This is a genomic window from Aminobacter sp. DSM 101952, assembly GCF_001424795.1.
Taxonomy (GTDB): Bacteria; Pseudomonadota; Alphaproteobacteria; order Rhizobiales; family Rhizobiaceae; genus Aminobacter; species Aminobacter aganoensis.
The window spans coordinates 54,884-110,482 of the sequence record NZ_LMCL01000034.1; the positions used below are offsets into that span (position 1 = coordinate 54,884).

55 protein-coding genes (2 of these 55 only partly in view) are annotated in these 55,599 nt (G+C 65.3%); 31 read left to right on the forward strand and 24 right to left on the reverse strand.

All coding sequences use genetic code 11. The features are described 5' to 3' along the window. The 3 genes from ASC75_RS23205 to ASC75_RS23215 all read left to right on the forward strand — a co-directional run. On the forward strand, positions 1–840 hold the 3' portion of the coding sequence (locus ASC75_RS23205; protein ID WP_055981207.1) for a manganese/iron ABC transporter ATP-binding protein. 72 nt of this gene lie to the left of the window's left edge; 840 of the gene's 912 nt are visible here — the last part of the coding sequence; the start codon falls outside the window, past its left edge; it ends in the stop codon at positions 838–840. Then, on the forward strand, positions 837–1,697 hold the full coding sequence (locus ASC75_RS23210; RefSeq protein ID WP_055981209.1) for a metal ABC transporter permease: 861 nt from the start codon (positions 837–839) through the stop codon (positions 1,695–1,697). Before ASC75_RS23205 ends, ASC75_RS23210 begins: the two co-directional genes overlap by 4 nt. A 178-nt stretch (positions 1,698–1,875) precedes the next feature. Further along, positions 1,876–2,718, forward strand: coding sequence for a metal ABC transporter permease (locus ASC75_RS23215; RefSeq protein WP_055981213.1), 843 nt, complete (start codon positions 1,876–1,878; stop codon positions 2,716–2,718). 196 nt (positions 2,719–2,914) lie between these two features. Here ASC75_RS23215 and ugpC read toward each other — a convergent pair whose 3' ends face one another. The 5 genes from ugpC to ASC75_RS23240 form a co-directional block, all read right to left on the reverse strand. Beyond that, positions 2,915–4,024 carry a sn-glycerol-3-phosphate ABC transporter ATP-binding protein UgpC gene (gene ugpC / locus ASC75_RS23220; protein ID WP_055981216.1) on the reverse strand — a complete coding sequence of 370 codons (1,110 nt, stop codon included), beginning with the start codon at positions 4,022–4,024 and terminating at the stop codon, positions 2,915–2,917. 30 nt (positions 4,025–4,054) lie between these two features. Continuing rightward, positions 4,055–5,719, reverse strand: a complete 1,665-nt coding sequence (locus tag ASC75_RS23225) for an alpha-glucosidase (protein ID WP_055981218.1) — start codon at positions 5,717–5,719, stop codon at positions 4,055–4,057. A 5-nt stretch (positions 5,720–5,724) separates the two neighbouring features. Continuing rightward, on the reverse strand, positions 5,725–6,879 hold the full coding sequence (locus ASC75_RS23230; protein WP_055981227.1) for a carbohydrate ABC transporter permease: 1,155 nt from the start codon (positions 6,877–6,879) through the stop codon (positions 5,725–5,727). A gap of 1 nt (position 6,880) precedes the next feature. After that, positions 6,881–7,897 (reverse strand): sugar ABC transporter permease, encoded by a 1,017-nt coding sequence (locus ASC75_RS23235; protein WP_055981230.1) that lies wholly within the window; start codon positions 7,895–7,897, stop codon positions 6,881–6,883. Positions 7,898–8,089: 192 nt separating this feature from the next. Beyond that, on the reverse strand, positions 8,090–9,445 hold the full coding sequence (locus ASC75_RS23240; protein WP_055981233.1) for an ABC transporter substrate-binding protein: 1,356 nt from the start codon (positions 9,443–9,445) through the stop codon (positions 8,090–8,092). A gap of 354 nt (positions 9,446–9,799) precedes the next feature. Here ASC75_RS23240 and ASC75_RS23245 point away from each other — a divergent pair, with 354 nt between their 5' ends. The 3 genes from ASC75_RS23245 (at position 9,800) to gndA (ending at position 12,933) form a co-directional block, all read left to right on the forward strand. After that, on the forward strand, positions 9,800–10,819 hold the full coding sequence (locus ASC75_RS23245; RefSeq protein ID WP_055981236.1) for a substrate-binding domain-containing protein: 1,020 nt from the start codon (positions 9,800–9,802) through the stop codon (positions 10,817–10,819). A 103-nt stretch (positions 10,820–10,922) separates the two neighbouring features. After that, positions 10,923–11,363, forward strand: a complete 441-nt coding sequence (locus ASC75_RS23250; protein WP_055981239.1) for a Fur family transcriptional regulator — start codon at positions 10,923–10,925, stop codon at positions 11,361–11,363. A gap of 151 nt (positions 11,364–11,514) precedes the next feature. Further along, on the forward strand, positions 11,515–12,933 hold the full coding sequence (gene gndA, locus ASC75_RS23255; protein WP_055981242.1) for an NADP-dependent phosphogluconate dehydrogenase: 1,419 nt from the start codon (positions 11,515–11,517) through the stop codon (positions 12,931–12,933). Here the strand turns inward: gndA and ASC75_RS23260 are convergent. Further along, positions 12,930–13,985, reverse strand: coding sequence for a LacI family transcriptional regulator (locus ASC75_RS23260; protein WP_082496727.1), 1,056 nt, complete (start codon positions 13,983–13,985; stop codon positions 12,930–12,932). The genes gndA and ASC75_RS23260 overlap by 4 nt on opposite strands. Before the next feature lie 495 nt (positions 13,986–14,480). On the opposite strand from ASC75_RS23260, the gene ASC75_RS23265 reads away from it, so the two are divergent. The 4 genes from ASC75_RS23265 to ASC75_RS23280 all read left to right on the forward strand — a co-directional run bounded on the left by ASC75_RS23265 (position 14,481) and on the right by ASC75_RS23280 (position 18,262). After that, positions 14,481–15,227 (forward strand): sugar phosphate isomerase/epimerase, encoded by a 747-nt coding sequence (locus tag ASC75_RS23265; RefSeq protein WP_055981244.1) that lies wholly within the window; start codon positions 14,481–14,483, stop codon positions 15,225–15,227. Positions 15,228–15,239: 12 nt separating this feature from the next. Next, a complete protein-coding gene (locus ASC75_RS23270) occupies positions 15,240–16,382 on the forward strand; it encodes a Gfo/Idh/MocA family oxidoreductase (protein WP_055981247.1) in 1,143 nt (380 codons plus the stop codon). Between the two features lie 55 nt (positions 16,383–16,437). After that, positions 16,438–17,490, forward strand: coding sequence for an L-glyceraldehyde 3-phosphate reductase (gene mgrA, locus ASC75_RS23275; protein WP_055981250.1), 1,053 nt, complete (start codon positions 16,438–16,440; stop codon positions 17,488–17,490). Between the two features lie 358 nt (positions 17,491–17,848). After that, entirely contained in the window at positions 17,849–18,262 is a 414-nt protein-coding gene (locus tag ASC75_RS23280; protein WP_055981692.1) for a Fur family transcriptional regulator, read from the forward strand. Between the two features lie 3 nt (positions 18,263–18,265). On the opposite strand, the gene ASC75_RS23285 is transcribed toward ASC75_RS23280, so the two are convergent. From ASC75_RS23285 to ASC75_RS23295, 3 genes are all read right to left on the reverse strand, one after another. Continuing rightward, positions 18,266–18,895 (reverse strand): LysE family translocator, encoded by a 630-nt coding sequence (locus ASC75_RS23285; protein WP_055981253.1) that lies wholly within the window; start codon positions 18,893–18,895, stop codon positions 18,266–18,268. Position 18,896: 1 nt separating this feature from the next. After that, positions 18,897–21,863 (reverse strand): DNA polymerase I, encoded by a 2,967-nt coding sequence (gene polA, locus ASC75_RS23290; RefSeq protein WP_055981256.1) that lies wholly within the window; start codon positions 21,861–21,863, stop codon positions 18,897–18,899. 223 nt (positions 21,864–22,086) lie between these two features. Further along, entirely contained in the window at positions 22,087–22,317 is a 231-nt protein-coding gene (locus tag ASC75_RS23295; protein WP_055981260.1) for a hypothetical protein, read from the reverse strand. A 322-nt stretch (positions 22,318–22,639) separates the two neighbouring features. Here ASC75_RS23295 and ASC75_RS23300 point away from each other — a divergent pair, with 322 nt between their 5' ends. The 8 genes from ASC75_RS23300 (at position 22,640) to ASC75_RS23330 (ending at position 29,662) form a co-directional block, all read left to right on the forward strand. Further along, entirely contained in the window at positions 22,640–24,028 is a 1,389-nt protein-coding gene (locus tag ASC75_RS23300; RefSeq protein ID WP_055981263.1) for a M20/M25/M40 family metallo-hydrolase, read from the forward strand. A 77-nt stretch (positions 24,029–24,105) separates the two neighbouring features. Further along, complete coding sequence (locus ASC75_RS23305) at positions 24,106–24,723, forward strand: ribonuclease D (protein WP_055981695.1); 618 nt, start codon at positions 24,106–24,108, stop codon at positions 24,721–24,723. A 186-nt stretch (positions 24,724–24,909) separates the two neighbouring features. Continuing rightward, positions 24,910–25,209 (forward strand): hypothetical protein, encoded by a 300-nt coding sequence (locus ASC75_RS23310; protein ID WP_055981266.1) that lies wholly within the window; start codon positions 24,910–24,912, stop codon positions 25,207–25,209. Between the two features lie 71 nt (positions 25,210–25,280). Next, entirely contained in the window at positions 25,281–25,529 is a 249-nt protein-coding gene (locus tag ASC75_RS23315) for a hypothetical protein (RefSeq protein WP_055981268.1), read from the forward strand. A gap of 35 nt (positions 25,530–25,564) precedes the next feature. Further along, positions 25,565–25,765 (forward strand): hypothetical protein, encoded by a 201-nt coding sequence (locus tag ASC75_RS26240; RefSeq protein ID WP_156381371.1) that lies wholly within the window; start codon positions 25,565–25,567, stop codon positions 25,763–25,765. Positions 25,766–25,995: 230 nt separating this feature from the next. Then, complete coding sequence (locus ASC75_RS23320; RefSeq protein WP_055981271.1) at positions 25,996–26,229, forward strand: hypothetical protein; 234 nt, start codon at positions 25,996–25,998, stop codon at positions 26,227–26,229. Between the two features lie 189 nt (positions 26,230–26,418). Beyond that, complete coding sequence (locus ASC75_RS23325) at positions 26,419–28,614, forward strand: transglycosylase domain-containing protein (protein ID WP_055981273.1); 2,196 nt, start codon at positions 26,419–26,421, stop codon at positions 28,612–28,614. A 193-nt stretch (positions 28,615–28,807) separates the two neighbouring features. Beyond that, complete coding sequence (locus ASC75_RS23330; RefSeq protein WP_156381372.1) at positions 28,808–29,662, forward strand: hypothetical protein; 855 nt, start codon at positions 28,808–28,810, stop codon at positions 29,660–29,662. Between the two features lie 76 nt (positions 29,663–29,738). Here the strand turns inward: ASC75_RS23330 and ybaL are convergent, their stop codons facing one another. Continuing rightward, positions 29,739–31,547, reverse strand: a complete 1,809-nt coding sequence (ybaL, locus tag ASC75_RS23335) for a YbaL family putative K(+) efflux transporter (protein ID WP_055981280.1) — start codon at positions 31,545–31,547, stop codon at positions 29,739–29,741. Positions 31,548–31,741: 194 nt separating this feature from the next. After that, complete coding sequence (locus tag ASC75_RS23340; RefSeq protein WP_055981283.1) at positions 31,742–32,191, reverse strand: host attachment family protein; 450 nt, start codon at positions 32,189–32,191, stop codon at positions 31,742–31,744. A 435-nt stretch (positions 32,192–32,626) separates the two neighbouring features. Here ASC75_RS23340 and cysG point away from each other — a divergent pair, with 435 nt between their 5' ends. From cysG to ASC75_RS23365, 5 genes are read left to right on the forward strand one after another with little or no spacing between them, the layout of a single operon-like run. Continuing rightward, positions 32,627–34,078, forward strand: coding sequence for a siroheme synthase CysG (gene cysG, locus ASC75_RS23345; protein WP_055981287.1), 1,452 nt, complete (start codon positions 32,627–32,629; stop codon positions 34,076–34,078). After that, positions 34,075–34,380 (forward strand): DUF2849 domain-containing protein, encoded by a 306-nt coding sequence (locus ASC75_RS23350; protein ID WP_055981290.1) that lies wholly within the window; start codon positions 34,075–34,077, stop codon positions 34,378–34,380. Before cysG ends, ASC75_RS23350 begins: the two co-directional genes overlap by 4 nt. Positions 34,381–34,400: 20 nt before the next feature. Then, a complete protein-coding gene (locus ASC75_RS23355) occupies positions 34,401–36,071 on the forward strand; it encodes a nitrite/sulfite reductase (RefSeq protein WP_055981292.1) in 1,671 nt (556 codons plus the stop codon). Continuing rightward, positions 36,046–36,804, forward strand: a complete 759-nt coding sequence (locus ASC75_RS23360; RefSeq protein ID WP_055981698.1) for a phosphoadenylyl-sulfate reductase — start codon at positions 36,046–36,048, stop codon at positions 36,802–36,804. Before ASC75_RS23355 ends, ASC75_RS23360 begins: the two co-directional genes overlap by 26 nt. Before the next feature lie 11 nt (positions 36,805–36,815). Further along, complete coding sequence (locus ASC75_RS23365) at positions 36,816–37,355, forward strand: DUF934 domain-containing protein (protein WP_055981302.1); 540 nt, start codon at positions 36,816–36,818, stop codon at positions 37,353–37,355. A 37-nt stretch (positions 37,356–37,392) separates the two neighbouring features. On the opposite strand, the gene ASC75_RS23370 is transcribed toward ASC75_RS23365, so the two are convergent. Then, positions 37,393–37,590: a hypothetical protein gene (locus ASC75_RS23370; protein ID WP_055981305.1), complete on the reverse strand. Its 198-nt coding sequence runs from the start codon at positions 37,588–37,590 to the stop codon at positions 37,393–37,395. A 210-nt stretch (positions 37,591–37,800) separates the two neighbouring features. On the opposite strand from ASC75_RS23370, the gene grpE reads away from it, so the two are divergent. From grpE to ASC75_RS23385, 3 genes are all read left to right on the forward strand, one after another. Next, positions 37,801–38,478, forward strand: a complete 678-nt coding sequence (grpE, locus tag ASC75_RS23375; protein ID WP_280137975.1) for a nucleotide exchange factor GrpE — start codon at positions 37,801–37,803, stop codon at positions 38,476–38,478. 119 nt (positions 38,479–38,597) lie between these two features. Then, entirely contained in the window at positions 38,598–39,230 is a 633-nt protein-coding gene (locus tag ASC75_RS23380; protein ID WP_055981311.1) for a trimeric intracellular cation channel family protein, read from the forward strand. 69 nt (positions 39,231–39,299) lie between these two features. Next, a complete protein-coding gene (locus tag ASC75_RS23385) occupies positions 39,300–40,601 on the forward strand; it encodes an NAD(P)/FAD-dependent oxidoreductase (RefSeq protein WP_055981314.1) in 1,302 nt (433 codons plus the stop codon). 27 nt (positions 40,602–40,628) lie between these two features. On the opposite strand, the gene ASC75_RS23390 is transcribed toward ASC75_RS23385, so the two are convergent. The 12 genes from ASC75_RS23390 to sppA form a co-directional block, all read right to left on the reverse strand. After that, complete coding sequence (locus tag ASC75_RS23390; protein ID WP_055981316.1) at positions 40,629–41,105, reverse strand: SRPBCC family protein; 477 nt, start codon at positions 41,103–41,105, stop codon at positions 40,629–40,631. Between the two features lie 29 nt (positions 41,106–41,134). Next, positions 41,135–41,488: an MmcQ/YjbR family DNA-binding protein gene (locus ASC75_RS23395; RefSeq protein ID WP_055981318.1), complete on the reverse strand. Its 354-nt coding sequence runs from the start codon at positions 41,486–41,488 to the stop codon at positions 41,135–41,137. Between the two features lie 3 nt (positions 41,489–41,491). Then, the gene (locus tag ASC75_RS23400) at positions 41,492–42,373 is read right to left on the reverse strand and encodes a GNAT family N-acetyltransferase (protein ID WP_055981321.1); all 882 of its coding nucleotides are present in this window, start codon (positions 42,371–42,373) and stop codon (positions 41,492–41,494) included. A 150-nt stretch (positions 42,374–42,523) separates the two neighbouring features. Beyond that, the gene (locus ASC75_RS23405) at positions 42,524–44,812 is read right to left on the reverse strand and encodes an ATP-binding protein (RefSeq protein WP_082496729.1); all 2,289 of its coding nucleotides are present in this window, start codon (positions 44,810–44,812) and stop codon (positions 42,524–42,526) included. A gap of 92 nt (positions 44,813–44,904) precedes the next feature. Beyond that, positions 44,905–45,594 (reverse strand): SH3 domain-containing protein, encoded by a 690-nt coding sequence (locus ASC75_RS23410; RefSeq protein WP_055981324.1) that lies wholly within the window; start codon positions 45,592–45,594, stop codon positions 44,905–44,907. A gap of 354 nt (positions 45,595–45,948) precedes the next feature. After that, the gene (lspA, locus tag ASC75_RS23415; RefSeq protein WP_055981327.1) at positions 45,949–46,440 is read right to left on the reverse strand and encodes a signal peptidase II; all 492 of its coding nucleotides are present in this window, start codon (positions 46,438–46,440) and stop codon (positions 45,949–45,951) included. A gap of 9 nt (positions 46,441–46,449) precedes the next feature. Then, positions 46,450–47,286, reverse strand: coding sequence for an RNA methyltransferase (locus ASC75_RS23420; RefSeq protein WP_055981329.1), 837 nt, complete (start codon positions 47,284–47,286; stop codon positions 46,450–46,452). Next, a complete protein-coding gene (locus ASC75_RS23425) occupies positions 47,283–48,377 on the reverse strand; it encodes a class I SAM-dependent rRNA methyltransferase (RefSeq protein ID WP_055981332.1) in 1,095 nt (364 codons plus the stop codon). Before ASC75_RS23425 ends, ASC75_RS23420 begins: the two co-directional genes overlap by 4 nt. 154 nt (positions 48,378–48,531) lie before the next feature. Beyond that, on the reverse strand, positions 48,532–49,497 hold the full coding sequence (locus ASC75_RS23430; RefSeq protein ID WP_055981341.1) for an ornithine cyclodeaminase family protein: 966 nt from the start codon (positions 49,495–49,497) through the stop codon (positions 48,532–48,534). 37 nt (positions 49,498–49,534) lie between these two features. Further along, positions 49,535–49,867 carry a lipopolysaccharide assembly protein LapA domain-containing protein gene (locus tag ASC75_RS23435; RefSeq protein WP_055981343.1) on the reverse strand — a complete coding sequence of 111 codons (333 nt, stop codon included), beginning with the start codon at positions 49,865–49,867 and terminating at the stop codon, positions 49,535–49,537. Positions 49,868–49,908: 41 nt separating this feature from the next. Next, entirely contained in the window at positions 49,909–50,193 is a 285-nt protein-coding gene (locus ASC75_RS23440; protein ID WP_055981346.1) for an integration host factor subunit beta, read from the reverse strand. A gap of 42 nt (positions 50,194–50,235) precedes the next feature. Then, on the reverse strand, positions 50,236–51,210 hold the full coding sequence (gene sppA, locus ASC75_RS23445; protein ID WP_055981349.1) for a signal peptide peptidase SppA: 975 nt from the start codon (positions 51,208–51,210) through the stop codon (positions 50,236–50,238). Positions 51,211–51,475: 265 nt separating this feature from the next. Here sppA and lptC point away from each other — a divergent pair, with 265 nt between their 5' ends. The 5 genes from lptC to raiA all read left to right on the forward strand — a co-directional run. Then, positions 51,476–52,195: an LPS export ABC transporter periplasmic protein LptC gene (gene lptC, locus ASC75_RS23450; protein WP_055981352.1), complete on the forward strand. Its 720-nt coding sequence runs from the start codon at positions 51,476–51,478 to the stop codon at positions 52,193–52,195. A gap of 49 nt (positions 52,196–52,244) precedes the next feature. Then, on the forward strand, positions 52,245–52,745 hold the full coding sequence (locus ASC75_RS23455; protein WP_244487922.1) for an LptA/OstA family protein: 501 nt from the start codon (positions 52,245–52,247) through the stop codon (positions 52,743–52,745). Next, on the forward strand, positions 52,745–53,566 hold the full coding sequence (gene lptB / locus ASC75_RS23460; RefSeq protein WP_055981359.1) for an LPS export ABC transporter ATP-binding protein: 822 nt from the start codon (positions 52,745–52,747) through the stop codon (positions 53,564–53,566). Before ASC75_RS23455 ends, lptB begins: the two co-directional genes overlap by 1 nt. A gap of 196 nt (positions 53,567–53,762) precedes the next feature. Continuing rightward, complete coding sequence (gene rpoN, locus ASC75_RS23465; protein WP_055981362.1) at positions 53,763–55,298, forward strand: RNA polymerase factor sigma-54; 1,536 nt, start codon at positions 53,763–53,765, stop codon at positions 55,296–55,298. Between the two features lie 280 nt (positions 55,299–55,578). Further along, positions 55,579–55,599, forward strand: the beginning of a protein-coding gene (gene raiA / locus ASC75_RS23470) for a ribosome-associated translation inhibitor RaiA (RefSeq protein WP_055981365.1). 564 nt of this gene lie beyond the right edge of the window; only the first 21 of its 585 coding nucleotides appear in the window; the start codon lies at positions 55,579–55,581; its stop codon lies off the right edge, out of view.

The window sequence follows — 55,599 nt, forward strand, 5'->3', positions numbered from 1 at the left end:
TCTGTGACCTACCGCAACGGCCACACCGCCCTGCGCAACGCTTCCTTCGCCATTCCGCGCGGCACCATCACGGCGCTGGTCGGCGTCAACGGCTCGGGCAAGTCGACCCTGTTCAAGTCGATCATGGGCTTCGTCCCGCTCGCCACCGGCAGCGTCGAGATATTGGGCCATCCCGGCCGCGAGGCGCTGAGGAAAAACCTCGTCGCCTATGTGCCGCAGAGCGAGGACGTCGACTGGAATTTTCCGGTCCTGGTCGAGGACGTGGTGATGATGGGCCGCTACGGCCACATGAACTTCCTGCGCATGACGCGCGGCATCGATCGCGAGGCGGTGGATGCCGCGCTCGAACGCGTCGGCATGGCCGACTTCCGCAAGCGCCAGATCGGCGAGCTCTCGGGCGGTCAGAAGAAGCGCGTCTTCCTGGCGCGCGCGCTGGCGCAGGAGGGCGAGCTGATCCTGCTCGACGAACCCTTCACCGGCGTCGACGTGCGCACCGAAGAAGCCATCATCGCGCTTTTGCAGGGCCTGCGCGACGAAGGCCGGGTGATGCTGGTCTCGACGCACAATCTGGGTTCGGTGCCGCGCTTCTGCGACCGCGCGGTGCTGATCAACCGGACCGTGCTGGCCGCCGGGCCGACCTCGGAAACCTTCACCAAGGCCAATCTGGAAAAGGCCTTTGGCGGCGTGCTGCGCCAGTTCATCCTCGGCGGCTCCGAACTGCATGACGATGCCGACACCCGGCAGGTAACGGTGCTCACCGACGACGAGCGACCCTTCGTCATCTATGGCGACGGCGCCGAGAAGGACGCCGGCGCCAGGAAGGGCGGGCGCAAGAAATGATCGCCATGCTCCTCGAGCCGTTCGGCTACGGCTACATGGTCAATGCCATGTGGGTGTCGGCGCTTGTCGGTGGCGTCTGCGCCTTCCTGTCGGCCTATCTGATGCTCAAGGGCTGGTCGCTGATCGGCGACGCGCTCTCGCATTCCATCGTCCCGGGTGTCGCCGGCGCCTACATGCTCGGCCTGCCCTTCGCGCTCGGCGCCTTCCTGTCGGGCGGGCTGGCGGCGGGGGCGATGCTGTTCCTCAACCAGCGCACCAAGCTCAGGGAAGACGCCATCATCGGCCTGATCTTCACCTCCTTCTTCGGCCTCGGCCTGTTCATGATCTCGCTGTCGCCGGCCTCGGTGAACATCCAGACCATCGTGCTCGGCAACATCCTGGCGGTGACGCCGGCCGACACGCTGCAACTGGCGCTGATCGGCGGCATTTCGCTGGCCATCCTGCTCGCCAAGTGGAAGGACCTGATGGTCGCCTTCTTCGACGAGAACCACGCGCGCTCGATCGGCCTCAACCCCGACAGGCTCAAGGTTCTGTTCTTCATGCTGCTGTCGGCCTCGACGGTGGCGGCACTCCAGACCGTCGGTGCGTTCCTGGTCATCGCCATGGTGGTGACGCCGGGCGCGACCGCCTACCTGCTCACCGACCGCTTTCCCCGGCTGATCGTCATCAGCGTGGTGATCGGCAGCGTGACCAGCTTCGTCGGCGCCTATGCGAGCTATTTTCTCGATGGGGCTACGGGCGGCATCATCGTGGTGGCGCAGACGCTGATCTTCCTCACGGCGTTCGTCTTGGCGCCCAAGCACGGAATGCTGGCGGCACGGCGGCGGGCGCGGCTGGAACTGGAGGCGGGGGCATGAGCGAGTTTGTGACAGTCATCGCTGCCCCTCACCCTTACCCTCTCCCCGTAATGACGGGGAGAGGGGGATCGCCGACGCTGCCGCTTCTCCCTTCTCCCCGTCCTTCACGGGGAGAAGGTGCCGGCAGGCGGATGAGGGGCTTTGAAGGCCGCGTGTCTTCGCAACGCGAGGTCCAGCCATGATCGAAACCCTCACGCTCCCCTTTGCCTTCCCGTTCATGCAGCAGGCCTTTGCCATCTCGCTCTTGGTGGCAGTGCCGATGGCGTTGTTGTCGTGTTTCCTGGTGCTGAAGGGCTGGTCGCTGATGGGCGATGCCATCAGCCATGCGGTGCTGCCCGGCGTGGTGCTGGCCTACATCGCCGGCATCCCCCTTGCCATCGGCGCCTTCGCCGCCGGCATGACCTGCGCCCTGGCGACCGGCTACCTCAAGCAGAACAGCCGGATCAAGGAAGACACCGTCATGGGCATCGTCTTCTCCGGCATGTTCGGGCTCGGCATCGTGCTCTACACCAAGATCCAGACCGACGTGCATCTCGACCACATATTGTTCGGCGACATGCTGGGCGTGAGCTGGAGCGACGTCGGCCAGACCGCCGTGATCGCGCTGATCGCCACCGGGGCGATCGGCATCTTCCGTCGCGACCTGTTGCTGCATGCCTTCGACCCGCAGCACGCCCAGGCCATCGGCCTGCCGGTCAGGCTGCTGCACTACGGGCTGTTGACGATTCTGTCGCTGACCATCGTCGGGGCGCTCAAGGCGGTCGGCATCATCATCGCCATCGCCATGCTGATCGCGCCCGGCGCCATCGCCTATCTTCTCACCGACCGCTTCGAGCGCATGCTGACGGTGTCGGTGCTGGTGGCGGTGCTGTGCTCGTTCGCAGGCGTCTATCTCAGCTTCTTCATCGACAGCGCGCCGGCGCCGACAATCGTGCTTTTGATGAGCCTGACGTTTGTCGTCGCGTTCTTCGTCTCCAAGCGGCGGACCGAGCTGAAGCAGCGGCAGGTGACGGTGGAGTGATTGGTGCTCTTCTCCCCGTCATTACGGGGAGAAGATGCCGGCAGGCAGATGAGGGGCGGCGCAAGCGTTGCAGATTGCCCCTCACCCTTACCCTCTCCCCGTGAAGAACGGGGAGAGGGGGACGTCGACGTCCAGCCCCTACCCCCGCCCCGGCGCTTTCAGCGCCGACCCTCCCCACAAGGGGGAGGGTAAGTTCCTATGCCGCCACCGCCGTCCGCCGCCGATCGAACGAGCGGCCGTCGCCGTCGAAGATGTGCAAATCGTCGGCGCTGGCGGCGAGGCGGATCACCGTGCCACGCTTGATCTCGACATTGCCGGGCAGCTTGGCGGTCAGCGGCTGGTCCGGCCGGCCGATGTCGACATAGACGAGTTGGACCTCGCCGAGCTGTTCGACATAGTCGACCATACCCTCGAACAGGAAGTCGTCGCCGGTCGCGACATAGAGATCCTCGGGCCGGACGCCGAAGCTGACGGCCTTGCCCTGGGCGTCGGAGGGCGTGGCCACCGGCACCGGCGACTTTCGCCCGGCGAGGTGTGACACGAGGCTCGTCTCGCCGGCGCGTTCGATGGTGGCCGGCAGGATGTTCATTGCCGGCGAGCCGATGAACTGGGCGACGAACAGGTTGCCCGGATGCTTGTAGAGCTCCATCGGCGTGCCGACCTGCTCGATGCGGCCGTCCTTGAGCACGACGATGCGGTCGGCCAGCGTCATCGCCTCGACCTGGTCGTGGGTGACGTAGATCATCGTCGTCTCGGGCATCGATTCCTTGAGCTTGGCGATCTCGATGCGGGTGGCGACGCGGAGTGCTGCATCCAGGTTGGACAGCGGCTCGTCGAACAGGAAGACCTTCGGGTTGCGCACGATGGCGCGGCCGATGGCGACGCGCTGGCGCTGGCCGCCCGACATCGCCTTGGGTAGGCGGTCGAGATATTTGGTCAGCTGCAGAATCTCGGCGGCGGCGCGCACCCGCTTGTCGATCTCGGCCTTGCTTTCCTTGGCGATCTTCATGCCGAAGGCCATGTTGTCGTAGACCGTCATGTGCGGATAGAGCGCGTAGGACTGGAACACCATGGCGATGCCGCGCTTGGACGGCGGCACGTCGTTGACCTTCTCGCCGGCGATCTCCAGCGTGCCACCGGTGATTTCCTCGAGCCCGGCGATCGAGCGCAGCAACGTCGACTTTCCGCAACCCGAAGGGCCGACGAAGACGATGAATTCGCCCGATTTGATGTCGAGGTCGATGCCGTGGAGAATGTTGAGATTACCGTATGACTTCTTGACGTCCCTGAGCGTTAGATCGGCCATGGTTTCCTCCCAGATTTCGTTCAGCGTCGGTCAGGCGAAGCGCCCGAACCAGGCGCCGTAACCGCCGAGCCGGACCGCACCGGCGTCTGTCTTTCCATCGAGCCCGTGTCCCGCCAGGGGCTGCAGGCTCTTGCCCCCGAGATCGACCGTGGCCGGCGCGCTGCCGAGATTGAAGACGCAGACGGTCTCCTCGTTGCCCTCGCGGCGGCTGAAGGCGACCGTGTCGCCCTGCGTGTCGAGGAACGAGATGTCGCCCTTGGCAAGAGCCGGATGCGAGCGACGGAAGGCGAGAAAGCGCCGGTAGTGTTCGAGCAGCGAGGCGGCGTCGCCTACCTGGGTGTCGACCGCCTTGGCGAGATGGTCAGCCGGCACCGGCAGCCAGGGCTTGGCCTTGGAGAAGCCGCCATTGGCCGAGTCCTTGTTCCACACCATCGGCGTGCGGCAGCCGTCGCGGCCCTTGAATTCAGGCCAGAAGCGGATGCCGTAGGGGTCCTGCAGGTCCTCGAAGGCGAGATTGGCCTCGGTCAGGCCGAGTTCTTCGCCCTGGTAGATACAGACCGAGCCGCGCAGCGACATCAGCAGCGCCGAGACCACCTTGAGATAGGCGGTGCGGTCGGCCTCGCCCATGCCCCAGCGCGAGGCGTGGCGGACGACGTCGTGGTTGGAGAAGGCCCAGCACGACCAGCCGTCGCTGGCGGCCCTGCCGAAGTCTTCGAGCACCGTGCGTACCTTGGCGGCCGAGATCTTTTCCGGCGCCAGGAAGTCGAAGGCGTAGCACATCTGCACCTTGTCGCCGCCGGCGGTGTAGGACGCCACGACTTCGAGGCCGCGCTGGGAATCGCCGACCTCGCCGACGGCAGCGGCAGCCGGATATTCGTTGAGCACGGCGCGGAAGCGGGCGAGGAATTCGAGGTTCTCGGGCCGGCTCTTGTCGTAGATGTGGTCCTGGAAATTGTAGGGGTTCACCGCGGGTGCGGTCTGGTCGTTGCGCTCTTCGGGCGGCAGTGCGGGATTGTCCTCGAGGCCGGCCGAGTGGAAGTAGAAATTGATCGTGTCGAGGCGGAAGCCGTCGACGCCGCGGTCGAGCCAGAAGCGGGTGACGTCGAGCAGTGCGTCCTGGACGTCGCGGTTGTGGAAGTTGAGGTCGGGCTGCTCGGACAGGAAATTGTGCAGGTAATACTGCATGCGCCTGGTGTCCCACTGCCAGGCCGAGCCGCCGAAGATCGACAGCCAGTTGTTGGGCGGGCTGCCGTCGGGCTTGGCGTCGGCCCAGACGTACCAGTCGGCCTTGGCGTTGTCGCGGCTCGCCCGGCTTTCCCGGAACCAGGGATGCAGGTCGGAGGTGTGCGAGATGACGCCGTCGATCATCACCTTGAGGCCGAGCCGGTGCGCCTCCGATATCATCGCGTCGAAGTCGGCCAGCGTGCCGAACATCGGGTCGATGTCGAGATAGTCCGAGATGTCGTAGCCGAAATCCTTCATCGGCGACTTGAAGAAGGGCGAAATCCAGACGGCGTCGGCGCCGAGGTCGGCGATGTGAGCCAGCCGCGAGATGATGCCCTTCAGGTCGCCGATGCCGTCGCCGTTGGAGTCCTGGAAGCTGCGGGGGTAGATCTGGTAGATCACCGCCCCCCGCCACCAGTCGCGATCCGCGGCGGGAACAGGATTTTCGATTTTGCGCACAGCGGACTGCATTGGAGCTAGCCTCCCTTGACCGAGCCCGCGAGCAGGCCGCGGACGAAATAACGTTGAAGCGAGAAGAACACGATCAGCGGCACGATGATGGTGACGAAGGCCGAGGTCGTGAGGATTTCCCAGTCGCCGCCGCGCGAGCCGAGCAGGGCGTTGAGCTTGCCGGTCAGCACCAGCTGGTCGGAGCCCGAGCCGAGGAACACCATCGCTACCAGAAGATCGTTCCAGACCCAGAGGAACTGGAAGATGGCGAAGGAGGCGAGCACCGGGAAGGACAGCGGCAGCACGATCTTGACGAAGATCTCGAAGTCGCTGGCGCCGTCGATGCGGGCAGACTCCATGATCTCGCGCGGCAGGCCGGCGATGTAGCTGCGCAGCAGGTAGATGGCGAAGGGCAGGCCGAAGCCGGTATGCGCCAGCCATATGCCGAGATAGGTCTTGGCCGGCACGCCGAAGAACAGCCCGACGCCGTTGTAGAGCTTGAGCAGCGGGATCAGCGACATCTGCAGCGGCACGACGAGCAGGCCGATGATGACGGCGATCAGAAGCGCGCGGCCGGGAAAGCGCATCCAGGCCAGCGCATAGGCGGCATAGGCGGCGATCAGGATCGGAATGATGGTCGCCGGAATGGTGACCGTCAGCGAGTTGATGAAGGAGCGGCCGATGCCCTCCGAAAACAGCACCGTCTGGTAGTTGTCGGTGGTGAAGCGCGGCGGCGACGAGGCGGAGAAATAGACGCGCTGTCCGCGGCTGCCCTCGAACGCCTTGGGCGAGGACATGACGTAGGAGCCGTCGTCATTGACCTGCAGCGTCACGCCGTCGCCGAGATCGGCGACCGCGCCGGCCTCGTATTGCGTCGGCTGCTGCGCCTTGGTGCCGAAGGCAGTGATCGTGCGCGCATCGCCGGCGCCGAACAGATTGCCCATGATGTGGAACTTGCCGTCCTTCTCGACCTGCTTGTCGGCGGCGTCGGTGCGGCCGGCTTCGGTCTGCGACGAGGTCGACAGTGCCGTCCACCAGCCCGAGACGATGAGCTGGTCCTTGTCGCGCAGCGAGCTGACCAGGATGCCGAGCGTCGGGATGGTCCAGATGGCGACGAAGACGAGCACCGCGATGTGGACGCCGAAACGGCCGAGGAAGGACTTTCCGCTTGAACTGGCCATCTCAGTGTCCTCCCCCGCCTTCGCGATTGGCCTGGCGGATGTTCCAGATCATGATCGGCACGACGGCGAGCATGATGATGACGGCGATGGCAGCACCACGGCCGAAGTCGCCGCCGCCGCGGAACATCCAGTCGAACATCAGGTTGGCCAGAACCTGGCTGTTCCACTGGCCGTTGGTCATCGTCAGCACGATGTCGAAGACCTTGAGCACCAGGATGGTGATGGTCGTCCAGACGACGGCGATGGTGCCCCAGATCTGCGGCACCATGATCTTCCAGAAGATCTGGAACGGGTTGGCACCGTCGATGACTGCGGCTTCGATTGTCTCCTCGGGAATGCCGCGCAGGGCGGATGACAGGATGACCATGGCAAAGCCGGTCTGGATCCAGATCAGGATGACCATCAGGAAAAAGTTGTTCCAGAACGGCGTCGAAATCCACACCTGCGGATTGCCGCCGAGATACTGCACGGCGGCGTTGAGGATGCCGATCTGGGTCTGGCCCTCGGCGCGGTACTCGTAGACGAATTTCCAGATCACGCTGGCGCCGACGAACGAGATGGCGAGCGGCAGGAAGACCAGGCTCTTGGCGATGTTGCCCCACCAGATCTTGTCGGTGAGCACGGCGATGATCAGGCCGAAGAAGGTGCAGGCGGCCGGAACGACGGCGAGCCAGAGCAGGTTGTTGAAGATCGAGTTGCGGAACTCGCGGTCGCCGAAGGCCCAGCTGTAGTTGGCGAGCCCGACGAAGTTCTCGCCGCTGCGGTCCATGAAGGACAGCCTCAGCGTCTCGATCACGGGATAGACGAGATAGACGGTGACGATCAGCATCGCCGGGCCGACGAACAGCCATGGCCGGATGAGGCCTTGGCGGCGGAGGTTGTCGACGGCGGCAGCGCCCGAGACGCCGCGCGACGGGAAGACCGCGTCGAGGATCTTGTTGGCGCCCCAGTAATAGACGACGCAGCCGCCGACGCCGACGATGATGGTGAAAATGGCTGAAAGTATCTGTGCCGTCATGGGATCAGTCCCTTTTCAACGGGCTGGTTCGAACAGACTGCAGGGATGGAAAGACGCCCCCTCATCCGCTCTCCGCGACGCCCGGGGCACCTCTTCCCAGCGGGAGAGGGACCGGGACGGCGCCGCCGGTGCCTTCCCCAGGGGAGAAGGCGGCCGCGAAGCGGCAGGACGAGGGGGCGAACTAAGACGCTCTTACTTGATCGCGTCCCAGCTCTTCTGGATGTCGGCGGCGACATCGGCTGCGGGCTTGCCGCCGACGAGGTCGATCATGCCGGTCCAGAATGCGCCTGCGCCGATCTTGCCCGGCATCAGGTCGGAGCCGTCGAAGCGGAAGGTCGAGGCGTTGACCAGGATGTCGCCCTGCTTCTTCAGCGCCTCGTTGCCATAGGCCTCCTTGTTCGCTGTCTTGAGCGGGGTCAGGAAGCCCGACTGGGCCATCCAGATCTCATGGGCCAGCGGCATCTTCAGGAAGTCGATGAAGGCGCGCGCGGACTTGGAGTCCTTGGCGATCGTGAACAGCGTGCCGCCGCCGAGCACCGGGTTGCCGAGCTCGGGCTTGGAAGCCATTGGCGGCAGGTAGAAGAAGTCGGCATCCTCGCCGAGCTTGGTGCCTTCGGGGAAGAAGGACGAGATGAACGACGCCTGGCGATGCAGGTAGCACTTGGGCGGCACCGCAAACAGGCCCTTCGGGCTGTCGCGGAAGTCGGTCGCCGCGACGGCCGCCTTGCCGCCGTCGACATATTTGTCGTTGGTGGCGATCTTGGCGAAGATGTCGAGCGCGCCGACCACGGCCGGATCGTTGAACGGGATCTCGTTCCGGGTCCACTTGTCATAGACGTCGGGCGCCTGGGTGCGCAGCATGATGTCTTCGACCCAGTCCGTCGCCGGCCAGCCGGTGGCGCCGCCCGAGCCGAGGCCGATGCACCACGGCACGCCGCCATCGGCGACGATCTTGTCGGTCAGGGCCTGCATCTCTTCCCATGTCTTGGGAACTTCATAGCCGGCTTCCTCGAAATTCTCCGGCACGTACCAGACCAGCGACTTCAGGTCGGCCTTGAACGGGAAGCCGTAGAAGCCGGGCTTGCCTTCCTTGTCCTTGTAGGTGCCGAGGTCGACCCAGGACTGGCCGGCGCCGTAGTTTTCCTTGACGAAGTTGGCTGTGCCCTCGTCGAGCGGGGTGAGCAGGCCCTTGGATGCCAAATCCTGGATGAGGCCGGGCTGCGGCAGGATGGCGATGTTGGGCGGGCTGCCGGCCTGGGTGTCGATGACGATCTGCTGTTCGTAGTTCTCGGACGACGAGTAGTTGATCGTGGCCCCGGTGGCCTCGCTGAAATATTCGAGCACGGAGCGGGCCAGTGCCTCGTCTTCGCCGCGCCACGGTCCGAAGATCGAGAGCGTTTCGCCCTTCAGGTCGACCTTCTTGAGTTCTTCGAAATTGGCCCAGGTGAAACGGGCGTCCTCGCCCGGCTTGAACTTCAGCTCCGCCGAGGCGGGCGCGCTCAGGGCGACGGCGGCCAATGCCACGCCCAGTAACAGGGATTTCCTCATGTCTTCCTCCCAGTGGATCGAAAACTCCGGACGGAACCTCCATTCCGCCCGCCTGCACCGCCCCGACTGTGCCCCAGACTTGCGCGAGCTGCAACTACACCGCACAACGGCATTTCAAAGCGCTTTGGCTATCGGCATCACGCCATTGGAATCGAAAAGAGTCAAGAGGTCGGGCGGATTAATCGATTTAAATGCTATGGGGATGTGCGGCGCAGCATGCTTTTTGGGCGGTGCAGCAGTTAATTTCGCTTCAAACCAAGCAGCCAACGGCCTAGTCTTGCGAAAGCGACACGGCTACTTGGTTCGGCGACCGGACAGAGCCATATCTAAAGCGCTTTGGGAATTGGAGCCGAGGTGAACCTCAAGCAACTGTCGACCATGCTCCAGCTTTCGCAGACGACGGTCAGCCGTGCGCTCAACGGCTATCCCGAGGTCAATGAGGAAACGCGCCGGCGCGTCGTGGAGGCGGCCAAGCGCCATGGCTATCGTCCGAACCCCAGCGCCCGCAGGCTGGCGACGGGCAAGGCCGGCATGATCGGCTACGTCATGCCGACGGGCGCCGCCGTCGACATCGACCCTCACTTCGTCGAGTTCCTGTCGGGCCTCGGCGACTATGCCCGCGGCCATGAACTCGACCTGGTGCTGAGCCCGGCCGATGCCCAGGACGAGGAGACGACCTACCGCCGCATCGTCGCCAACAAGCAGGTCGACGCGCTCTACATGTCCGCGCCGCGCGCCGCCGACAGCCGCATCGCCCTTGCCCACCAGCTCGGCATCCCCTTCATCGTGCACGGCCGCAGCGAGGGCCTCGATTTCGACTATCCCTTCATCGACATCGACAACGAGGGCGCCTTCCACGACGCGACGCGGCTGCTGATCCAGCTCGGCCACAAGCGCATTGCCGTGATCAACGGCGACGACACCCAGACCTTCGCCATCTTCCGCGAGCGCGGCGTCAGGCGGGCGCTGTCCGAAAGCGGGCTTGCGCTTGATTTCAGGCACATTCGCTCCGAGGTCATGACCGAGGAGAACGGCTATCGCGCCGCCCGCAGCCTGCTCGAGGCGTCCGACGCGCCGACGGCAATCGTCTGCTCGAGCCTGATCATGGCGCTGGGGGTGGTCAGGGCGGCGCGCGACCTCAATTTGTCGCTGCCCGGCGACCTGTCGCTGGTCAGCCATGACGACGTCTTTCCCTGGCTGAAGCCGGAACACTTCTCCGTCCCGCTGACGACGACGCGCTCGTCGATCCGCGCTGCCGGCGCACGCGTCGCCGAGCGGCTCGCCGCCCGCATCTCGGGACTGGAGGACGGTGCCCGCGGCGAGGTCTGGCCTGTCGATCTCGTGGTGCGCGGCTCGATTGCGGGCGCACGATAGCGGGATGCGGTTCCGCGCGGAGCCGCCTTCGCGGCTGATCATCTGGGGATGAACACGTACATAATCTTTTGCAACTGGGTGTCATCTGGCACATAGTCGCGCCATGATGAAAACCGCCGCCAAGCCCGTTTCGAAAAAGACTGACTATGAGAAGGCGTTGCGCAAGGCGGGCATCCGCATCACCCGGCCGCGCAAGATCATCCTCGGCATATTGGGGGAAACGGAAGACCATCCCGACGCGCTGGAGATCTTTCGCCGCGCCGAGACCATCGACAAGAGCATCTCCCTGTCCACGGTCTACCGCACGATGAAGCTGCTGGAGGAGATGGGCGCCATCCACCGCCACGCCTTCGAGGGCGGGCCGTCGCGATTTGAACAGGCCGGCGGCGATCACCACGACCACCTGATCGACATCGACACCGGCAATGTCATCGAGTTCCGCTCCGACAGGATCGAGCAGCTGCAGCAGGAAATCGCCCGCCAACTCGGCTACGACATCGTCCATCACCGGCTCGAGCTCTACGGCCGCCGCCGCAAGGACTGATGCCGGCAGGGATCGGTGACGCAAGGTCAGGGCACGACGAGTTGATCGGCCGTTGCCGGCGCCTGAAGGTGCCGCGAGTTGACCTCGGCACGGGCGCGGTCAATCATGCCGCCATCCGAGGCCAGCGCAATCAGCAGACAGGACAGCAACCATGGAAAAAGCCGAAATCGGACTGATCGGGCTTGGAACGATGGGCTCGAACCTGGCGCTCAACATCGCCGAAAAGGGCCATCGCATCGCCGTCTTCAACCGCACGCCGGCGCGGACCCAGGCCTTTCTCGAACAGGCCGGCGGCTTGCGCGACATGGTCGTGCCCTGTGCCTCGATCGAGGAACTTACCGCCGCCATCCGCCCGCCGCGGCCGGTCATCATCATGGTTCTGGCGGGTGCGCCCGTCGACGAGCAGATCGCGGCGCTCCGCGGCACGATGTCGGCCAACGACATCGTCATCGACGCCGGCAACGCCAATTTCCGCGACACCATGCGCCGCTTCAAGGAGCTCGAAGGCTCGGGCCTGACCTTCATCGGCATGGGCGTGTCGGGCGGCGAGGAGGGGGCCCGCCACGGCCCCTCGATCATGGTCGGCGGCACGCCCGAATCCTGGACGCGCGTCGAAGGCGTGCTGACCGCGATCTCGGCCAAGTTCAAGGGCGAGCCCTGCGCTGCCTGGCTGGGCACCGACGGTGCCGGGCATTTCGTCAAGACCATCCACAATGGCATCGAATATGCCGACATGCAGATGATCGCCGAGATCTACGGCATCCTGCGCGACGGGCTCGGCATGAAGCCGAAGGAGATCGCACCCGTCTTCGCCGGTTGGAACAAGGGCAGGCTGGAATCCTACCTGATCGAGATCACGGCGTCCGTGCTCGAAGCCGACGATCCCGCGACCGGGCGTCCGGTGGTGGACGTCATCCTCGACCGCGCCGGCCAAAAGGGCACCGGCAAGTGGTCGGTCATCGAGGCGCAGCAGCTCGGCATCCCGGCGACCGCGATCGAGGCGGCGGTGGCGGCGCGCGTGCTGTCGTCGATGAAGGACGAACGGCTGGCGGCGGAAAAGGCCTATGGCGCCAACACCCTGAAGTTCGCCGGCGGCAGGGACGAGGTGCTCGGCGACCTGGAGCTCGCATTGTTTGCCGGCAAGATCGCCGCCTATGCGCAAGGCTTTGCCGTCATGGCCGGCGCCTCGAAGGAGTTCGGCTGGAACCTGCCGATGCCGACCATCGCCAAGATCTGGCGCGCCGGCTGCATCATCCGCTCGCAGTTCCTCGACACCATCGCCGAGGCCTTCGGCAAGGCCGATCCGTCGACCAATCTGCTGATGGTGCCGGCCTTCGTCGAGATGATGGGCAAGGCGCATCCGTCGCTCCGCCGCATCGTCGCCCGCGCCGCCGAGGCCGGATTGCCGGTGCCGGCGCTGTCGTCGGCGCTCGCCTATTTCGACAGCTATCGCCAAGGCCGCGGTTCGACCGACCTGACGCAGGCGCAGCGCGACTTCTTCGGCGCCCACGGCTTCGAGCGCATCGATGTGCCGGGCGCCCATCATGGCCCGTGGGGGAGCGGCAGCTAGCCCTCGTAGGCTTCCACCGCGCTCGGCTGGCTCAGGCTCTGCAGTGATGCGAGGTCGCGTCCTGCGATGCGGCCAAGCACGGCGCGGGCGAGTTCCGCTCCGGCCAGCCGGACGTCCTCGTTGACGACGTAAAGCTGCGGCCTCAGCAGGTGCAGCAGTTTAGATGTCTGCTTCGAGACGATGTCGACGTCCTGGCCGAGCTTGAAGCCGGCGTCCTCGACGCCCGCCACCAGCGCGAAGGTGCCGGCACCGGCGCCGCTGACGAAACCGTCCGGGCGGTTGGGCCGAAGCAGCAACTCGGCGGCGAGCTTGCGGATGTCTTCGATCGAATGGTCGACCGTGGCCGTCGGGAACGGCACCTCGCTCAAGCCATGCTCCATCAAGGCATCGGCAAAGCCGTCGCGCATGTGGGTGTAGTAGCTGAGGTTCGAGGGTGGGGCGAGCAGTGCCAGCCGCTTGCGCCCGAGCGCGGCAAGCTTCTGCACCGCCTCGCGCGCATAGGCGCGGTTGTCGAAGTCGTGGAACGGATGCTCGATGCCCATGTGGGTGCGGCCGTGCGTGGCGAAGGGCATGCCGTGCTCGGTCATGTAGCGCACGCGTGGGTCGTCGGGTTCGATATGCGAGATGATGACGCCGTCAGCGGATGCGGTTTCGATGACATAGCGAACCGGTTCGAGCGGGTCGTTGGTGCGCGAGTAGGGCGTCACCACGAGGTGGTATGGCGTCGGTGCCAGGGCTTCCGAGATGCCGTAGATCAGGTCGGAGACGAAGCCGCCGATCTGTTCCTCGGTGTTGAGCACCAGGCTGATGACATTGGTCTTGCCGGTGCGCAGGCGCACCCCGGCGCGGTTGGGGCGATAGCCGATCTGCCTGGCGACAAGCTGCACGCGCTGCCGCGTCGCCGCGCCGATTTCGGGGGCGTCCTTAAGGGCGCGCGAAACCGTGGTGACGCCAAGCCCGGTCATGAAGGCGATGGTCTTCAGCGTCGGCGGGCTGGTCTCGCCCCCTGTCACCTGCGCGGCACTTTCATCCGGCGCTGTCTTGTCGTTCATCGCCGCTGCCCGCCGTGTTTTCCGTTCGGCGCATATCGCATTTGCATCATGGACCATGCAAGCTTTTCAGGCAAGAACTGTAACGTTGCAGCTCGATCCCCTCGGAGGCCGTGCCGAACGTTAAGCGCGCTCAGGTTCGGGTGGTAGATGTGCCTGGCGATGCCGACACCCCGCGCCGGATGCTTCGGCGATTTGACAATGAAAATCGCCTGTTATGCCCAAGTCGGGCCGCGTTTTTGTCGTCGGAAACGACGATGCTTTAGTTCGGGACCCGAAGAAAGTCGCCTCGCTGGCCGCGCTGGCCATTGCGTCGGCGCGCGAGTTGAATTACGCTTCAGACCTGTAACGTTACAGGTTGCAGGTCTCCAGCGACTGGAACGGCAACTTTTTGCCTGCCGCCTGTCGCGGCCGAGCTGATTTCGGCACTTTTTGCCCGCCGGTTTCGAGTCGCGCCGGCCAGGACGAACCGCATGCGCAACCAACCGGACGAATGAGATGGACTGGTCGTTTCAACTCTACAGCGCCCGCAATTTCCAGCCCTGGAGCAAGGTGCTGAAGACCCTTGCTGCACTCGGCTATCGCCAGGTCGAGGGCTATGGCGCGGTCTACGGAGATGCCGTGGCCTTCCGCGCCCTGCTCGACGAGAGCGGCCTCGCCATGCCGAGCGGCCATTTCGACATGGACCTGCTGGAGCAGGATTTTGCCAGGGCCGCCGGCATCGCCGGGACGCTCGGCATGGAGCTGATCGCCTGTCCGTGGCTCGAGCCCACCGACCGCCCGGCCGATGCCGAAGGCTGGCGCGCCTTCGGCAGGCGTCTCGCCGCCATCGGCGCGAAAGCCAGGGACGCAGGCTTCGACTTTGCCTGGCACAACCACGACTTCGAGCTTCAGCCACTCGACGACGGGTCGGTGCCGCAGCGTCTCCTGCTGGAGGCGGCGCCCGACATCGGCTGGGAAATGGACGTCGCCTGGGTGATTCGAGGCGGCTCCGACCCGCTGCACTGGATCGAGGAATTCGGCCCGCGCATCGTCGCCGCCCACGTCAAGGACATCGCGCAGCAGGGCGAGGCGGCCGGCGAGGACGGCTGGTCGGACGTCGGTCACGGCATCGTCGACTGGGCCGGATTGGTGATCGCGCTGCGCAACCGTACGCCGGCCCGCCTTTTCGTCATGGAGCACGACAATCCAGCCGATTTCGACCGCTTCGCAAAGCGGTCGATCGAAGCTGCCAGGACTTTCTAGGGGGAGCATCGCATGGCACGGAAACTTGGCGTCGGGGTGATCGGCTGCGGCAATATCTCGAAGACCTATTTTGAGCGCGCACCCCAGTTCCGCGGCATCGAGATGTGCGCCTGCGCCGACATCAACATGGATGCCGCACGCAGCCGGGCGAAGGAGTTCAAGCTGCGCGCCGAGACGGTCGAGGGGCTGCTGGCGTCAGCCGACATCGACATCATCGTCAACCTGACCATTCCGGCCGTGCATTACGAGGTCTCGAAGCTGGCCATCGAGGCCGGTAAGCACGTCTATTCCGAAAAGCCCTTCGTGCTGGCGATCAAGGACGGTCTCGACCTCAAGAGGCGCGCCGACAGGAAGGGCGTCCGCATCGGCTCGGCGCCCGACACCTTCCTCGGCGGGTCGCACCAGTTGGCGCGGCATCTGATCGACAGCGGCAAGCTCGGCAAGATCACGTCAGGCACCTGCCATGTGATGAGCCACGGCATGGAGCAGTGGCACCCCAACCCGGATTTCTTCTTCCAGCCGGGCGGCGGCCCGATCCTCGACCTCGGGCCCTACTACATCGCCAATCTGGTGCAGCTCATCGGTCCGGTGAAGCGTGTCGCCGCACTGGCCTCGATCCCGGCCAAGGAGCGGACGATCTCGTCGAAGCCGCGCGCCGGCGAAAGGATACCGGTGACGACGCCGACGACGATCCTGGCCCTGATGGAATTCGACGCCGGCGCTGTCTTCACCTTCAATGCCAGCTGGGACGTCTGGCACAGCGGCCATGCCCCGATGGAGCTCTATGGCGAGGCCGGCACCATCCACATGCCCGACCCCAATTTCTTCGGCGGCGACGTGCGTTACACCAGGGGTGAAAAGCCGGTGAAGACGCTGCCGAGGTGGGACCACCCGTTCTCGATAGCCAACGAGAAGCATCCGGAAGGTATGATGGCCAATTACCGTACAGCAGGCCTCGCCGACATGGCGCTGGCGATCCTGCAGGGCAGGCCGCACCGCTGCTCGCTGGAGCTCGCCAACCATGTCATCGACGTCATGACCGGAATCCTGAAATCGGGCGAGACGAGGAAATTCGTCGACATGCAGACGACCTGCGAACGGCCCGAGCCGCTCGGCCCCGCCGCTGCAAGGGGGCTGCTGGCATCGGCAAAATAGGCTAAGAGAAGGGGACGGCGTCATCCGCCGATTCCCCTTATTTGAGGACACCATCATGACCTGGCAGCCGGCCGCAAACCGCTACGAAAACATGGTCTACAACCGCGTCGGCAGGTCGGGCCTCAAACTGCCCGCGATCTCCCTCGGCCTGTGGCATAATTTCGGCGAGGACACGCCGCACCAGACCAAGCGCGCCATCTGCCATAAGGCGTTCGATCTCGGCATCACCCATTTCGATCTCGCCAACAACTACGGCCCGCCGCCCGGTTCGGCCGAGACGGCCTTCGGCGAGATCCTGCGCACCGATTTCGCCGGCCTGCGCGACGAGATGATCATCACCACCAAGGCCGGCTATGACATGTGGCCCGGGCCCTATGGCGAGTGGGGCAGCCGCAAATATGTGCTGGCGAGCCTCGACCAGAGCCTCAAGCGCATGGGTCTCGACTACGTCGACATCTTCTACTCGCACCGCTTCGACCCTGACACGCCTCTCGAAGAGACGATGGGCGCGCTCGACCATGCCGTGCGCTCTGGCAAGGCGCTTTATGCCGGCATCTCGTCCTACAACGCCCAGCGCACCCGCGAGGCCGCCGACATCCTGAAGCGGCTCGGCACGCCGTGCCTGATCCACCAGCCCAGCTATTCGCTGATCAACCGCTGGGTCGAGGACGATGGCCTGCTCGATGCGCTGGACGGGCTCGGCATCGGCTCGATCGTGTTCTCGCCGCTGGCCCAGGGCATGCTGACCGGCAAGTACCTCCAGGGCGTGCCGGAAGGCAGCCGTGCGTCGCAGGGCAAGTCGCTGCGGCAGGCTTTCCTCAGCGACAAGACGCTTGCCAACATCCGTGCGCTCAATGCCATCGCCGAGCGCCGCGGCCAGACGCTGGCGCAGATGGCGCTGGCCTGGGTGCTGCGCGGCGGCCGCGTGACCTCTGCGCTGATCGGGGCCAGCCGTCCCGAGCAGGTCGAGGATTGCGTCGGTGCGGTCAGGAACCTGGCCTTCAGCGATGCCGAGCTGGCCGAGATCGACCAGTATGCGCGCGACGCCGACATCAACCTCTGGGCACGCTCGGCCGAGCGCGAAGGCCCGGCGCGGCAGAAGAAGTAAGGGGGTGTTCTTCGGCGCGGTTGGCTGCGGTCGCGCGCCGTACCCCCACCCCTAACCCTCCCCACAAGAGGGAGGGGGAACGGCGCCGTTGCGCCACTCTAAGCATTTGAAGGCTGCCGTCCCTCGAAGATCGTTGGAGATGTAGGACGCGCCGCCGCCCAATCCCCCTCCCCCCTTGTGCGCGGGGCTAGGGATGGGGGGTACGGCCGGTCAACTCCGGTGCGACTCTGCCCGAAGTGCTCCAACATTGTCTTTGCCGGCGGGACGCGCTAGCAAAACCTGTGTCCAATCGCCATCTTGGGGCGATGGATTGTTGCGTCCGGGCATCGGCCCGGCCGAGGAAGGTGAAAGCGGAAAGATGGCGGCGCGGGCTACGCTGACGAAGAACCAGCGAATGGTTCTGGACAAACTGGAAGCGGCACGCGGCCCGCTCAGCGCCTACACGCTGCTCGACCAGTTGCGCGAGCATGGTTTTCGCGCGCCGCTGCAGGTCTACCGTGCGCTCGAGGTGCTGGTGAAGGACGGCTTCGTCCACCGCCTCGAAAGCCTCAACGCCTTCGTCGCCTGTTCCGAGCCGCACGACCACAGCCATCACAACCACCGCATGACTGCTTTCGCCATCTGCGACACCTGTGGCCAGGTCATCGAGATGTCCGACGAACTGGTCGGCAAGCAGCTCGACGATTGGGTCGGCTCGACCGGCTTCGTCGCCAAGAAGGCGGTCATCGAGTTTCGCGGCACTTGCGCCAAATGCGCCGCGATTGCCGCCTGACGGTCAGCGCGCCGTCGAGAACGCGAACCAGATCGCCACGCCCGCCAAAAGCGCCGACAGTGCCTGCCGTGCGACCTTTTCGACCTTCGGGTTGTTGAGCAGGGGCTCCAGCTGGCTCGCCAGCACCACGATCAGGCAATGGATGACGGTGGCGACCGCCACATAGATGGCGGTCAGCGTCAGCGTCTGCGCCAGCACCGGCCGTTCGGCGACGATGAATGTCGGCAGCACCGCGACATAGAACACCGCAGCCTTTGGATTGAGCAGGTTGGTCACCAGCCCGCGCGTGAAGTAGCGCCGGCCCGGGTCGCCGCTTTCGGCGGCCGCGTCGCCAGGGCCTCGCCAGCCTTCATAGGCGAGGTAGAGCAGGAACAGCACGCCGCTCCAGCGCAGGCCTTCGTAGAGCAGGTTGGAGGTGTGGATCAGCTCGGTGACGCCGAGCCCGGCCACCACGCCGACGACGGCGAGGCCGAGCGCGATGCCGGCCACGGTGGCGAAACCGGCGCGCCGGCCTTCGCCGGCCGACACCAGGGCCAGGTAGGTCATGTTCGGCCCCGGCGTCAGCTCGATGATCAGCGATGTCAGGGCGAAGGAGGCGAGCGTCGACGCATCCGGCGACGTCGCGAACTCCATCTCAGTGGGCCTCGTCCCAGCTGTGGGCGCCATGGGCGTCGACGCGCAGCGGCACCGACATCGACACCGCCGGCATGGCGGCGTTTTCCATGACATGACGGACGACGGGGATCGTCGCCTCGACCTCGGTCTCGACCGTCTCGAAGATCAGTTCGTCGTGCACCTGCAGCAGCATCCGCGCCGACAGCTTGGCGGTCGCAAGCGCGTCCTCCATGCGGATCATGGCGCGGCGGATGATGTCGGCGGCCGTTCCCTGCAGGCGGGCGTTGATCGAGGCGCGTTCGTTGAAGGCACGCACCGAGGGGTTGGACGAGCGGATTTCCGGATAGTGGATGCGCCGGCCGAAGATGGTCTCGACATAGCCGTTGTCGCGGCAGAACGCCTTGGTTTCGTCCATGTAGGCGCGGATGCCGGGGAAGCGCTCGAAATACTTCCGGATGTAGTCGGAGGCTTCCTCGCGCGGGATCGACAGCTGGTTGGCGAGGCCGAAGGCTGAGATGCCGTAGATGATGCCGAAATTGATCGCCTTGGCCCGGCGGCGGATCTCCGAGGGCATGCCCTCCACCGGCACCGAGAACATCTCGGATGCCGTCATGGCGTGGATGTCGACGCCGTCGGCGAAAGCCTGCTTGAGCTGGGCGATGTCGGCGACATGGGCGAGCACGCGCAGCTCGATCTGGCTGTAGTCGGCCGAGATCAGCTTGTTGCCCTTGTCGGCGATGAAGGCGGTGCGGATCTTGCGGCCTTCGGCGGTGCGGATCGGGATGTTCTGCAGGTTCGGGTCCGACGACGACAGCCGGCCGGTGGTGGTGGCGGCCAGCGCGTAGGAGGTGTGGACGCGCTTGGTGTCGGGATTGATGAAGCCGGGCAGGGCGTCGGTGTAGGTCGATTTCAGCTTGGTCAGCTGGCGCCAGTCGACGATCTTGCGCGGCAGTTCATGGCCTTCGGCGGCAAGGTCTTCCAGCACCTGCGCCGAAGTCGACCACTGGCCGGTCTTGGTCTTGGTGCCGCCGGGCAGGCCCATGCGGCCGAACAGCAGGTCGCCGAGCTGCTTGGGCGAGCCGATGTTGAAGCGCTCGCCGGCGATGGCGTTGATCTCGTCCTCGAGACGGGCCGCGCCCTGGGCCAGTTCGCCCGACAGTCGCGACAGGATCTGGCGGTCGACCGAGATGCCGCGCTGCTCCATGCGGGCCAGCACCGGCACCAGCGGCCGTTCCAGCCGCTCGTAGACGGAGACCACACCCTTGGCGGCGAGGCGCGGCTTGAGCACGCGCCACAGCCGCAGAGCCACGTCGGCGTCCTCGGCGGCATAGGCGGTGGCCCTGTCGATATCGACCTCGTCCAGGCCGACGACATTCCTGCCCGAACCGGCAATCTCCTTGAATGGGATCGGCGTGTGGCCGAGCCATTTTTCCGACAGGGAATCCGCACCGTGGCCGCCACTGGTGCCGCCGTCGAGCACGTAGGCCAACAGCATGGTGTCGTCGAACGACCTGAGGTCGATGCCGTGCCGGTCCAGGACCACGAGGTCGTATTTCAGGTTCTGCGCGACCTTGAGCACCGAGGCGTCTTCGAGCAGCGGCTTGAGGGCGGCGATCGCGTCGCGCACCAGAATCTGGTTTTCGACCAGCCCGCCGCCGAGAAGATCGCCGCGGCCGCTCTTGTGGGTCAGCGGCACATAGGCGGCGCGGCCGGGCGCGACTGCCAGCGAAAAGCCGACCAGCTCGGCCTGCATGGGGTCGAGCGAGGTGGTCTTGGTGTCGAAGGCAACGACGCCGGCCTCCCTTGCCTCGGCGATCCACTGCGTCAGGGTCGCCAGGTCGCGGATGGTGGCATAGGCGGCATGGTCGAACTTCTGCGACGCCGCCGCTTCGGCCAGCCTGTTTGCGAGGGCGGTCGGGGTGTCGGCCACGTTGCCGTTTTCGGCAGCGGCGGACGAGCCTGCGGCAGCGGCGTTGCCGCCGTTCGCACGCGCAGCAGGAGCCGCCGCTGGTGCCGCACCCGCGCCGACATCGGGCCCATGCGCATCGGCGCCCCATTGCACGGCGACGGGCACAGCCTCGATCTCGCCGGCCTCGGTGCCGGTGGCCTCGGCGACGCGGCGCGTCAGCGAGGTGAATTCCATGGTCTTGAGGAAGCCGATCAGCTTCGGCCCGTTGGGTGGCTGAAGCACGAAGTCTTCCAGTCCATCGGCTACCGGCACGTCGACCTTGAGCCGCACCAGCTCGCGCGAAATGCGTGCCTTTTCGGTGTTGTCGATGATCGACTGGCGGCGCTTGTCCTGCTTGATCTCGGAGGCGCGGGCGAGCAGCGTGTCGAGGTCGCCGAACTGCTCGAGCAGCTGTGCAGCCGTCTTCGGGCCGATGCCGGGCACGCCGGGCACGTTGTCGACCGAGTCGCCGGTCAGCGCCTGCAGGTCGATCATCTTTTCCGGCGGCACGCCCCACTTCTCGATGACCTCGGGGATGTTGATCTGGCGATCCTTCATCGGGTCGTACATTGTGACGCTTGGACCGACGAGTTGCATCAGGTCCTTGTCGGAGGAGACGATGGTGGTGTCACCGCCCGCCTCGCAGGCAAGCCTGGCATAGGTGGCGATCAGGTCGTCGGCCTCGAAACCCTCCATCTCGATGCAGGGCAGCTCGAAAGCCTTGGTCGCCTGCCGGATCAGGCCGAATTGCGGGATCAGGTCTTCCGGCGGCGCCGAGCGGTTGGCCTTGTATTCGGGATAGAGCTCGTTGCGGAAGGTCTTCGAGGAATAGTCGAAGATGACGGCGAAATGCGTCGGCACGACCCCAGCTTCGGTGTTGCGTGCGTCGAGCATCAGCTTCCACAACATGTTGCAGAAACCTGAGACGGCACCGACCGGAAGGCCGTCGGACTTGCGGGTCAGCGGCGGCAGCGCGTGATAGGCGCGAAAGATGTAGCCGGAGCCGTCGACAAGAAAGAGATGATCGCCTTTTTTCATGGCGATACGGGTAGCTTGGCATAGCGCGGCTGTCCATGGTCAAGCTGGCCCTGCCGCCGTCTACTGACAAGTCCTTTGCCCGCGCCGCATACTCTTCGTTGCCGAACGGGCGGCCTGCCTTGCCGCTCGCGGGTGCCGGTTGGCGGCGGCAGGTCATGGCGAAGCTTTTCCATTCTTCGCTGCGGTTGCAACGGCAATCAAGGCCCCAGGGCGATGATATCCTTCAAGTCGGGACCAGGATTGCCAGCGGGTACTTTACGTTGGGGAAGAATTTAACCCAGTCATGGGTATCGCTGGTGTCGTGGCCTGCCTTTTCGACATTGATCTGGAGAGCTTTTCCTTCGCTATCCATGACATCGATTTCAGTGCCCACAGTAGCGGCGGCTTGCCGGTCGATGAATACCTCGGTGGCGTCGGAGGGGCCGATGGCACGCGCAGGGCCGATCACGCGCATGTTACAAAAGTGTAATCTTCGTGCCCTTGAATCGCCATGTTCAAAGGAACAAATAATGGGCATCGGCAGTTTTTGCCGAAGTCCGGTCTCAGGCCCGTCCCCCGCCTATCCGGACCCTGCGGCAGCCTCATCCCCCTCTCCGGGCTGCCGCACCGTTTGAAGAATGTGCCGCCGTGGCTCCCCCCTCCACCACGGCGGCACTTTTTTATCCCGACATTGCCGCGATCGTCATGCAGCCTTGGCCGTTGGCCCAATCCTGCCGGCTTTTCGTTTTCCCTTTGGCCAACTAGGTTGCGCCGCAGAAGAATCGAAAGGCACTCAAATGTCCGCTCTCTCGCCGGTCCTCGACCGTCTCGACAAGAATCTCGACCAGTCCCTGGAGCGCCTGTTCGGCCTGCTCCGCATCAAGTCGATCTCCACCGACCCGGCCTTTTCGTCGGATTGCCGCAAGGCCGCCGAATGGCTGGTCGCCGACCTCAAGTCGATCGGCTTCGACGCCAGCGTCCGCGACACGCCGGGCCACCCGATGGTGGTTGCTCATCACGACGGCCCTGCCGGTTCGCCGCACGTGCTGTTTTACGGCCACTACGACGTCCAGCCGGTCGATCCGCTGAACCTCTGGGAAGACGATCCCTTCGATCCCAAGATCAAGGAAATCGCAGGCGGCATCAAGGTCATCACCGGCCGCGGTTCGTCCGACGACAAGGGCCAGCTGATGCTCTTCGTCGAGGCCTGCCGCGCCTGGAAGGAGGTCCATGGCGGCCTGCCGTGCAAGATCACCCTCCTGTTCGAGGGCGAGGAAGAGTCGGGTTCGCCGTCGCTCAAGCCGTTCCTCGATGCCAATGCGGAAGAACTCAAGGCCGATTTCGCCATGGTCTGCGACACCGGCATGTGGGATCGCGAGACGCCCGCCATCTCGATCGCGCTGCGCGGTCTCGTCGGCGAGGAGATCACCGTTCACGCCGCCGACCGCGACCTGCATTCGGGCGAATATGGCGGTGCCGCCGCCAACCCGGTGCGCATCCTGGCCAAGGTGCTGGCCGACATTCACGACGAAACCGGCCGCGTCACCATTCCCGGCTTCTATGACGGCGTCGAGGAGACGCCTTCGCAGATCCTGAAGTCGTGGGAGATGCTCGGCGAGACCGCCGAGAAGTTCCTCGGCGAGGTTGGCCTGTCCATTCCCTCGGGCGAAAAGGGCCGTTCGGTGCTCGAACTGGTCTGGGCCCGTCCGACCGCCGAGTTCAACGGCATCATCGGCGGCTACACCGGCAAGGGCTTCAAGACCGTGATCGCATCCCAGGCTTCGGCCAAGGTGTCGTTCCGCCTCGTCCACAAGCAGGACCCCGAAAAGCTCCGCGCCGCCTTCCGCGAGTTCGTCAGCGCGCGCATTCCCGCCGATTGCAGCGTCGAGTTCGAGAAGCATGGCGGCTCGCCGGCGATCCAGCTGTCCTACGACTCGCCGTTCCTCGCCAAGGCCAAGGACGCGCTGTCGGATGAATGGTCGAAGCAGACGGTGATGATCGCCATGGGCGGCTCGATCCCGATCGTAGGCGACTTCCAGACCTATCTCGGCATGGAGTCGCTGCTGGTCGGTTTCGCGCTCGCCGACGACCGCATCCATTCGCCGAACGAGAAGTACGACCTGAACTCGTTCCACAAGGGCCAGCGCTCCTGGGCCCGCATTCTCGAGGCGCTGACCCGTTCGTGACCGCCTAAGATCAACTTTCTGTTGATTTTTCTTCCGATCGCGGCAAGGGAGAAGCCAAGCCGCGATCGGAGACAATGATGACCATCCGCTTCCACAAGCACGACCTGCCCGACCTCACGCACTACGACGTCGATGCGGTCGCCATCGACACCGAGACGCTGGGGCTGAACCCGCATCGCGACCGGCTCTGCGTGGTGCAGATCTCGCCCGGCGACGGCACCGCCGACGTCATCCAGATCGCGCCCGGGCAGAAGAAGGCGCCGAACCTGACGAGCCTGCTCAGGAACCGCAAGGTGACGAAGCTGTTCCATTTCGGCCGCTTCGACATCGCCGTGCTCTACAACGCCTTCGGTGTCGTGACCGAGCCGGTGTTCTGCACCAAGATCGCCTCACGCCTGACCCGCACCTACACCGATCGCCACGGCCTCAAGGACATCTGCAACGAACTGCTGGGCGTCAGCCTGTCGAAGCAGCAGCAGTCGTCCGACTGGGCCGCCGAGACGCTGTCGCCCGAGCAGCTCGAATACGCCGCTTCCGACGTGCTCTACCTGCACCGGCTGCGCGACGTGCTGGCCGGCAGGCTGGAGCGTGACGGCCGCACTAGGGAGGCCGAGGCCTGCTTCCGCTTCCTGCCCACCCGCGCCAAGCTCGACCTGATGGGCTGGGACGAGGAAGACATTTTCGCCCATAGCTGACGCTGCGGCAGCCTGCTTCGAGGGAACGAACGGACAGGTTTGGCCGTTTGGGATGCGTTACCTTGCAGCGCCGCGCGTCATTTGGGACGCGCAAAGGACGCTGCAAGACTTTTAAATCGTGCATGATCCTTTCCGAAAAATCGGGATCGATTTTCGGGGTCGTGCACAGTGAAAGGATGCATCCGAATGGCCACGACCCGTGAAGAAATCCAGTCCGACCTCGAAGCGCAGGTTGCCCAGCTGACCAAGCAGGTCTCGTCGCTGACGAAGGCGATGTCCAAACGCAGCGCAAGCGCATTGGCGGAAGGCCGCGAGAGTGCGTCCGAGCTCTATGACGGCTTCTACGACCGCTTCACCGACGCCCTGCCGGCCATGCGCAAGCAGGCCCGCGCGGCGCAGAAGACAGCCCAGGACAATCCGATGACGACGGCGCTTGTTGGCGTGGCGGTCTTCGGTCTGCTTGCGGCGCTGCTGACCCGCCGCTGACTTTTGCTGCCGCGTGGCTTTACCGGGCCGCGCGGTCGGCTATCGTTGGTTAGCAAATCTGAGGGATCCCGATGAGCGCCAAGACACCGATCTCCACCGCCCCGACGGACGGTTCCAAGGTCACGGTCTACTGGACCGACCGTGACGGCCAGGAAAACGAGTCCGTCGCCCAGTACCGGTCGCTCGACCGCCTGAAGGCGGCCGGCGGGCAGTGGGACGAAAGCGACGAAGGCTGGTGGGCCTATGTCGACAGCGACACCCAGAAACGCATTGTCCCGCATTCGTGGGCGGCACCCGGTGGCGACGAAGACGACGAATGAGCGTATGCTCGGCATAGCCAGCCGGGAGAAGAACCATGGCCAAAAAACCCGATCGGAAAGAACACGAGTTCATGGTCGCAGGCGTAGAGCCCGCACCTGAGACCAGCCTCGACGGCGTTGCCGTGACGCTGGTCGACGCGCGCGGCGGCCGCGTGCGTCTCCACATGAACCCCGACATGGCCGAGTTGCTGCGCGAGCGGGTCTCGGCCGCGCTCAACAAGACGACCGGTCCCTGAACACGCTCCGTTAGCCCGCGCTTGCCAGGTGTCTGACCGGGCCTTGCCCGAAGCCGGACGCTTTGCCCCTTTCCGTCGTCCGCAACCTGTGGCGACCCGCGATCCTGCCCCCGTCCAAGGCTAATGGCCTCAGGCGCGCGAAAAATTTCTCCACCGTCCTTTGAACCTTTTTTCCCCTCGAGCCGACCAAGCTTCGTGAGGTGGACAAATCTGTTTCAAAGGAGAGAACCATGAGTGCACTGCGCAACATCATACTGGCCATGGTCGCGGCTTCCGCCGTGACTGCCTGTCAGTCGACCGAAATCCGCCGCTGCGAATGGAAGCCGAAGGATCCTCGTTATCTCGAGAGCAGCAACTGCTGCAACAAGAACGACCCGTCGAGCCCTTGCTACAAGAGCAGCGACCGGCCGGACCGTCCCGACAAGCCGAACGACCCGCGTCCCAACGATCCGATCCCGGGTTGATCGCGCCTGCGTCCGTGGCCGCCGCCGTTCGAACGAACGGCGGCTTTGCCGCGTCGAGCGCTGCCTGCGCGTGGCGCCTGGCCACGCTTTGCCCACAGGCCGCGAGCCGGCTTGACTTAACGCCCCCTTAAATCGCCGCATTTACTGTCCAACCGGAACGCCATTGGCATGGGGGCCGGACAAACAGGTATGGCGAACCGAAACGACAGACGCATCGAACCCCGCTTCGATGGACCGCGCGATGAGCCGGAGGACGACGTCTTTTCGGTGCGCGAGGAGGACCGTGTCGTGCCCAGCCGCCGCAAGACCCCGGCCCAGCGCAAATCGTCCAAGGCACGGTCGGCCCCGCGCGGCCGCTCGAAAAAACCCAGGCGCGGCATGTTCGGCATCTTCGGCCGGCTGGTCTACTGGGGCTTCGTGCTGTCCATCTGGGGCGGCATCGCCGCTGCCGGCATCGTCATATACTACGGCGCCAAGATGCCGAGTTCGACGACCTGGGCGATCCCCGACCGTTCGCCCAACATCAAGATCATCGGCGTCGACGGCAGGCTTGTCGCCAATCGCGGCATGACCGGAGGCGAGGCCGTCGGCCTGCACGAGATGTCGCCCTACATTCCGCAGGCGGTCATGGCGATCGAGGATCGCCGCTTCTATTCGCATTTCGGCTTCGATCCGATCGGCCTGGCGCGCGCGCTGTCGACCAGGGTCCTGCACGGCCGCTTCACCCAGGGCGGCTCGACGCTGACCCAGCAGCTCGCCAAGAACCTGTTCCTCAAGCCCGACCGCACGCTCGAGCGCAAGGTCCAGGAGGTGCTGCTGGCGCTGTGGCTGGAGCAGAAGCACACCAAGGACCAGATCCTCGAAATGTATCTCAACCGGGTCTATTTCGGCTCGGGATCTTACGGTGTCGAAGCTGCCTCGCGGCGCTATTTCGGCAAGTCCGCGCGCGATGTCACCTTGTCCGAGGCAGCCCTTCTGGCCGGCCTGCTCAAGGCGCCCTCGCGCCTGTCGCCGGCGCGCGATCCCAAGGCCGCGGAGGCCCGCGCCCAGCTCGTTCTGGGGGCAATGCGCGGCGAAGGCATGATCGGCGAGAAGGAGCTGAAGACGGCGATGAGCGCGCCGGCCACGCGCGCCGCCTCGTTCTGGACCGGTTCGGAAAACTACGTCGCCGACCGCGTCATGGAGGAACTGCCCGGCCTGATCGGCGAGGTGCGCTCCGACATCATCGTCGACACCACCGTCGACATGACCTTGCAGGACCTCGCCGAGAAATCTATCCGCCGGCTGATCGACGAAAGCGGCCAGAAGCTCAATGTCAGCCAGGGTGCATTGGTGTCGATCGACAACTCGGGCGCCGTCCGCGCCATGGTCGGCGGCTACGACTATTCGACCAGCCAATTCGATCGTGCCTCCGAGGCGCGCCGCCAGCCGGGATCGGCCTTCAAGCCGTTCGTCTACATGGCAGCGCTCGAACAGGGCCGCACGCCCGACAGCATGCGCAACGATGCGCCGATCAAGATCGGCAAGTGGACGCCGGAAAACTACAACGGCAAATATTATGGCCGGGTGACGCTGAAGACGGCGCTGGCGAAGTCGCTGAATTCGGTGGCGGCGCAGCTTGCGATGGAGGTCGGCCCCAACGCGGTCGTCGAGGCGGCGCATCGCATGGGCATCGAATCCGACCTCCAGCCCAATGTCTCGATCTCGCTCGGCACCTCCGAGGTCACGCCGCTGGAGCTGACGGCGGCCTATGTGCCGTTCGCCAATGGCGGCTACCGCCCCGAGGTGCACATGATCCGCCGTGTCACCACGACCGACGGCAACGTGCTCTACGAGAACACGGCTGGCGGCGGCCCGCGCGTCATCAGCCCCGAAGTGGTCGGCATGATGAACGCGATGATGACGGGCGCGGTAGAGGAGGGCACGGCCAAGAAGGCAGCCTTCGCATGGCCGGCGGCGGGCAAGACCGGCACCAGCCAGAATTCGCGCGACGCCTGGTTCGTCGGCTATACCGCCAACCTGACCACCGGCGTGTGGTTCGGCAACGACGACGGCAAGCCGATGAAGAAGGTCACCGGCGGCGCGCTGCCGGCGCTGGCCTGGCATGAGTTCATGGTCGCTGCGCACGAAGGCGTTCCGGTGGCCGCTTTGCCGGGCTACTGGACGCCGCAGCCCGCGGCCCCCGTTGTCGCCGTCGAGGACCAGCCATTCGACGAGAACACCTTTCCGGCAGCACCCCAGCCCGTCCGTCAGCAGGTAGGCGACGCCGGCGGCATGGCGCAGGAGCCGACGGCGTCGATCCGCCGCCCGGTGCCGCCCGCCGACGTCGGTGGCCCCGTCCAGCGCCGCGAGACGTCCATCCTCGACGTCATCATGGGCAACTAGACCTCGGCAGTCCGCCTGCTTGTGAAAGGTCCCTGTCCCCTCGGCGCGGCCGGACTCGAGCCATAGTGTTGCCCGAATGCTTCAGGTCGGGGGAAACCCGCCAGGGTTGTGGCCTGCCATGCACTCATCTTATTACGAATCTCTAATTTAGAGATGTATGTTGCCTCATCGAATCTCAGGCGAGGGGCCATCCGTGAAGACCTTTTTATCGAGCGTCTGCCTTGCAGCGCTGACCACATCCGCTTTTGCCGCAGATGCCTTGGCGCCGGTCGACGAGACCGTCGTCCGCCAGGTCTCCGGCTATGGTGAAATCTACGGCGGCGGCGTGTGGTTCGACGAATTCGACGAGGGTGACATCTGGGCCTATGGCGGCGCCGCGCGCGTCAACGTGCCCTTCGCCGAACGCTGGAACGCACAGGGCGATCTCACCGTCGATGCCATCGATATCGAAGGCAACAGGCTGCACAGCATCGGCGGTGCCCTGCATCTCAACTGGCGCGATCCGGCATCCTATGCCGTTGGCGGCTTCGCCGAGGTCAAGACATATGGCTTGCCCGACGGTGGCCCCGACCAGGACATCTGGGACTGGAAGGTCGGTCCGGAGGCCCAGGCCTATTACGGCAACGTCACCATTTACGGTCAGGCCTACTACGGTGGGCTTGAAGTTGACGGGATCCCCGTCGACGTCGATCTGATGGGTATTCGCGGCGTGGCGCGCTACTTTGCGCAGGACAATTTGCGCTTCGACGCCGAGCTTGGCTTCCACAGGGTCAATCTCACTCAGGGCGGCACGGATGCGGATCTCGACGTCGTCGCATTGGCGCTGCAGGCAACCTACCGTTTCACCGACACCCCATGGTCGGTCTTCGGTCGCTACCAGTATGAAAACGTCTCCATATCGGAGGCATCGGACAGCCTGGACCTGCACAAGTTCTCGGTCGGCCTGCGCGCCAGCTTCGGCAGCGGCACGCTGCTCGACGAGGACCGCAACGGCGCCACGATGGACACCTACCGGCCGAATTTCGTCCTGCCCTTCGTCGGCGGCTGACCTACGGCCTGAGACAAAGAAAAGAAGCCGCGCAGGCGACTGCGCGGCGTTTTCGATTGGCTTGACTGTACGCCGGTCAGGCCGCGGCAGGCGGCGTCTCGGGCGTGGGCGTGTTCGCCGGCGAGGCGCTTGTCATCACCTGCTCCACGATGCCGCGGGCGATCTCGCGTTCGCCCATGATCACCTTGTCGGCGCCGAGGCCGGTGAGGTGGTCGACCTCGGCGTCGGAATGGGCGCGCGCGATGATGACCATCTCGGGATTGGCCGTCTTGGCCTTGAGGATGATCTGCCCGGCTTCGAACGCGTTCGGGATCGCCAGGATCAGCCGTTTGGCGCCGGCGGCATTGGCGGAGGCGAACACCTCGCCTTTCACCGCATTGCCGGCAACCGTCTCGATGCCTTCGGACTTGAGTTTGGCGATCGTCTTGTCGGCGTCCTCGATGACCAGGAACTCGATCCCGGCGGCCTTGAGCGACTGGCCGACGAGCGAGCCGACGCGGCCGTAGCCGATCAGGATCGTGTGGCCGGTCATCTTGGTCGGCGGCGGCGGCGCGTCCTCATCGTCCTTCAGCGGCACGGCTGTTATGGTTGCGACCTCGCCGGGTTCGGTCGCGGGGCCGATGGGAACGGCCTCGACTGTTTCCGGCACATTGCCGGCGCGCTTTTCGAGCCATGGCTTGAGCCGAGCCGCGCCGGCGAAGGCCAGCGGGTTGAGCACGATCGACAGAATCGCGCCGGCAAGGATCAGGTCGCGCCCCTGCTCGGGCAGGAGGTCGAGGCTGACGCCGAGACCGGCCAGCATGAAGGAGAACTCGCCGATCTGGGCCAGGCTCGCCGAAATGATGAGCGCCGTTGCGATCGGGTAGCCGAAGGCGATGACGATCAGGAAGGCGGCGACCGATTTGCCGATCAGGATGATGAACAGCGTGCCGAGGATCGGCCAGGTGTTGCTGAGCAGGCTGGTCGGGTCGAACAGCATGCCGACCGAGACGAAGAACAGCACCGAGAACGCGTCGCGCAAAGGCAGCGTCTCTTCGGCTGCCTGGTGGCTGAGTTCGGACTCGCTCATCACCATGCCGGCGAAGAAGGCGCCGAGCGCCAGCGACACGCCGAACAGCTTGGCGGCACCGAAAGCGACGCCGAGCGCGATGGCCAGCACTGACAGGCGGAACAGCTCGCGCGATCCGGTATGGGCGACGTAGTGCAGCAGCCAGGGGATGATGCGGCGGCCGACGACCATCATCAGCACGACGAAGGCCACGACCTTGGCGAGCGTGATGCCGAGCACGCCCCACACGCCGACGTCGAAGCGCAAGGCCAGGATATTGGGCGATTGCGTTGCCGCCTGCTGCTCGCCGCCGAGCACGCCGGCCAGCGCCGGCAGCAGCACCAGCGCCAGCACCATGGCGAGGTCCTCGACGATCAGCCAGCCGACGGCGATGCGGCCGCGCTCGGTCTCAATCATGCGCCGCTCCTGCAGCGCGCGCAGCAGCACTACCGTCGAGGCGACCGACAGGGCCAGGCCGAAGACGAGGCCCGCGCCCAGCGACCAGCCGAGCATCCAGGAAAGGCCGACGCCAAGCACGGTGGCAAAGGAAATCTGCACCACCGCGCCGGGCACCGCGATGGCGCGCACCGATAACAGGTCCTTGAGCGAGAAATGCAGGCCGACGCCGAACATCAGCAGGATGACGCCGATCTCGGCGAGTTCCAGCGCCAGTTCCTGGTCGGCGACGAAACCGGGCGTATTCGGTCCGACCAGCACGCCGGCGATCAGATATCCGACGAGCGGAGGCACCTTGAAGCGGTTGGCGAGCGCGCCGAAGATGAATGCCAGCCCCAGACCGGCGACGATAGTTGCGATGAGGGGCGTGTCATGCGGCATTGTCCCGGCGGCACCTTTCGGAAAGTCAATATTGTGTGGGGTGCGGCGGTGAAATCCGCTGCATTTCCAATATGGTGGACCGGGGTGAACCTGCGCAACCCTATACGACCAAGAAACTGCGCCCGCGCCGAAAAAAATGCCGGCAGTCGCTGCCGGCACAGGTCGTCTGGTTGCTGGGCAACTACTTTCGCGGGTCAGGCCGCCATCAGGATCGTCTCGATGTCGGCGACGCTGTGATTGGTCAGCGTCTTCGGAATCTCGGCCGAGATGCGTTGGTCCACTTCCTTGTGCAGCTTCTTGCGCAATTCGCCCAGCACCAGCGGCGGCGCCACCAGCACGATCTCCCGGAAATCGCCGGCATGGGCAAACTTGTAGAGCCGCTGCGCGATCTCGTCGGCGAAGCGCTCCTTGGCGACCCTGTGCCAGTCGGTATCGTCGACCGCGCTGCGGTGGATCGACGGGCCGTCGCTGTAGCGGCCGGGGCGATCGCTGCCCTGTTCGCGCGTCGGCGGGTTTTCCTGCTCCATTTCGCGCACGACCTCGAGATCCGGATATTTGGTATCGCCCCGGTTCTTCAGGAACAGCGCCTTTTCGCCATCCGCCACCAGCACCCAGATCCCGTGCTTCAGATTGATGTGCGTCATCTCGTGCTCCTTCTTGTCCGCATTGCACTGACATGGGAACGCGAGGGCGACGCCACGGTTCCGGATGACGGTCGAAGGGTGCCCGCGCGTAATTCTACTAATTTGGTAGATATTAGGAAAAACGCGTTTCGGAACGTCATCGTCTTCGCGCCGGCAAGCATGGCCCACTGGCGGCCCATCGGGGCAGCACCAGGCCTGCGGACCCCGTGAATGCGCGCGATTGTCGGCCTCGTCGGGTCAGCCAGGCTTCCAACGGCCGCAGCGGCGATGAAGCGGATGGAATTACCCCGGTAGCGTCGCGGCGGAATATTTTTCTCCTCAGGCTGGGGCGAGGGCAAAAGCGATTGCCTCCCATCTCGGGGCGCGCGAGTGCGTTTCTTCTGCAGCGCAGCAATGGCGGCTAGAAATGACGGGTATTCCGGAAACCCTCGCGTCATGACCCAAGCCGCTGCCAAGTTGAACGCCTTCCCGATCTTCCTCAAGGTCGAAGGCGAAGCCGTGGTCATCGTCGGCGGCGGCGACGAGGCACTGGCCAAGGCGCGGCTGCTCGGCCAGTCGAGCGCCGAGATCCGCATCATCGCCGATCATGTCGAGCCGCAGCTCCGTGACTGGATTGCCGCCAACGGCGCCACCCGCATCCACGCCGCCTACGACGCCTCGCTGATCGGGCCCGCCGTCATGGTCTTTGCGGCCACCGGCAACGAAGCGCTCGATCGCCGCATTTCCGCGGACGCACGCGAACTGGGCATCGTCGTCAATGCCGTCGACCGTCCCGAGCTCTGCGATTTCTTCACCCCTGCGCTGGTCAACCGTGCGCCGGTTGCGGTCGCCATCGGCACCGAAGGGGCAGGGCCTGTCCTCGCCCAGATGATCCGCGCCCGCGTCGACCGCATGCTGTCGCCGCAGCTCGGCGCGCTGGCCACGCTGGGTGCCGGCTTCCGCGACGCCGTCGAGCGTATCCTGCCCAAGGGCAGTGCCCGCCGTGGCTTCTGGCGCGAGTTCTTCGAAGGCGCGCCAGCGCGGACGCTGGACAGCGGCACCCTTGCTCAGGCCCATGACGCGGCAACCGAACTGCTGCTGCAGAAGGGGTCGATCAAGGGCCATGTCGCGCTCGTCGGTGGCGGCCCCGGCGCCGAGGATTTGCTGACACTGCGTGCTCACCGCCTGCTGATGGAGGCCGATGTCATCGTCCACGATGCGCTGGTGCCCGAGGCCGTGGTATCGATGGGCCGCCGCGACGCCGAACGCCTTCCGGTCGGCAAGCGCAAGGGCTGCCATTCCAAGACGCAATCCGAGATCAACGATCTGCTGGTCGAGCTGGCCCAGGCCGGCAGGCGCGTGGTGCGCCTCAAGTCCGGCGATCCACTGGTCTTCGGCCGTGCTGGCGAAGAGATGCAGGCGATGCGCGATGCCGGCGTGTCCTACGAGGTCGTGCCTGGCGTCACGTCGGCCTTTGCCGCCGCCGCCGATTTCGAGCTGCCGCTGACGCTGCGCGGCGTCACTTCCTCGATGGTCTTCACCACCGGCCATGATCTCAAGGGCGGCTCGCTGCCCGACTGGGCCAAGCTCGCCATCTCGGGCGCCACCGTCGCCGTCTACATGGGCCGCTCGGTGGCTGCCGATGTCGCCGGCCGGCTCATCGACGCCGGGCTGTCGCCCGACACTGCGGTTGCCGTCGTCGAGAACGCCAGCCTGAAGAACCGCCGCCGTTTCCACGGCACGCTTGCCGACCTGCCGTCGCTCGAAGCGCGCAGCGACCTCGACGGACCTGTCATGACCATCATCGGCGACGCCGTCGCCGGCGCCAATTTCGAACTTTCCGAGCCGTTGGCGGCACACAGGCACGAACAGGCCGCGCGCGCGGCGCTCGAAGGAAGCAGGGCATGAAGATTCTGACCGCCAACCGGCTGACTGACGGCGAGGCCGTGTGGTTCGCGGCCGACGGCACCTGGGCCGAGACCATCGACGTTGCCGAGACCGTCGACGACAAGGCGGGCGAAGCCCGCCTCGAGGCGATCGGCAAGGCCGCCCACGACAACAACGAGGTGGTCGACGTCAATCTGATCGATGTGTCGCTGGTCGGCGGCACGATCCATCCGCTGCGGCTGCGCGAGGTGATCCGCGCCGCCGGCCCGACCAACCGCCTTGACCTTGGCAAGCAGGCCCGGCCCTCGGCCGGCGCCGCCTGAAGATAGACCGGAAGACGACCATGTACCGCTATGACGAGTTCGACCATGATTTCGTGAAGGCCCGCGTCGCTGATTTCAGCGACCAGGTCGAGCGCCGCCTTGCCGGCGAGATCACCGAGGACCAGTTCCGGCCGCTGCGCCTGATGAACGGTGTCTATCTCCAGCTCCACGCCTACATGCTGCGCATCGCCGTGCCCTACGGCACGCTGAGCTCGAAGCAGATGCGCATGCTCGGTCACGTCGCCCGCAAGTACGACAAGGGCTATGGCCACTTCACCACGCGTCAGAACATCCAGTTCAACTGGCCGGCCCTGTCCGACATTCCGGCGATCCTGGCCGACCTCGCCTCGGTCGAGATGCACGCCATCCAGACCTCGGGCAATTGCATCCGCAACGTCACGGCCGACCACTTTGCCGGCGCAGCCGCCGACGAGGCCGCCGATCCGCGGCCCTATGCGGAAATCCTCAGGCAGTGGTCCTCGGTGCATCCCGAATTCTCCTACCTGCCGCGCAAGTTCAAGATCGCGGTGACCGGCGCCGAGCGCGACCGCGCCGCCATCCAGACCCACGACATCGGCCTGCATCTGAAGAAGAACGACAAGGGCGAGCTCGGCTTCGCCGTCTATATCGGCGGCGGTCAGGGCCGCACGCCGATGGTTGCCAAGAAGATTCGCGACTTCCTGCCGGAACAGCACCTTCTGTCCTACACCACCGCGATCCTGCGCGTGTACAATCTCCATGGCCGCCGCGACAACAAGTACAAGGCGCGCATCAAGATCCTGGTCCACGAGACCGGCGTCGACGAGATCATCCGACAGGTCGAGCATGAGTGGCAGGCGCTGAAGGACGGCGAGCTCAAGCTGCCCGAGGCCGATGTCGCGGCGATCCAGTCCTACTTCGCGCCGCCGCCGCTGGCTGCGCGGCCCGAGGGCGACGAGGCCGTCAAGCTGGCCAGGCTCGATTCCAAGAGCTTCGGCGACTGGGTCGACCAGAACGTCTTCACCCACCGCAATCCCGACTACGCCGCCGTCACGATCTCGCTCAAGGGCATCGGCGAAGTCCCGGGCGATGCCACCGACAGCCAGATGGAGGCCGTCGCCGACATCGCCGAGAAATACGGTTTCGACGAAATTCGTGTCAGCCACGAGCAGAACCTGATCCTGCCGCATGTCGCCCGCACCGACCTGAAGGCGGTCTACGACGCGCTGGTGGCGATCGACCTCGCCACCGCGAATTCGAACCTGATCAGCGACATCATCGCCTGCCCGGGCCTCGACTATTGCGCGCTGGCCAATGCCCGTTCGATCCCGGTGGCGCAGGAAATCTCAAAGCGCTTCGCCTCACTGGAGCGCCAGCGCGACATCGGCGAGCTGAAGCTCAAGATCTCGGGCTGCATCAACGCCTGCGGCCACCACCATGTCGGCCACATCGGCATCCTGGGGGTGGAAAAGAAGGGTGCGGAGCTCTATCAGGTGACGCTCGGCGGTTCGGCCGACGAGCACACCTCGGTCGGCGAGATCATCGGCCGCGGCTTCGGCCCGGAAGAGATCACCGACGCCATCGAGACGATCGTCGAGACCTATCTTGCCATCCGGCTCGACCGGTCGGAAAAGTTCCTCGACACCTATCGCCGCATCGGCCCCGCGCCGTTCAAGGAGGCGCTTTATGCTAGCGAAGCCAAGGCAGCCTGACGGAGACGTCGAAGCGCAGGTTCTGGCCGAGGCCGCATCGCTCGATGCGCTGTATGGAAACCTGTCGCCCCTGGAGATCATCGAGCGCACGGCCGGCGACCGCTTTGCCGGCGAAATTGCTGCTGTTTCCTCGTTTGGCGCGGATTCGGCGGTGCTGCTGCACCTGATCGCCGAAGTTGATCGCAACCTGCCGGTGATCTTTCTCGATACGGGCAAGCATTTCGGCGAAACGCTCGACTATCGCGATGCGCTGGCCGCCGATTTCGGCCTGACCGACATCAGGGTCATCACGCCCGACGAGGCGGCCCTGGCCCGCATCGACCCGACTGGCAATCTGCACCAGACCAGCACCGACGCCTGCTGCGACGTGCGCAAGGTCGAGCCGATGGCACGCGGCGTCGAGCCGTTCAGGGCCTGGTTTACCGGCCGCAAGCGGTTCCAGGCGTCGACCCGCGCCGCCTTGCCGGTGATCGAGCAGATCGGTCCGCGCTTCCGCATCAATCCGCTGGCGCGCTGGACGACGTCGGATCTCGCCGATTACATGCGCAAGCATGCCCTGCGCGAAAACCCGCTGGTCGCCTACGGCTACCTGTCGATCGGCTGTTTCCCGTGCACCCAGCCGGTCAAGCCCGGCGACGATGCCCGCAGCGGACGCTGGGCCGGCCAGGGCAAGACCGAATGTGGTATACATCTCTCCGGCCTCGAACATTCGCTGACCGACGCATCCCTTTAGGAAATTTGCATATGACCGAAGCGACAGCCGAGAGTAGGACCCGCCTGTGGACCCCCGAGGGTTTCCGCGACGATGGCTGGGTACATGCCGAGGATGCCGGTGCCTTGGCCGGCAACCGTCGCGTGATCCTGCCACTGCCCGCTTTCCTCGAACTCGATCCCGAGCAGCGAGAGGCCGCCAGGGAGCGTCTCGGCGTGCTGCTGCAGCCGGGCGATCAGCTGGACTCGATCGTCGATCTGCTCGACCAGCTGTCGCTGGTGGCGCTTGCCTTTCCGGCCTTCAACGACGGTCGCTCCTTTTCCAAGGCTCAGCTGCTGCGCAGCCGCCATGGTTTTGAAGGTGCCGTTCGCGCGACCGGACAGGTGCTGATCGACCAGCTGCCGCACATGCTGCGGGTCGGCTTCAATGAGTTCGAGGTTTCGCATCCGGTGCTGCTGAAGCGGCTGGAAGCCGGGCAGGTGGGCGGCTTGCCGCTGCACTACCAGCCTGCGGCAAAGCCCGCGGGCCAGGGCGCCGGCTATTCATGGCGGCGGGTGCCGGCCAAGGCCTGATCTGCCGCTTGGCCTGACTTACCGCTTGGCCCCTGATCTACCGCTTGGGTTGAGGCTGTCGCCGCTCGGCGGTCTCCAGCTTGTCGAGCAGGCCGCGCAGCCTCTGCGGCAGGTCGTCTTCGGTCTGGAATGCGGGCAACGCTTCCAGGACGCGCAGGTTGCTCTCCGTGGCGAGTTCGCTTCGGATGTTTGTCGCCAGTCTGGCCGCTGTCTTGGTGATGCGTCTGCTCGGCATGGCAAAGGACCTGTTCTTTCTCGGCAAAACTCCTGCCAGATGCAAATGGTTCCCAACCCGATCCCCGCCATGGCAATGGTCCGCCGGTATGGTAAAACTTGAATTAACGTTGAAGCATCGGACCTTGTCCGGCCGTCGCGAGTGGCGGCGAAAGCCGCGGCATCGTGCGCCGGCGACCCTTGCCCCTTGATTTTTGGGCACCGAACCTCGATATCGGGCGCAACTTCCAACGTATCTGAACAACGGGAATTGGCGATGAGCGACCAGGCAAAAGACGAACGCACGCTCGATGAGACGGCGGCTGTCGAGGCCCAGGCCGAAAAGATCGAGGGCGGCATCGATGGCGACTACGAAGCCGTCGTGCGGCTGCTGAAAGAAAACGAGGAACTGAAGGACCGCAACCTGCGCACGGTGGCGGAAATGGAGAACCTGCGCCGCCGCACCGCGCGCGACGTGCAGGATGCCCGCGCCTATTCGGTGGCCAATTTCGCCCGCGACATGCTTTCGGTGTCCGACAATCTGCGCCGCGCCATCGAGGCGGTGTCCGACGAGGCCAAGGCTGCCGGCGGCGCCGGACTTGCCAGCCTCATCGAAGGCGTCGAGGTGACCGAGCGCTCCATGCTCTCGGCGCTCGAGCGCCATGGCGTGCGCAAGCTCGACCCGCAGGGCGAGAAGTTCGATCCCAACTTCCACCAGGCGATGTTCGAGGTGCCCAATCCCGACGTGCCGGCCAACACGGTCGTGCAGGTCGTGCAGTCCGGCTACACCATCGGCGACCGCGTGCTGCGCCCGGCCATGGTCGGCGTCGCCAAGGGCGGTCCCAAGCATGTCGGCGAGACCCCTGCCGAGCCCGGCCCGGTCAACGAACAGGCCGAGAAGGACGCGTAAGCGGCGAATGGCGAATAGGGAGTAGCGAATAGGAAATTGGCGGCTATTCTGCCGGTAAATCCGGGGGATGCCATGGCCTCTTTCTATTCGCTGATCACCACGCCCTATTCGCTTTCCGCATGAATCCGCTGCTCTATCTCGATTACGCCGGCGTGGCGGTGTTTGCCGCCACCGGCGCGCTTGCCGCCTCGCGCAAGGAGCTCGATGTCATCGGCTTCCTGTTCCTGGCGAGCTTCACCGGCATCGGCGGCGGCACCGTGCGCGACGTCATCCTCGGCCTGCCGGTGTTCTGGGTGGTCAACCCGGCCTATGTCCTGGTCTGCGCCGCGGTCGCGGTGCTCGTCTTCTTCACCGCCCATCTCGTTGAATCCCGCTACAAGCTGCTGCTCTGGCTCGATGCCCTGGGCATGGCCGCCTATGCCGCCATCGGCGCGGCCAAGGGCCTGGAAGCCACGGGTTCGCCGACGGTGGCCGTCATCATGGGCATGCTGACCGCCACTTTCGGCGGCATCCTGCGCGACCTGCTTGCCGGCGAGCCGTCGGTCCTGCTCAAGCCCGAGATCTATGTCTCGGCCGCGATGGTCGGTGCCGGCATCTACACGCTGGCCGAACTGGCCGAACTGCCGCCCGCGGTCTCGGCCGTCGTTGCCTTCGTCGCCGCCTTCATGGTGCGCGGCGGGGCGCTGAAATTCGGCTGGACCTTTCCCGCCTACCGCAGCCGCCCCGGCCGGAGGCCGGAAGACATTCCCTGAGCCGCCAACCTATATACCTGTCAGGAAAGCCGGTCTTACGTGGTCTCGGCAAGGCAGAGGACAGAAACGATGCAGCATCGGATAGTGGTCGTCGGCGCCGGATTCGGCGGACTGGAAGTCGTCAAGGATCTGGCCGGCGCGTCCGTCAGCATCACCTTCATCGACCGTCGCAACCATCATCTTTTCCAGCCGTTGCTCTACCAGGTGGCGACCGCTTCGCTGGCGACTTCGGAGATTGCGTGGCCGATCCGCTCGCTGGTCAGCGACAGGCCCGAGGTCACCACGGTTTTGGCGACGGTGACCGGCGTCGATGCCGGGCGGCGCAGCGTGCTGCTCCAGGACGGTCAGGCGGTGCCCTATGACACGCTGGTGCTGGCGACCGGTGCGCGCCACGCTTATTTCGGCCATGACGAGTGGGAGCCCTTCGCCCTTGGCCTGAAGACGCTCGAGGATGCCACGACGATCAGGCGGCGCATCCTTCTGGCCTTCGAGCAGGCCGAGCGGGAGACCGATCCTCTGAGGCAGGCGGCATTGCTGACCTTCGTCATCGTCGGTGCCGGCCCCACCGGGGTGGAAATGGCCGGAACGATCACCGAGCTGGCGCGCGACACGCTGCCGCGCGAGTTCCGCAACATCGACACGGCCAGGGCCCGTGTCGTGCTGATCGAGGCCGGGCCGCGCGTGCTCGCAGGCTTCCCTGACGAGCTCTCTGACTATGCGCTGCGTTCGTTGCGCAAGCTCGGCGTCGAGGTCGAGCTTGGACGCGCGGTTTCCGACTGCACCGCCGACGGCGTCACCTATGGCGACGTCAGGCTGCCGACGAAGACGATCATCTGGGCCGCAGGGGTGCGCGCCTCGCCGGCGGCCGAGTGGCTGGGCGGGCCTGCCGACAGGGCAGGGCGGCTCGAGGTGATGCCCGACCTGACGGTCCCGGGCCATCCCGAGATATTTGCCGTCGGCGATACGGTGACCGTGGCGGGCCCGAACGGCAAGCCGGTGCCGGGCATCGCGCCGGCGGCCAAGCAGGAGGGCAAGCACGTCGCCGCCATCATCAAGGCACGGCTGGCCGGCAAGGTCGAAGCGATGCCGTTCCGCTACAGCCACCAGGGCAGCCTCGCCCAGATCGGCAAGCGGCGCGCGGTGATCGACTTCGGCCGCATCAGGCTGCGCGGCGCGCTGGCGTGGTGGCTATGGGGTGCTGCCCATATCTACTTCCTGATCGGCTCGCGCGCCCGGCTCAGCGTGGCGATCAACTGGCTCTGGATCCATGCCCGCAACCAGCGCAGCGCGCGGCTGATCACCCAAGGCGATGCGGCGGAACAGTCGCTGGGCAGACAGGCCGAGCCGCCGGTTTCGGGCAGGATGGGGTAAAGCCTGCGCGGCCGGCGCAAGCCGGCTCTATGTTTCGGCGAAGGCGGCGAGGTTTTCGAGGGACGAGGCGATCCCCTCGCGATGGTCGTCCTCGCCGATTCCCGCCGGCACGTCCTCGCAGCTGACGCTGACCAGCGTGCCGCCATCGACCGGTGCAAGCGTGGTCACGATCCGCATCGTCCCGGCAAAGGCGGGATCGTCCGATTCGAACCCGACAAGTTCGACCACTCGCTTGTCGGGCACCAGTTCGGCGAAGCGGCCCTCGAACACGTCGGCGTTGTCGCTGGTCTTGCCGTGCGAACCGGCCTCCTCGTAGATGAAGGCCATGCGGAAGCTGCCGCCCTCGCGCGCATCGAAGGCCAGGACTTCCCCCCGCATGCCTTTTGGCGGGCGCCAGCTGGCCACAGCCTCCGGCTCCACCAGCGCGCGGTAGATGACCGAGGGCGCAGCCTTGATGAGGCGCGACCCGGTGTCGGTGCGTCTGGTCTGCTCCGTGCTTGCCATGCGCTTCTCCGCCCCGTCCCGCTGTCTGATCAGCCCGCCCCTTGCCGTGCCTTGGCCAGGCTCTTCGGTGCTTGCATCAGCCAGGCGCGTTCGAGACGGGTCCGCAACTGGTCGGGCGGGATGTCGTGGACGCGCACCAGCACGACCGGCCAGCCCTTGTAGTGGGCGGTTTCGAAATAGAGATGCGGGTCTGCCTCCATCAGCATCTCCTTCTCCTCCAGCGCGCACATCACCGCAGCCGTGTCGGCGTCCTTGACGCGGCAGAGGAATTTCTTGCGGACGTGAAGCGACGGCGTGCCGTAGGAGGTGCCCTCGACGACCTCCGCCAGCCCTTCGGCTGCTTGTCGCAGCTTGTCGAAGGCGGGCTGGAGGTCTTCAGCCACCGCCTACGCCGCGAAACGCTGCGTTTCGCCGCCGTAATAGTTGATGTAGCGGGTGCCGATTTCCTTGACCGGCATGACGACGAAGACGTCTACGGTGCCGAAGTCGTGGTCGATCACGCAGCCATCGCCGATCTTGGCGCCGACGCGCAGGTAGCCCTTGACCAGCGGCGGCATGGCCGTGATCGCCGCCTTGGCATTGACCGCCTCGATCGGCATCAGGTCCATCTCGCAATAACGGCCTGCCACCGCCCGCACATCCCAGTCGGCGCTGGTACGGCAGTGGTGGGCGAGATAGGTCAGCGCTTCGGCATGTGCCGCCGGTATCGTGCCGTGGAACGAGGCACAGCCGGTCATGACGTCGATGTCGTAGCGGTTGAGATAGGCCCAGATGCCCTGCCACAGCGCCTCGATGGTCCGCTTGGAGCGGTATTCCGGCAGCACGCAGGAGCGTCCGAGTTCCAGGAAGCGCTGGCCCGGGTGCCGGGCGATCAGCTTGTTGAGCTCGAACTCGTCGTCCGAATAGAAGCCGCCGGCTTCCGTCGCGCGCTCCTGGCGCAGCAGGCGGTAGGTGCCGACGATGCGGCGATGCTCGGGGCCGGCAATCGAGGTGTCGAAGACCAGCAGATGGTCGCAGATGTCGTCGAACCGGTCGGCGTCGCGGCGGTCGATCGAGTGCAGGGCCTGCTTCCTCGCGCCGAGCTCGTCGAAGAACACGCGGTAGCGCACTTCCTGGGCGGCGGCGATCTCTGATTCGTTGCGCGCGAGGCGAACCTCGAGCGTTCCGATCCGTCCAAGCGGCGCTTCGGGCAACAGGGGTTTGGAAGGCACGGTCACCTTGGCGCCATTGGCTTTCTGAGTGTCACTGTCCGGCAAGGCTGTATGCACGGGTGATTCTCCTTCGAGCCATCCCTCCTGGCGCGGGGATACGGTGTCGGTGCTACAGGATTGTGACAGTATCGTGATCGACCCGCCCGGGCAAGGCTTGGTCGGTCGGCAACACAGTCTAGCCGGCTAGGAAAATCAGTCGGTTGCAGTTTAGGCCGCTGCCCGTTGCTCGACGAGATTGATCAGCACGTCGGGATCGAGCGGCTTGGTGACGAAGCCGCTGGCACCGTGGGCAAGCACGGCATGGCGGGTTTTTTCCTGGCTGTCGGCGGACAGAACCATGATCGGCACCGCAGCCAGGCCATGTTGTTCTTCGTGCCTGCGGATGGCCGAGATCGCGTCCAGCCCGTCCATTACCGGCATGTGCATGTCCATCAGCACGACGTCGTAGCGGCGCTTGCGGGCGGCCCCCGTCACGGCTTCGACGGCGGCCTTGCCGTTGTTGACGACATCGACTCGGTGCCCCGCCTTCAGCAATGCGGCGCGGGCCAGCATGGCGTTGATCTCGTTGTCTTCGGCGATCAGCACCGACAGGCCCTGCAGGTGACGGCTCGCGGCCGGCTTTGCCGCGGCGTGGCGGCTCGCCGGCTGCGGCTGCAGGCCATTCTGCTTCGCCAGCAGCACGCGCAGCAGCGTTTCGGCGCGCACCGGCCTGGCGAGGAAGGTCGAGTAACCGCTGGCGCGCAATTCGCCCAGCAGGCCTCGGTCGGTCGGTGCGATCAGCGTCACCGCCTCGCTTGCCGCAAAGCCGTTTTCGCGCAACTGCCTGAGCACCCGGCCGTCGTTTTCTTCCATCGCCGCGTCGACCAGGATCGCATTGCAGCCATCGGCGATGGCTGCCGCCTGCTCAGGGGTGACGACGACATTGGCCTGGCCGCCATGGGCGCGGATGGTATCGGCGATCGCTTCGGCCTCGGTGGTATTCCGGGACAGGATCACGGCGCAGCGGCCGGCCAGGATGTCGGTTTTCGTCGGCGTGCCGTCGGTGGCGCCATAGGCCGGCAGGTCGAAGAAGAACTCCGAGCCCTCGCCGGGCATGCTCCGCGCGGCGATCGTGCCGCCCATCGAGTTCACCAGGCGCTTGGAGATGGCGAGGCCGAGGCCCGCGCCGCCATGCGAGCGGGTCGAGGTGCCGTCGGCCTGCTCGAACTCTTCGAAGATGCGCTCCATGTCTTCGGCGCGCAGGCCGGCGCCGGTGTCGGTGACGGTGAAGCGGATCCTGCCGGGGTGATCGTCGCCGGTACGCTCGACCGTCAGGCGTACGCCGCCCGCGTCGGTGAACTTGATGGCGTTGCCGATCAGGTTGAGCAGCACCTGGCGCACGCGGCCGGGATCGGCGGTGATCATCTGCGGCACGTTGGGCGCGACGTGGCAGCCGAGGCCGATGCCCTTGCCGAATGCGCGCGCGGCCAACAACTCGATCACATTGTCGGCGATTTCGCGCGGCGACATCGGCTGGGGCTCGGGGTCGAAACGGCCGGCCTCGATCTTGGAGTAGTCGAGCAGGTCCTCGATCAGCGCCAGCAGGGCGCTTGCCGAGGTCGAGACAGCACCGACATAGGTGCGCTGTTCCGGCGACAGCTCGGTGTCGTGCAGCAGCTTGGCCATGCCCATGATGCCGTTCATCGGCGTGCGGATCTCATGGCTGACGGTGGCGAGGAAGCGCGACTTGGCCTGGCTCGCATATTCGGCCCGCTCGCGCGCGCTGATCAGCGCCGTTTCTGCACGCTTGCGGGCGGTGATGTCGCGGGCGATGGCGCGGTGCGACACCGCGTTGCTGTTCTTGTCGCGCACCGACAGTTCGATCCACGAGAACCAGCGCACCATGCCCGCCGAGCGGATGCCGACATCGGTCGAGCTCAGGCATTCGCCGTCCGAGAAGGCCGCGTCCGGCACCACGCCGACGTCGACGCCGATTTCAGACAGTGTGCGGCCGGCGAGATCGCGCTGATCCTGCCCGACGAGATCGGCGAACACCTTGTTGGCATAGACGATGCGCCCGTCGCGGTCGCGGTGCACGACCAGGTCGCCCAGCGCGTCGATGAGGCCGCGGAAGCGCTCTTCGCTTTCCTGCAGCTCCCACATGCGGTCGGCGAGGTTTTCGATCTCGGCGCGGCTGCGCGAGGCGCTTTCGGTGATCGCTTCCGCGGCGCGTTCGCGCTCGCCCAGGCTGCGGGCGAGCAGCACCAGGCCGCTGAGCCCGGCTGCAAACAGGCCGAGGCTGATGAAGGTGGGCGCGCCAGTCAGGTGAGAGAGGCCGGCAAGCACGAGAACGGCCACCAGCGTGACGAAATAGAGGCCGCGCGGCGGCTCCTTTGGCAGTTCCGGCGCCAGCGCTGGCGGTGTGATGATACGACGGTGCGACGTTGCTGGGCCGGCCCCGATATCGGCGCCACCTTGTGTCGTCTTTCCTTCCGCTGTTTCGGATTCCGTCGTCATGGCGGAATCATAGCGCGGAGAGCTTAGGGAAGATTTTGGCGGATAGTTCGAATTTTAGCGGTCGCGCGCTTTTGGGGTCGGGACCGTGCGAACTACTGGACGTAGCTCTTGTAGACGTAGCCGCGCTTGCCGTTGAAAACGATTTCGCACCATTGGGTGCACGAAACCACCTCGACGGCGGTCTTAGCAGGAATGACGCCCAGAACCGCGCCGCCTTTCTGGGGCTTGGCGCGCATGTTCACCGACCGCTTGACCGTGCCGCCGCGCGTGCCTTCGCTGGTCTTGATCTCGGCCTGGAGCGCCTTGACGGCGGAAGTCTCGCCCGGATCGGTCTTGGCCAGCGCGAGCGGTGCGGTTTCGCTAAGATCTTTTGCGATCACCTTTTCGGCGCCGGGAATGGCCGGCATCGCTTCGAGCGGCTGGGTTGCGCCTGCGGCCACGACCTGCGCCCAGCGCGGATCGGCGGCCAGCGGCATGTCGGACGCTTCCGATGCGGAAGCTTCGGAGACCAGGATCGAACTGCGCGAGGTGGCGACCCGCTCCTTGCGGCCGGTCGGCTCGGCGGTGATGGTGGTGATCTTTTCCCGTGCCGGTTCGGCGGCGGCCTGCTGGACCTCTTGCTGAACCGCGTCGGCGGAGTGCTGGCCCATATGCGGCAGGATGAACAGCGCCGATACGGCGGTTATGCTCATCAGCGCGGTCATGGCAAGGACGCCGCAGACCAGGCCACGGTTGGGCGCATTCTCGCGCCACGAGGCTGGCTCGGTCTTTGTGAACATCATAGCGGAGCGCGGCTGATTCGCTGCGCCCAACCCGAAGGGCATTTTCACAAGCAACTCTCCACTCAGGCCCCAAGCGCTCGCAATATCGAGCGTCCCCACCTGTCGTTTCGACCCGCAAATCTTCGCCACGTGGCCGCAAGACAGTTTAGGCGGTGCCTTTCGGCACGTCCGCCGAACGCACCATGATCACCGATTGTGGCAGAGCTTGGACCCGATTGCGACCATCGTCAAAAAATTCTTAACCGCTAAATGAAGTCTCTGGGAAATTCCGTCTAACTTCACGCCGCGATAACAGAACGTAAGACAACTTGATTCGCCCCGAGGCCGGCCCGGCGTTGCCGGTGAAGGCCTGGACTATTCGTCGGACGTGGCCGTCGGACGCCGACTGCGCCGCCAGCCCAGGAACTCGTCCAGAACCACGAGTGCCGCGCCGAGCGAGATGAAAACGTCGGCAAGATTGAAGATGGCGAACGACCACACCGGCGTGTGGAACAGGATGTAGTCGATGACGTGGCCGTAGACGGTGCGGTCGATCAGATTGCCGAGCGCGCCGCCGACGATCAGCGCGAAGCCGAAGCGCGATATGGTCTGCTCCGGGGTCGTGCGGACAGCCAGGTAGCTCACGAAGGCGATGACGATGCCGGTCAGCACGATCAGGCCGGTGTCGCCGACATTCGAGAACATCGAGAATGCGATCCCGGTGTTGTAGGTGCGGTAGAGCGCCAGGAACGGCAGCACGTCGACCTTCTCCTGCATGACCAGGTTGGCTTCGACGAGCACCTTGATCCACTGGTCGATGGCGACGGCGATGACCGTCACGAGCCCGTAGAATGCGGCTGGCTTCACACGATGCTCCTAAAGCTTCAGGGCGTTGCGCCGGATCTCGAACAGCATGACCCCGGTGGCGACCGCCAGGTTGAGCGAATCGGCACGGCCCGCCTGCGGGATGCGCAGCAGCCTGTCGCAGGCGTTTGCCAAATTGTCCGGCAGCCCTTGCTGTTCGTTGCCCATCATCAGCAGGACCGGGCGGCTGCCGAAATCGACGGATCGGTAATCGACCGCGCCTTTGAGGTGGGTGCCGGCGACGGTCCCGGGGAATTCCTTGCGCCAGGCGAGGAAGGCTTCGGGGGTGGTCTTGGCGACGGGAACGGCGAAGATCGAGCCCATGGTCGCGCGCACGGTCTCAAGCGAGAACGGGTCGGTGGTTTCGCCGACCAGGATCACGCCCTTGGCGCCGACGGCATCGACGGTGCGGATGACCGTGCCGAGATTTCCCGGATCGCGAACCCGGTCGAGCGCCACCCAGACGTCGTCGCTCTTCGGGCGGATGTCCTTGAGCGGCACGAAGCGCTGGGTGAATACGCCGACCACGGCTTGCGGATTGTCGCGGCGGGTGATCGCCGTCAGGACCTTTTCCGAGACTTCGAGCACGTCGCCACCGGAAGCCACCGTGCGCGCCGCGACCTTCTCGATGGCCGGATTGCCGAGCCCGGTCTTGGCGAAGATCAGCGTCTTGATCGTCCAGCCGAGGTCGAGCGCGTCGATGACAAGCTTCAGGCCTTCGGCCATGAAGGCGTTCTGCTGGTCGCGGAATTTCTTCAGCGCCAGCGCCTTGATGTCCTTGACCAGCGGGTTGGCCAGGCTGGTCACTTCCTTGACGCGGCCAGGCGCCCCGGTGCGGTGTTCGCTCATTGGGCTACCCAGCGTGAGAAAAGCGATGTCGAAAGTGCGCGTCCCGCTGATTTCTCGCGGATGACGAGTTCGCCCGATTCGATGGTGCCGCCCATGCCGGCGAAGGTGTCGCGCATCAGCGCATGGATGGCGAAGAACGAGGCGCGGATCGAATAGGCGGTCAGCACCACGGCCAGCGGCTTCGGTGTCAGGATCGACCGGCAGATGTCGGTCATTGCCGGCAGGCTCTCGAACAGTTGCCAGACCTCGCCCTTGGGGCCACGGCCATAGGCCGGGGGATCGAACAGTATGATGTCGTAGCGGCTGCCGCGGCGCTCCTCGCGCTCGACGAATTTCATCGCGTCCTCGCAGATCCAGCGGATCGGCTTGGTAGCGAGGCCGGCCATCTCCTGGTTCTCGCGCGCCCAGCCGATGGCCTTCTTGGAGGCGTCGACATGGGTGACCTCGGCGCCGGCGCGTGCGGCGACCAGCGAGGCGAGGCCTGTGTAGCCGAACAGGTTGAGCACCTTGACCGGGCGCTTGGCGTTTTCGATCAACCGGGCCATGTGGTCCCAGTGGGTCGCCTGCTCGGGAAAGACGCCGACATGGCGGAACGAGGTGAAACGGCCCTGGTAGTGCAAGCCGTCATGGCGCATCGGCCAGGTCTCGCCGAGTGGTTCCTTGGGGAAACGCCAGCGGCCAAGGCCTTCTTCGTCGGTGTCGCCGGTGAAGATGGCGTCGACGCGATCCCAGTCCCTGGCCGGCAGCGCGCGCTGCCAGATCGCCTGGCCTTCGGGCCGGACGATGCGGTAGGGGCCATATTGTTCGAGCTTCTGGCCGTCGCCGCTGTCCAAAAGGGCGTAATCGTCGTTGGGCGCCACCTCGAGGATCAGCGGCAGGCGCTCGGCCGGAAGCGCGCCTTCCCGGCGCACCAGCTTGCGCGGCTCGGCCTTCGGCTCCGCCTGGTGGTCCTGGCGCGGTGCAGGTCGCTGCGGTTCCGGCTTGCGTTCCTGTGGCCGCTCGACGCGGTCGCGTGCCTGCACGGGAGCAGCGCCGCCCTTGCGGGGTGGCTGCGGGCGGCTGTCGCGGCGTTTGTCACGCGGGTGCTTCAAGGAACGGCGTCTCCGGATGGTTGGCCGCTTTTGACACAGGGTACCGCCCACCGCAACCGGACGGGCTGTCGCGCGCCCGGAGGGGCTGACTTCCGGCAGGGCTCGTCGTGCCGCCGGAAGCGTGCTGTGCCATGCATGCCGGAGTTCGTGACGGCTATGCCTTGAGTGCCTTGTAGACGGCGATGCCGGCGGCGAGGTCCTCGAGGGCGGCGCCCACCGACTTGAACAGGGTGATCTCGTCCGCGGACTGGCGCGCCGGCTTCTGGTCGCGGGCGAGTTCATGCAGGTCGGCGACGATGTCGTCGGCCTTGAGCACGCCCGAGGCGATCGGCTGCACGATGTCGCCGGCTTCCTTGGTGGCGCCGGCGCGGGTGTCGACATAGACGCGTGCCCTGCCGATGGCGTCGTCGTCGGCCTCGCGCATGCCGGGCGTGAAGCCGCCGACGAGGTCGACGTGGCAGCCCGGCTTGAGCTTCGCGCCCTTGACCAGCGGCACCGTCGAGATCGTGCCGGCGGTGATGATGTCGGCCCAGGCGAGCTCGGCGTCGAGATCCGACACGGCTTTCGCCTCAAAACCGTCGCCACGCAGCGAGGCGGCGAGCTTCTCGGCATTGGCAAGCGTCCGGTTCCAGACGCGGATCTCCTTGATCGGCCGCACCGCGGCGTGGGCGCGTGCGAGGAACTGGCACTGCGCGCCGGCGCCGATCACCAGCAGTTTCGAGGCGTCCTCGCGCGCCAGGTAGCTGGCAGCGAGCGCCGAGGCGCAGGCCGTGCGCCATTGCGTCAGGCGTGGTCCGTCCATCAGCGCCTGCGGCTCGCCGGTGACCCCGTCGAGCAGGAGATAGAGACCGACCACGGCGGGCTTGGCGATGTCGTTGTTGTCGGGCGAGACGGTAACGATCTTGACCCCGATATGGCCTTCGGCGGCAGCCCCCGGTGCTTTGAAGTCGGTCCAGGCGGGCATCAGCAGCAGCGTCGAATCCGTGCCCTGGGCGCGCTCGACGGTGTGATGGTGTCGAACCGGCTGCACCGCGCCGTCGCGGAAGGCGGTCCGCAACGTCTCGACCAGTCCGGGAAAGGTCAGCGCCCGGTCGATGTCGCCGGCTGAGAAGTGCAGCATGGAAGTCTCCCTGAATGGCGCCGGGCGCCGGAGCGGATCAGTTGGGGCGCGGCAGTGCTGGGCCTTGCGGCGCAACTGGCGGGCGCTGTGCTGCCGCCTGGCGCAGGCTTTCGGCTTCGAGCCCGCGCTGGCGCGCCACCTTGCGGTAGCGGCCCTGCTTGAACCAGGTCACCGCCCCACCGAGGATCACGCCGAGCGCCAGCGCCAGAAACAGCAGCACGAACAGCGGCACCTGCACGGTCAGCGCGGGGTTGCCCGGGTTGAACGGATCGAGCGTGAAGGCGGTCGCGGCGCGGTTGGCCACGGCGAGTGCGATGAGCACGATCGCCACCGGCACGAACACGATGATGAGCATGAAGCGATTGAACATAAGTCTTCCCGTTTGAGCCCCCGGGTTGGCTGCTCGCCGGCCTATTTCGCCGAGTTCAGGCGCTCGCGCAGCTCCTTGCCGGTCTTGAAGAACGGCACCCACTTTTCCTCGACCTCGACGGATTCGCCGGTGCGCGGGTTGCGGCCGGTGCGGGCGGGGCGGTTCTTGACCGAGAAAGCGCCGAAGCCGCGCAATTCGACACGGTTGCCGTCGGCCAGCGCATCGGTGATTTCGTCGAAGATGGCGCTGACGATGTTCTCGACGTCCCGCAGGAAAAGATGCGGATTGCGAGTCGCAATGATTTGCACCAGTTCAGACTTGATCATGTGCGCGGTCCCCGTCGAGATTATGATGATTTTGTTTGTTTTTCAGTCGCCTGACACGGCTTTTTCAGCCTGCCAGAGCGACAGCATACCGTCAAGGAACAAGCGTTCCGCGCCCATTTCCCTGATCAGTTCCGAGGAGAAGTCGCCGACACCGAGCGTGCGGCCAAGTGCCTGGGCGAGCGCCTTCGGCAGGAACATGCTGCCGCTGCCGGCCGGCTTCCACTCGACCACCGACAGCTTGGCGTCGACACCCTTGGTGCCGAGCCATGCGATGGCCTGGTCTTCGCCGCCGACTTCGTCGATCAGCTTCTTGGCAAGCGCCTGACGCCCGGTGAACACCGAGCCGTCGGCGAGTGCGGTGGCTTCCGCCTTCGACATCGACCGGCGCTCGGCGACGATGCCGACGAACCAGTCGTAGCTGTCGAGGATCATGTTGCGCATCATCGCGCGCTCTTCGTCGGTCGTCGGGTTGAAGGGCGAGGGTTCGGCCTTCAGCGGCGACGACTTCACTTCTTCCAGCTTGATGCCGAGCTTGTCCATCAGGCCGGTCAGGTCGGGAAACTGCACCAGCACGCCGATCGAGCCGACGATCGACGACTTGCGCGCCACGATGTGGTCGGTGGCCGAGGCGATCATGTAGCCGGCCGATGCCGCCAGCGTGCCGACCTGGGCGACGACGGGCTTTTCGGCGGCCAGCTTGCGCACGGCATCGAAGATCGCCTCGCCCCCGGCGGTGGTGCCGCCGGGCGAATCGATCGACAGGATCACGCCCTTGACCGAGGCGGACTTGCGCACCTGGTCGATCCGGTCGAGCAGGTCCTCGTCCTCGGTGATGGTGCCTTCGATCTTGATCTTGGCGATGTGAGCGCTGGCGACACCGGGAATTCGCTCGCCGGCAAGCCATGTCGACAGGCCGATGATGGCCGCTGCGGCGATGACGAAGGCCGCGATACGCCAGAAAGTGAGCTTGCGCCGCAACCGGCGTCGGTCGATCAGATCGTCGGCTTTCATGGACATTGCGGGCCTCGCATGCTGTGCAAGCCTGCGCTTTTATCGCAACGGTTTGGCGAGAGCCACCGCTTTCCTGACGCAGCTGCCGTTGCGGGACCTTGGATTTGTAAGGTAAATAGCCATATTCGGGTTTGCATTACGGCAGCCGGCGCGCGGCTTTTGCGCGTTCGGCCGCAACTCTTTGACCTTATGGTCATATTTTTGTGGCTTTCATCCGTTTCACCGTGCCGGCCTGAGTGCGGCCTGGATAGTTCGAAGAAGGACATTTGCGTTGGCGCGACCAATCGAGACGAGCGGCGGCGGAAGCGGCGTTGCGGTGGACACCGCGATCGCGCTTGCGACGTCGCGCGCCGATGCCTTCGACCTTGCGGCGCGGCATTCGCGCCGGGTCCGTTTCCTCAAGCGCGCCTTGCCGGCCGCCGCGGTGGCGCTTACCGCCCTGTTCGGCGGCTATTCCTATCTTGCCGCACCGCCTTCCCTCCAGGTCAAGGCCGAAGGGGCTGCCTTCTCGGAAGGCAAGCTGGTTATGGCCAAGCCCCAGCTCAGCGGTTTCACCCGGGACAATCTGCCCTATTCGATGACCGCCGACCGAGCGGTGCAGGATCCGTCCAACCAGGGCGTCGTCGAATTGCATGGCATTGACGCCAATCTGCCGATCTCGGCGGAGAACGTCGCCTCGGTCGATGCGGCACGCGGCATCTACGACCGCGAAGGCAATACGCTCAATCTGACCGAACAAGTGACGGTAAAGACCAGCGACGGAATGGTCGCCAAGCTCAAATCGGCGTATCTCGACATGGGCAGCGGTGCGATGAAGACCGAGGAACCCGTCGAAATAAGCCTTGACGGTTCGCGGATCACGTCCGATTCGATGTCGATGCTTGAGAACGGCAAGGTTGTCGTCTTTGAGAAGCGTGTGCGCATGGACATCGATCCGGCGCGAATGAAGGCGGCACAGAATGGCAGCGGAGGCGGGAGTGCGGCAAATTAGGTCTTGGCGGTCATTGGCCGCCCTAGCATGCGCAGGGGTAGCGCTTTGCGTGACGGGTGCTTACGCCCAGGAAAGCCAGAGCAGGCTTTCGGGCCTCAAGCTGTCTGGTGACCAGCCGATCCAGATCGAGAGCGACAAGCTCGAGGTCCGCGAATCGGAGAACCTGGCGATCTTCACCGGCAATGTCAGCGTCACCCAGGGCCCGACCGTCATGAAGTCGGGCAAGATGACCGTCTATTACGCCAAGGACGGCGGCTCGGCGGCGACCGGCTCGGCCAACATCGACCGGCTCGAGGTCGACAACAAGGTCTATGTGAAATCCGACAAGCAGGTTGCCACCGGCGATCGCGGTACGTTCGACATGAAGACCGAGGTGCTGGTGATGTCCGGCAAGGAAGTCGTCCTGTCCGAGGGCGACAATGTCCTGGTCGGCTGCAAGCTGACCGTGCAGATGAAGACCGGCCTTGCCCAGGTCGATGGCTGCGACAAGGGCGCCAAGGGCAATGGCCGCGTCATGATGTCGATTACGCCGGGTTCGCAGAAAAAATAATGACGGAAGCATCCCCGCTGTTGTCGCGTCTGAAGCCTGGCTCGGCGCAAAAGCTTGCCGCGCCCGCGACAATGGGCACTGCCAAGAACAGCAAGTTCCAGGGCACGCTGATCGCCAAGGGCCTGACCAAGAGCTACAAGGGCAGGCAGGTGGTCAGCGGCGTGACGCTCGGGGTGCGCGCCGGCGAGGCCGTCGGCCTGCTCGGCCCCAACGGCGCTGGCAAGACGACCTGCTTCTACATGGTCACCGGCCTGGTGCCTGTCGACCAGGGCACCATCGAGATCGACGGTTTCGACGTCACGGCGATGCCGATGTATCGACGCGCGCGCCTCGGCATCGGCTACCTGCCGCAGGAAGCTTCGATCTTCCGCGGCCTGTCGGTCGAAAACAACATCCGCGCCATCCTCGAAGTGGTCGAGAAGAGCCGCAAGGAGCGCGAGAAGTCGCTCGATGCGCTGCTCGACGAGTTCCATATCAGCCATCTTAGGAAGTCGCCGGCGATTGCCCTTTCGGGTGGCGAGCGGCGGCGTCTCGAAATTGCCCGCGCCCTGGCCAGCCGGCCCAACTACATGCTGCTCGACGAACCCTTTGCCGGTATCGACCCCATCGCCGTCGCCGATATCCAGCAACTGGTCCGCCACCTGACCAAGCGCGGCATCGGCGTCCTGATCACCGACCACAACGTCCGCGAGACGCTGGGTCTGATCGACCGCGCCTACATCATCCATGCCGGCGAGGTGCTGACCCATGGCCGCGCCGATGAAGTGGTCGCCAATCCCGACGTCCGCCGCCTCTATCTCGGCGAGGGCTTCACCCTCTGATCCGGCTCCGCCGCAGCCTGCGCGCGAAGTGGGCGGCGGTTTGTGGCCATAGCGTGTGGGTGCGGCACGTCGGCGGCGTCCTGCACGGCAAATAAGCCCCAATCGGCTTGACATGCAAAAGCTGGGCCAGTTCTATCCCACATGGTAGGCGTGCCGGTTTTCGGCCGTCCTCGCTCGGGATCGGTGACTCTGAACAATGGCGCTGTCGGCAAAACTCCAGCTACGGCAGTCGCAGTCCCTGGTGATGACGCCACAGCTGATGCAGTCGATCCGGCTGCTGCAGTTCACCCACGCCGAACTGGAGCGCTTCATCGACGACGAGATCGAGCGCAATCCGCTGCTGGAGCGCGCGGAAGCGCCCGAAGACCCCTCAGGCGACCAGTTTCCGAAGATCGAGGCGCCGGGCGAGGCCAATGCTGCGCCGAGCGACGACTGGTTCGAAGGCGAGGCCGGCTGGAGCTCCGAGGCCATCTCGGAAAAGCTCGACACCTCGCTCGAGAACCTGTTTCCCGACGATCCCGGCGCTGTCGAGCGGATGGGCCCCGATCTTGCCATGCAGTGGAAGTCGGCTTCCGGCGGTTCCGGCCCCGGCGGCTCGTCCGAAGGCTTCGACATGGAGGATATGGCCGCAGCAGCCGTCACCCTGCGCGATCATGTCGGCGAGCAGATTTCATTCGCCTTTGTCGATCCGGCGGAGCGGCTGGTTGCTTCGGAACTGACCGACTGGCTCGACGAAGCCGGCTATTTCCGTGGCGAAGCCGCCGAGATCGCCGCGCGGTTCGGCGTCGACGAGCCTTTTGTCCTCAAGGTGCTGGCCGGTTGCCAGGATTTCGATCCGGCCGGCCTGTTTGCGCGCGATCTGGCCGAATGCCTGCGCATCCAACTCGCGCGCCGCGACCGCCTCGATCCGGCGATGGCGGCACTGGTCGACAATCTCGAACTGCTGGCCAAGCGCGATTTCCAGACCCTCAAGCGCCTCTGCGGCGTCGACGAGGAGGATTTGCTTGCCATGTTGGCCGAGATCCGTGCCCTCGACCCCAGGCCCGGCGGGGGCTTTGCCGGCGGTTCTGCCGACACCATCGTGCCCGACGTCGAGGTACGCCAGGCTGCCGATGGCAGCTGGGCCGTCGAGCTCAACCCCGAGACGTTGCCGCGCGTGCTGGTCGACCAGGTCTATTTCGCCGAGGTCACGGGCCGCACCAAGGACCAGGGCGAGCGCAACTTCCTCACCGAGTGCCTGCAGAACGCCAACTGGCTGACGCGCAGCCTCGACCAGCGCGCCAAGACCATCCTCAAGGTCGCAGCCGAGATCGTCCGCCAGCAGGATGCCTTCCTGGTCCATGGCGTGCGCCATCTCCGGCCTCTCAACCTGCGCACCATCGCCGATGCCATCGGCATGCATGAATCCACCGTCAGCCGCGTCACCGCCAACAAATACATGCTGACGCCGCGCGGCGTGTTCGAGCTGCGCTACTTCTTCACCGCCTCGATCGCGTCTGCCGAAGGCGGCGATGCCCATTCCTCGGAGGCCGTCAGGGACCGGATCAGGCAGATGATCGAGGAGGAGCAGGCTTCCGACGTGCTGTCCGACGATGCCATTGTGGATATCCTCAAGAAAAGCGGCGTCGACATCGCCCGCCGCACCGTCGCCAAATACCGCGAGGGCATGAACATTGCCTCGTCGGTCCAGCGCCGGCGCGAAAAGCGGGCGATCGCAGGCACCGCCAGCTAGCCGAAAAGTGATGTTTTTGGCCCGATCCGGGCCCTTGATTGACAATCCCTAATGAAGTGTCTAGAAGCCCGCCCGCATGAAGAGGGCTGAGCCCGCCAAGGAAAGATGCGGCACAGGATGGCTTGCGACACGAGCCAGCGACTGCCAGGTGGTGGCCCAAGATCAGCCGACAGGTTCGGACTTAAAATCGGTGTGGCAAGCGAGGCAAAGCTTGTTTGCATCGGCCACGGGTATAAACTCGGACCAGTTTGAAGTCTGAACAGAAAAGGTCAGTTTTCAGATGAGCCTGCGTATATCAGGA

What these genes read in the sequence shown, in the direction of transcription:
- ASC75_RS23210 (WP_055981209.1), top strand. Translation starts at nt 837, where the DNA reads ATGATCGCCATGCTCCTCGAGCCGTTCGGCTACGGCTACATGGTCAAT.
- ASC75_RS23215 (WP_055981213.1), top strand. Translation starts at nt 1,876, where the DNA reads ATGATCGAAACCCTCACGCTCCCCTTTGCCTTCCCGTTCATGCAGCAG.
- ugpC (WP_055981216.1), bottom strand. Translation starts at nt 4,024, where the DNA reads ATGGCCGATCTAACGCTCAGGGACGTCAAGAAGTCATACGGTAATCTC.
- ASC75_RS23225 (WP_055981218.1), bottom strand. Translation starts at nt 5,719, where the DNA reads ATGCAGTCCGCTGTGCGCAAAATCGAAAATCCTGTTCCCGCCGCGGAT.
- ASC75_RS23230 (WP_055981227.1), bottom strand. Translation starts at nt 6,879, where the DNA reads ATGGCCAGTTCAAGCGGAAAGTCCTTCCTCGGCCGTTTCGGCGTCCAC.
- ASC75_RS23235 (WP_055981230.1), bottom strand. Translation starts at nt 7,897, where the DNA reads ATGACGGCACAGATACTTTCAGCCATTTTCACCATCATCGTCGGCGTC.
- ASC75_RS23240 (WP_055981233.1), bottom strand. Translation starts at nt 9,445, where the DNA reads ATGAGGAAATCCCTGTTACTGGGCGTGGCATTGGCCGCCGTCGCCCTG.
- ASC75_RS23250 (WP_055981239.1), top strand. Translation starts at nt 10,923, where the DNA reads ATGATGAAAACCGCCGCCAAGCCCGTTTCGAAAAAGACTGACTATGAG.
- gndA (WP_055981242.1), top strand. Translation starts at nt 11,515, where the DNA reads ATGGAAAAAGCCGAAATCGGACTGATCGGGCTTGGAACGATGGGCTCG.
- ASC75_RS23260 (WP_082496727.1), bottom strand. Translation starts at nt 13,985, where the DNA reads ATGAACGACAAGACAGCGCCGGATGAAAGTGCCGCGCAGGTGACAGGG.
- ASC75_RS23265 (WP_055981244.1), top strand. Translation starts at nt 14,481, where the DNA reads ATGGACTGGTCGTTTCAACTCTACAGCGCCCGCAATTTCCAGCCCTGG.
- ASC75_RS23270 (WP_055981247.1), top strand. Translation starts at nt 15,240, where the DNA reads ATGGCACGGAAACTTGGCGTCGGGGTGATCGGCTGCGGCAATATCTCG.
- mgrA (WP_055981250.1), top strand. Translation starts at nt 16,438, where the DNA reads ATGACCTGGCAGCCGGCCGCAAACCGCTACGAAAACATGGTCTACAAC.
- ASC75_RS23280 (WP_055981692.1), top strand. Translation starts at nt 17,849, where the DNA reads ATGGCGGCGCGGGCTACGCTGACGAAGAACCAGCGAATGGTTCTGGAC.
- ASC75_RS23285 (WP_055981253.1), bottom strand. Translation starts at nt 18,895, where the DNA reads ATGGAGTTCGCGACGTCGCCGGATGCGTCGACGCTCGCCTCCTTCGCC.
- polA (WP_055981256.1), bottom strand. Translation starts at nt 21,863, where the DNA reads ATGAAAAAAGGCGATCATCTCTTTCTTGTCGACGGCTCCGGCTACATC.
- ASC75_RS23295 (WP_055981260.1), bottom strand. Translation starts at nt 22,317, where the DNA reads ATGCGCGTGATCGGCCCTGCGCGTGCCATCGGCCCCTCCGACGCCACC.
- ASC75_RS23300 (WP_055981263.1), top strand. Translation starts at nt 22,640, where the DNA reads ATGTCCGCTCTCTCGCCGGTCCTCGACCGTCTCGACAAGAATCTCGAC.
- ASC75_RS23305 (WP_055981695.1), top strand. Translation starts at nt 24,106, where the DNA reads ATGACCATCCGCTTCCACAAGCACGACCTGCCCGACCTCACGCACTAC.
- ASC75_RS23310 (WP_055981266.1), top strand. Translation starts at nt 24,910, where the DNA reads ATGGCCACGACCCGTGAAGAAATCCAGTCCGACCTCGAAGCGCAGGTT.
- ASC75_RS23315 (WP_055981268.1), top strand. Translation starts at nt 25,281, where the DNA reads ATGAGCGCCAAGACACCGATCTCCACCGCCCCGACGGACGGTTCCAAG.
- ASC75_RS26240 (WP_156381371.1), top strand. Translation starts at nt 25,565, where the DNA reads ATGGCCAAAAAACCCGATCGGAAAGAACACGAGTTCATGGTCGCAGGC.
- ASC75_RS23320 (WP_055981271.1), top strand. Translation starts at nt 25,996, where the DNA reads ATGAGTGCACTGCGCAACATCATACTGGCCATGGTCGCGGCTTCCGCC.
- ASC75_RS23325 (WP_055981273.1), top strand. Translation starts at nt 26,419, where the DNA reads ATGGCGAACCGAAACGACAGACGCATCGAACCCCGCTTCGATGGACCG.
- ybaL (WP_055981280.1), bottom strand. Translation starts at nt 31,547, where the DNA reads ATGCCGCATGACACGCCCCTCATCGCAACTATCGTCGCCGGTCTGGGG.
- ASC75_RS23340 (WP_055981283.1), bottom strand. Translation starts at nt 32,191, where the DNA reads ATGACGCACATCAATCTGAAGCACGGGATCTGGGTGCTGGTGGCGGAT.
- cysG (WP_055981287.1), top strand. Translation starts at nt 32,627, where the DNA reads ATGACCCAAGCCGCTGCCAAGTTGAACGCCTTCCCGATCTTCCTCAAG.
- ASC75_RS23350 (WP_055981290.1), top strand. Translation starts at nt 34,075, where the DNA reads ATGAAGATTCTGACCGCCAACCGGCTGACTGACGGCGAGGCCGTGTGG.
- ASC75_RS23355 (WP_055981292.1), top strand. Translation starts at nt 34,401, where the DNA reads ATGTACCGCTATGACGAGTTCGACCATGATTTCGTGAAGGCCCGCGTC.
- ASC75_RS23360 (WP_055981698.1), top strand. Translation starts at nt 36,046, where the DNA reads ATGCTAGCGAAGCCAAGGCAGCCTGACGGAGACGTCGAAGCGCAGGTT.
- ASC75_RS23365 (WP_055981302.1), top strand. Translation starts at nt 36,816, where the DNA reads ATGACCGAAGCGACAGCCGAGAGTAGGACCCGCCTGTGGACCCCCGAG.
- ASC75_RS23370 (WP_055981305.1), bottom strand. Translation starts at nt 37,590, where the DNA reads ATGCCGAGCAGACGCATCACCAAGACAGCGGCCAGACTGGCGACAAAC.
- ASC75_RS23380 (WP_055981311.1), top strand. Translation starts at nt 38,598, where the DNA reads ATGAATCCGCTGCTCTATCTCGATTACGCCGGCGTGGCGGTGTTTGCC.
- ASC75_RS23385 (WP_055981314.1), top strand. Translation starts at nt 39,300, where the DNA reads ATGCAGCATCGGATAGTGGTCGTCGGCGCCGGATTCGGCGGACTGGAA.
- ASC75_RS23390 (WP_055981316.1), bottom strand. Translation starts at nt 41,105, where the DNA reads ATGGCAAGCACGGAGCAGACCAGACGCACCGACACCGGGTCGCGCCTC.
- ASC75_RS23405 (WP_082496729.1), bottom strand. Translation starts at nt 44,812, where the DNA reads ATGACGACGGAATCCGAAACAGCGGAAGGAAAGACGACACAAGGTGGC.
- ASC75_RS23410 (WP_055981324.1), bottom strand. Translation starts at nt 45,594, where the DNA reads ATGATGTTCACAAAGACCGAGCCAGCCTCGTGGCGCGAGAATGCGCCC.
- ASC75_RS23420 (WP_055981329.1), bottom strand. Translation starts at nt 47,286, where the DNA reads ATGAGCGAACACCGCACCGGGGCGCCTGGCCGCGTCAAGGAAGTGACC.
- ASC75_RS23430 (WP_055981341.1), bottom strand. Translation starts at nt 49,497, where the DNA reads ATGCTGCACTTCTCAGCCGGCGACATCGACCGGGCGCTGACCTTTCCC.
- ASC75_RS23435 (WP_055981343.1), bottom strand. Translation starts at nt 49,867, where the DNA reads ATGTTCAATCGCTTCATGCTCATCATCGTGTTCGTGCCGGTGGCGATC.
- ASC75_RS23440 (WP_055981346.1), bottom strand. Translation starts at nt 50,193, where the DNA reads ATGATCAAGTCTGAACTGGTGCAAATCATTGCGACTCGCAATCCGCAT.
- sppA (WP_055981349.1), bottom strand. Translation starts at nt 51,210, where the DNA reads ATGTCCATGAAAGCCGACGATCTGATCGACCGACGCCGGTTGCGGCGC.
- lptB (WP_055981359.1), top strand. Translation starts at nt 52,745, where the DNA reads ATGACGGAAGCATCCCCGCTGTTGTCGCGTCTGAAGCCTGGCTCGGCG.
- rpoN (WP_055981362.1), top strand. Translation starts at nt 53,763, where the DNA reads ATGGCGCTGTCGGCAAAACTCCAGCTACGGCAGTCGCAGTCCCTGGTG.